This window comes from Ruegeria sp. AG7 (genome assembly GCF_056541545.1).
The window spans coordinates 281,436-338,441 of the sequence record NZ_JBQFYP010000003.1 but is presented as its reverse complement, the minus strand read 5'-3'; the positions used below and the strand labels follow the sequence as shown (position 1 = coordinate 338,441).

The window sequence follows — 57,006 nt, the reverse complement described above, 5'->3', positions numbered from 1 at the left end:
TCAGGAAGCGCCGGACCTTGCACAGCTGATCGAGACCTCGGACGAGGTCTTTCAATCTCCGATCCTGTCGGCGCTGACCTCGGTCGAACTTGATGCGATTACGCTGGATTACCGCGACCTGCGGCAGGGGCGGTCGTGGGTTCTGGACGGTGGGCATATTCAGGCGAACCGCAGTGATAACGAAGTGCGGCTTGCAACCGGGTTTTCGGTTCTGTCGGGGCGTGACTATGTCAGCAGTATCGAGGCCAACTATACCAGCGTACTGGGCACGCCTGCCGCCAGCTTTGGCATCTCGGTCACCGATCTTCCGGCCGAGGATATAGCAGGCCAAAGCCCGGCCCTTGCCTGGTTGCAGGTTCTGCGCGCACCGATTTCAGGGGCTTTGCGGGGCAGTGTCGATGAAAACGGGGCAACAGGAACCGTGTTCGCAACCCTCAATCTGGGGGCCGGGGCGGTGCAGCCCAACCCGGAAACACGCCCTGTCCCGTTCGAATCTGCCCGTACATATTTCACCTATGACCCGAACGCCCAGATGCTGGACTTCAATGAGGTGTCGGTGGTGTCGGCCTGGGGCACAGTTCAGGCCGATGGAAAGGCGTTTCTGCAAGGGGCTGAAGATGGTGTGCTGGACAGTCTGGAGACACAGTTGCGCTTGTCCGGGATCAATGTGAACCCGGCGAACCTGTTCCCGGAGCCGATTCAGCTGTCGCGCGCCAGCCTGGATTTCAAGATGGCGTTCAACCCGTTCCAGTTGCGCCTTGGCCAGATGACCATCGAGGATCCGGGCCACACCGTGCGCGCCTTTGGTGTTTTGCACGGACGTGCAGATGGCTGGGCTGTGGCGCTGGATGCCCATCTGGATCAGATGAGCTCGGACAATGTTCTGAGCTACTGGCCGGAGCGTCTGGCACCCAAGCCACGGGAATGGGTGACGGAAAACCTCTATCAGGGGGTTTTGTCGGACATGGATTTTGCCCTGCGTCTGGAACCCGGTTCCAAACCGGATCTGTATCTTGATTTTGGGTTCGAGCAGGCCAAAGTTCGCTTTGCCAAGACGCTGCCGCCGATCGAAGATGCACAGGGTCAGGCCAGTCTGATCGACAGCCGGTTTACGGTCACCGCGCAGCAGGGGCTGGTGTTCGCCGATGACGGGGGGAGTGTGGATGCCGCGGGGACGTCCTTCATCATACCTGACACGGATATCAAGAAATCCGCACCCGGCATCGCCCGTATTCAGGCAAAGGGCAGCGTGACTTCTGCGTTGTCGCTGCTGGACCGGCCGCCGCTGGAATTGCTGAGCAAGGCCGGTTTGCCCGTTGACGTTGCCAAAGGCACGGTTGCGTTGACCGGAACGCTGTCCTTGCCGTTGATAAAAGAGCTGAAGTTTCAGGATACCGAATTTCACTTCAACGGAACGCTGGCCAATCTTTCCAGTGACCGTCTGGTGCCGGGATTTTCCATAAGTGCCCCGATGCTGAATATTTCCGGCAATCAGTCGGGTGTTCAGATTCAGGGACTGGGTCAGTTCGGCGATGTTCCGCTTGAGGCGCTTTGGCAGCAGCCCATTGACGGCGAAACCGAACAGCGCAGCACCTTCACCGGCCAGATCGAATTGTCCCCGCGTCTGATGGATGAGATCAAGGCTGGCCTGCCGCCGGGGATGCTGACGGGCAAAGGGGTTGCTGATATTACGCTGGGTCTGGGCGCTGGGGCGCCTCCGAAACTGTCTGTTGTTTCGGACCTTCAGGGCGTGGCGCTAGCCATCCCTGAACTCGGTTGGCGCAAAGAGGTAAACACCACAGGATCACTGACTGCGGACGCGACGTTGGGCGCGCAGCTGAAAGTGGACGACCTGCGGATCAATGCAGCGGGACTGCGCACAACCGCATCCATTTCCTTTCACGAAAACGGTGAATATGACCGTGTCCAGTTCAGCTCGTTCGATCTGGGGGACTGGCTTGCGGTTCCGGCGGAACTGATCGGGCGGGGAGCCGCTGTCCCGGATATCCGCGTCCTTGGCGGTGTGCTGAACATGGGGTCTGCAAACTTCGGCGAAAGCGGCGGATCGGGCGGCGGCGGTGCCCCGGGGCCGAAACTGGACGTGGCACTGGACCGTCTTCAGGTTACCGAAACTGTTGCACTGACAGGTTTCCGGGGGGCGTTCCAGACAACCGGCGGCGTAAATGGCACCTTCACAGCGCGGGTGAACGGCGGTGCGGCTGTTGCCGGTCAAGTGACCCCACGGGGAAATCGAAGCGCCGTTGACCTGACGTCGAAAGACGCGGGGGCCGTTTTGCGATCGGCCGGCGTTCTGACACAGGCGCGTGGCGGTGATCTGGACCTCAAGCTTGAACCGGTGGCTGAGCCCGGCAGTTACGACGTCATCCTGAAAATCGTTAATACCCGGATCACCGATGCCCCGGCCATGGCCGCGATCCTGAACGCGATCAGCCTTGTTGGCCTGCTGGACGAGATGGCCGGGCAGGGGATCTTCTTTTCGGCGATTGACAGCCGCATGAGGATATCGCTCACCGACATCAAAGTGCTGAGTGGCAGCGCTGTTGGCCCGTCAATGGGGCTTTCGTTTGATGGAACAATCGACACCGTGAACAGCCTGCTGAACCTGCGGGGGGCGATTTCACCGATTTACCTTCTCAATGCCGTTGGCAGCGTGTTTACCCGCAAGGGCGAAGGTGTCATCGGATTCAATTACACGCTGACCGGGCCGATATCCTCGCCCAAAGTCGCGGTGAACCCTCTGTCCGGTCTGGCGCCCTTGTTTTTGCGTGATCTGTTGCGTCAGCCTGCGCCAAAGGTCTCGGACGGCCCCAATGCTGCGCCGGTGGAACCTGACGAGCCGAAACCGACATTTGGCTCTCCTCCCAGTGACCGCTGACGGGATATGGCCGAATCTTTTGTGGGGTTGTAAGGCGCGGTCATGAAGCTCAGCGATTTTGATTTCGACCTGCCCGACGACCTGATTGCCACGCGGCCTGCCAGCCCGCGATCCTCTGCGCGCCTGCTTGTGGCGCAGGGGGGTGCCACAGTGGACAGCCACGTGTTCGACCTGCCCGATTTCCTGCGGCCGGGCGACCGGCTGGTGCTGAACGACACGCGCGTTATCCCGGCGCGCCTGAACGGGCGGCGCCACAGAGACAGCGCGCAAGGCCCGGTTTCCGCCGGGGTCGAGGCCACTCTGCTGGACCCGCAGGCCGATGGCACCTGGTCTGCGCTGATCAAGCCATTGAAGAAAGTGAAGCCGGGGGAAGAGATCGTGTTTTCGGCCGATCTGAGCGCGACGCTGGATCGGGTGGAAGACGGGCAGGCCTACTTGCGCTTCAATCTCAGTGGTCAGGATTTCGACAAGGCGCTGGATCAGGCCGGTGCGATGCCGCTGCCGCCCTATATCGCCGCCAAACGTCCGGCGGACGAGCAGGACAAGACGGATTATCAGACCATCTGGGCCCGCAGGTCCGGTGCGGTGGCAGCCCCGACCGCCTCGTTGCATTTTGACGATGCCCTGATGCAGGCTTTGTCGAAACGGGGTGTCGCCGTCACACATGTGACCCTGCATGTTGGCGCCGGAACCTTCCTGCCGGTCAAGGTCGAGGATGTGACAACCCACAAGATGCACGCCGAATGGGGGCAGGTTGGCGCCGAGGCTGTTGCCGAGATACAGGCGACAAAAGTTGCGGGCGGGCGTGTCATCCCGGTGGGCACCACCGCCTTGCGCCTGATCGAAAGTGCTGCGCGTTCGGGCACGATCGAACCGTGGGAAGGTGACACCGATATCTTCATCTATCCCGGTTTCCGGTTTCACGTGACCGATGCGCTGATGACAAATTTTCATCTGCCGAAATCCACGTTGTTGATGCTGGTTTCGGCGTTGATGGGTCAGGACCGGATGCGCGAGGTTTACGCCCATGCCATCGCGCAGAAATACCGTTTCTTTTCTTATGGCGATGCGTCGCTTTTGATCCCCGGATAGGCGCGCATACGGCATCACCGACAGGGAATGTCGTAGACAAGCGCGATGGAAGCGGTCTTTGATCGCAGAACAAAACTCAAACCAGCTTGGCACCTATCGGAGGCCCAAATGATTCAGGTTCTGTCCAGCGCATGGGCATTGTTGCTCGGCATGGGGTTGCTGATGGTCGGAAACGGCCTTCAGGGCACGATCCTGGGTGTTCGCGGACAACTCGAGGGGTTTTCAACTCTTGAGATGTCTTTTGTAATGTCAGCATATTTTGTTGGTTTTCTGGGTGGTTCACGGCTTGCGCCCGAGATGATCCGGCGTGTTGGTCATGTGCGGGTCTTTGCGGCGCTGGCGTCTTTCATTTCTGCCGTGATGATCATGTACCCGATGCTGGCAGACCCGATCGCCTGGGTTCTGGGACGCGTAGTGATCGGGTTCTGTTTTTCGGGCGTTTACGTCACTGCGGAAAGCTGGCTCAACAACGCAGCCAATAATGAAAACCGCGGTCAGGCCCTGTCGCTTTACATGATCGTTCAGATGTTGGGTATCATCGGCGCGCAGGGCCTTTTCCTGTTGGGCGACCCTGCCGGATACGAAACTTTCGTGATCGCCTCGATCCTTGTTTCGGTATCTTTCGCACCGATTTTGCTGTCAATTTCGCCAACGCCTGCATTCGATACTACCAAGCCGATGACGTTGCGGGAATTGATGAAAAGCTCTCCGCTGGGGTGTGTCGGCATGTTCCTGCTAGGCGGCGTGTTCTCGGCGCAATTCGGGATGTCTGCGGTTTACGGGGCCCAGGCCGGTCTGTCCTTGGTTGAGATCTCGGCATTTGTGGCGGCGTTCTATGTTGGGGCAATTGTCCTGCAATACCCGCTGGGCTGGTTTTCCGACCGGATGGACAGGCGTTTCCTGATCCTGTTGGTCGCGGCAACCGGGGCAGTTGGCGCCGTCAGTGGTATGCTTTATGGCTTTTCCTTCGAAATCCTCCTGGCGTCTGCTTTTGTGATCGGCGGAATGACCAACCCTTTGTATTCATTGCTGATTGCGCACACCAACGATTTTCTGGAATACGAGGATATGGCCGCGGCATCCGGTGGTCTGATCTTCATCAACGGCCTTGGGGCAATTACCGGACCCGTTATCACAGGCTGGCTGATGGGTGACGCAGTCTTTGGCCCGCCGGGCTTTTTCCTGATCATTGCCGTGTTGCTTGTCGCATTGGCCGCCTATTCGGTTTACCGGATGACCCAGCGTGCAGCAGTTCCTGTTGATGAAACCGGCACCATGTCGACGCTTTATCCCACTGCATCGCCCGTTGCATTCGAGGTTGCACAGGAAGTTGCCATAGAGGCGGCAGAAGCAGAGTTCGAAGAAGGTGCGCGCGAAACCGCTTGAGACACGAAATTATGTCGGTTGTGTTGCAATATGTTACTGTAACAGTTCTGTAAAAGGGACTTAAATGACGTTACGTCTGGGGCGCGGGCAATTGACGGAGTTTGAGGCAATGGTAACGCCTGAAGAAGTATTGAGTTTTTGGTTAGATGAAGTTGGCCCTAAGGGCTGGTATATTGAAAATGAGGCGCTGGACGCAGACATTCGGGCGCGGTTTCAGTCAACTTGGGAAGCAGCGGCAGCGGGTCGGTTTTCGCTCTGGCTGACTTATCCCAGCGGGGCGCTGGCCTATATCATCCTGACAGATCAGTTCCCGCGTAACATGTTCCGAGGTGAGGCGCGTGCCTTCTCGACCGATCGTGCGGCATTGGCGGCGGCGAAATGCGCAGTCGACAAAGGCTGGGACAAGAAGATCGACGAACCAGCCAGACAGTTCTTTTACCTGCCGATGATGCACTCGGAAAACCTGTGCGATCAGGAACGCTGTGTGCGTCTGATCTGCCAAAACATGAGCAGCGACGCAAGCAACCTGCTGCACGCCAGAGCGCATCGCGAGGTGATCCGCAAGTTCGGTCGTTTCCCGTATCGGAACGCGGCGCTGTCCCGCAGCTCGACTCCGCATGAAACTGCCTATGTCGATATGGGCGGGTACGGCACGACCGTGCGCGAACTACAAGCTACGGGCTGAACGCGAAGCCGCAACCGCGCTTTGGTCACGGCTTCGCTTTATGACTCAGGTGTGCATCCCCGCAATGCCAAAACGCGTTCCGCTGCGATATCGGCGCCGGTTTGGATCGCCTGCGCAATCAGCACTTCTGGCGTGTCAGCAAGTTCCGAAATCCGCTCCTGAACCGTTTGCAGCTTCTGTTCTGCTGCATTCAGGCGCCCCAGCGTTGCCCGGAGGTTTTGCGCGGCTTGGCTGTCTGCAAACGTGTCTTGCTGTGAAAGCGCCGCCAAATCATTCCGCAACGCCGCAAGCTCGTCCCGAATGCCCTTCGCCTCATCCCGGATGGGGGCCAAGGCCTGAACCGTTTGCGAGACCTCAGCAGTGATGTTTTCGGCTTTGGACGCCAGTTTCCAGCCCAGAAACAGGCACAGCGCAACAAGTATCAATGTGGCGTTGAGCAGGGCAAGCAGCAGATCTTTCAGAGTTTTGGCCATGGTCAGCCCCTTGAATGGGTTGAGAAAAGAATAGGTCCGACCGGTGTCGGCGTTTCTTTTCTAGCCATTGCATGGCCCGGGGTATAGGCTGAAATCCGCAAGTTCAGGCATCGCTTACCCTGCGTCCTATTTGTCGCGGGAACGGTGTGTTGATGCGTTCCGAATAATAGTTTAATGGTAAACTAAATTTTCAACTCCTGCGCCGAGAGGAACACATGGCTGCACAATCCTATGATCTGATCGTAATCGGGGCTGGCCCCGGCGGCTATGTCGCTGCAATCCGCGCAGCCCAGCTGGGCCTGAAAACCGCAGTTGTCGAGCGCGAGCATTTGGGGGGGATCTGCCTGAACTGGGGCTGTATTCCGACCAAGGCGCTGTTGCGGTCGTCCGAAGTGTTCCATCTGATGGAGCGCGCCAAGGATTTCGGTCTGAAAGCCGAAAAGATCGGATATGATCTGGACGCGGTGGTCAAACGATCCCGTGGCGTGGCCGCGCAGCTGTCAGGAGGCATTGGCCATCTGTTGAAGAAGAACAAGGTTGCCGTCGTGATGGGTCAGGCCACGATCCCTGCAAAGGGCAAGGTCAGCGTCAAGACCGACAAAGGCACCGAGGAACTGACCGCCAAGAACATCATTCTCGCAACCGGGGCACGGGCACGGGAACTGCCGGGCCTTGAAGCTGACGGCGATCTGGTCTGGACGTACAAGCACGCGCTGCTACCGCCGCGGATGCCGAAAAAACTGCTCGTCATCGGGTCTGGTGCGATCGGCATCGAGTTTGCCAGCTTCTACAATACGCTGGGCGCAGACACCACAGTTGTCGAGGTGATGGACCGGGTGTTGCCGGTCGAAGACGCCGAAATCAGCGCATTGGCCAAGAAGGCGTTCACCAAACAGGGCATGACCATCATGGAAAAAGCCATGGTCAAGCAGCTGGACCGTGGCAAGGGGAAAGTGACCGCGCATATCGAGGTAAAGGGCAAGGTCGAGAAACAAGAGTTCGACACAGTGATCTCGGCTGTCGGGATCGTTGGCAATATCGAAAACCTTGGTCTGGAAGCTCTGGGCGTCAAGATCGACCGGACACATGTGGTTACGGACGAGTATTGCCGCACCGGCGTTGAGGGCCTTTATGCGATCGGTGACATCGCAGGCGCGCCCTGGCTTGCACATAAAGCAAGCCACGAGGGTGTCATGGTCGCAGACCTCATCGCGGGTCAACATGCGCACCCGGTCAAACCCGAAAGCATCGCGGGATGCACCTATTGCCAGCCTCAGGTTGCCTCGGTTGGATATACCGAAGCAAAGGCCAAAGAGCTGGGTTACGACATCAAAGTCGGCCGCTTTCCCTTTATCGGCAATGGCAAGGCCATAGCCTTGGGTGAGCCGGACGGGCTGATCAAAACCGTGTTTGATGCGAAAACAGGCGAGTTGCTGGGCGCCCACATGATCGGTGCTGAAGTTACCGAACTGATTCAGGGTTACGTGGTCGGTCGCCAGCTGGAGACAACGGAAGAAGACCTGATGAACACCGTCTTCCCGCACCCGACACTGTCAGAGATGATGCACGAAAGTGTGCTGGATGCCTATGGTCGCGTGATCCATATGTAAGATCGGCGTAGTTCCCCGTCAGGGTTGGGGACTCTGCCCCCGCCGCGCGTGCCGCGCGCCTCCCCCGGGATATTTTAGGCCAGATGAAGCAGGGATCCTTTATTCATCTGGCTGCAAATACCCCGGAGCGCGAGGCAGAGCCTCGCAAAAGACCTATTTGTTCAAAGCATCCAGAATGCGCGCCCATGACCGGATGCCCTTGTGGAAGCTTTTCACGTCATATTTCTCGTTCGGCGAATGGATGGCATCATCTTCGTTTGCATAGCCAACCAGCATCGAGTCGAGCCCCAGAACGGTGTTGAAATAGCCGACAACAGGGATTGATCCCCCCATTCCAGTGAACACTGCCTCGCGGTCCCATTCATCCGACAATGCGCCGCGCGCGGCTTCGAATTCGGGGCGGGTGATATTCATGACCGAAGCGGGAGACCCTTCCATATCGTTATCCCAGACCACTTTGGCGTCCGGGGATAGCTGATCCTCGACATGTTTGCGGATTTTGGCGCGCAGCGCGTCCGGGTCCATGTCACCAACAAGACGGCAGGTGATTTTGCAATGGGCCTTGGACGGAATAACGGTTTTGGAGCCCGTACCGTTATAACCACCCCACAGCCCGTTCACTTCGAGCGTTGGTCGTGCCCATTGTTGCTCCAAGGTGGAGTAACCCTTTTCGCCATGCGGCTGGGTGTAGCCGACCGAATTCAGATAATCCGCTTCGTCGAAGCCGCAATTCTGCCATTGGCGCAACTGGTCTTCGGGTACTTCATGCACGCCTTCGTAGAACCCGTCGACAGCGATCCGCCCGGTTTCGTCGTCATAAAAAGAGGTCACGATTTTCGACAGTTCGCGCAGCGGATTCAGGCCCGGGCCGCCATAGTGACCGGAATGCAGGTCGATGCGCGGCCCCACAATGGTAAACTCGTCCTTCAGCATGCCCCTCAACTGCGCCGCAATCGACGGAACGCCGCGTGATACCATGGATGTATCGCAGACCAGCGCCAGATCCGCTTTGAGTTCGGCGGCATTTTCCTTGAGGAAAGGAACCAGTGAGGGCGAGCCTGATTCTTCTTCGCCCTCGAAAAAGAAAGTGATGCGGCAGGGCAAGGATCCGTGTACGGCCTTCCAGGCGCGGCAGGCTTCGACAAAAGTCATTAGCTGGCCTTTGTCGTCTGACGCTCCGCGTCCGCGGATGACCGGTCCGGTTTCGGTGTCCTCAATGGCGGGATCGAATGGATCCCGGTTCCACAGGTTCAACGGATCGACCGGCTGCACATCGTAGTGGCCATAAAACAGGAAATGCGGCGCAGTCGCGTCCTCACCCACGTGGCCAACAACCATCGGGTGGCCCGGTGTTTCCCGTTTCTCTGCCGCAATCCCGATGCTGTTCAGATCGGCGACCAGCCAGTCCGCGGCGCGGCTGACCTCGGCCTTGTATGCGGGGTCGGTCGAGATCGACGGGATGCGCAGCAGTTCCATCAGGCGGTCGATCGAGGTTTGCAGATCTTCGTCAATCCGGTTCAACACGGCGTCTAGCGACATGGGGGGCTCCTGCCTGTTTTTTGTTCCCGCGAACCCTAGCAGCGTTGTCGGCGCCGTCCAGAGTTGTTGACACGAATTGCGGCCCGGCAGCGTAAGCTTTGGGTAGGGAGGCGAGACCTGCGTCGTTTCCACGCGTTCGATGGCCGTAACTTTACTTGTCTGATGGGGTGCAAACTTATATTTGATGCAAATCAAAGTTGGGTTCACCTTTTCGGCTGTAACCAGCTGAATAAGGGAACACAAAGCCACCGAAACAGGGTAAGCTGTGGGAGGTGGCGAAAATATCGCCCAATGGGAAACCGGATACGGGCGTTCAAGGAGGGTCCTTTGGACTATACTGCTCAGCTCGATTCAGCGATTGCCAGGCTGCATGATGAAGGTCGTTACCGGACCTTCATCGATATCGAACGTCGCAATGGGCATTTTCCCCATGCGGTGCGCACACGTCCGGAAGGGTCACAGCAGAACATCACCGTATGGTGCGGCAACGATTATCTGGGCATGGGGCAAAACCCGGTCGTTCTGAATGCAATGCACGAAGCTGTTGATGCAGCCGGTGCAGGTTCAGGCGGTACGCGCAATATCTCGGGCACCACGGTTTATCATAAAAGGCTTGAGGCTGAACTGGCCGATCTTCACGGCAAGGAAGCTGCGCTGCTTTTTACCAGCGCCTATATCGCTAATGACGCAACGCTCAGCACGCTGCCCAAACTGTTCCCGGGCCTGATCATCTACTCTGACGCGCTGAACCATGCCTCGATGATCGAAGGCGTGCGCCGGAATGGCGGGGCCAAGCGCATCTTCCGGCACAATGATGTGGCGCATCTGCGCGAGCTGCTTGAGGCGGACGATCCGGCCGCACCCAAATTGATCGTATTCGAGTCGGTTTATTCCATGGACGGCGATTTTGGTCCGATCGAAGAGATCTGCGATCTGGCGGATGAATTCGGCGCACTGACTTATATCGACGAAGTGCACGCGGTAGGCATGTATGGCCCGCGCGGCGGCGGTGTGACCGAGCGCGATAACCTTGCCCACCGGATCGACATCATCAATGGCACGCTGGCAAAAGCCTATGGCGTGATGGGCGGCTATATCGCGGCCAGCGCCAAGATGTGCGACGCCGTGCGGTCATATGCGCCGGGCTTTATCTTTACCACGTCCCTGCCACCTGCGGTTGCGGCCGGGGCTGCTGCATCTGTTGCCTACCTGAAAACCGCACCCGAACTGCGCGAGCAGCATCAGACGCAGGCCAAAATCCTCAAGCTGCGGTTGAAGGGGATGGGGCTACCGCTGATCGACCACGGTAGCCATATCGTGCCCGTGATCGTCGGAAACCCGGTCCATACCAAGAAGCTCAGCGATATGCTGTTGGATGATTACGGCATTTATGTGCAACCGATCAATTTCCCGACCGTTCCGCGCGGAACCGAGCGTCTGCGCTTTACCCCTTCTCCGGTGCATGGGCCTGACGAAATGAACCGTCTGGTACAGGCGATGGACGAACTTTGGTCACATTGTGCGCTAAATCGCGCCGAACTTGCCGGTTAACCTCACGCCAAAGTGTGCAACGTATTTGCCGCGTGTTAAGCTTACGCTAACAAAATCGGCGGACGAATCGTTTTGGGGATGATTCGCCGCTAACGCGAAACACGCGACAGGCAGAATGGGGCAGCAGGAATGATTGGGCGCAGATCACAGCGCGAATCTGATGAGGATGTAGATGTCAGACCGAAAGGGTTTGACGACTACGAAGTACGCCTTGGTGACAAGATGCGCGGCGAACGCGCAACCATGGGCAAATCCCTGTTGGATGTTCAGCGCGAGCTGAGGATCAAAGCCAACTACATTGCTGCCATCGAAAACGCAGATCCTGATGCCTTTGACACGCCCGGCTTTATCGCCGGGTATGTGCGTTCTTACGCGCGTTATCTGGGGATGAACCCGGATGAAACCTTCTCGACTTTCTGCGCGGAAAGCGGTTTTTCGGTCGCGCATGGCATGTCGGCCGAGGCTTCGGTGGTGCGAAAGCCGACCGGTGCGCTTCCGGCGCGTGGGCCAATGGGGCGCGATCCCTTCATCTCGCCCAATACGCCGTACATTCCGGGCAAGGAATCTCTGGTCAGTCAGATTGAACCGCGCGCCATCGGATCGTCGCTGGTGCTTTTGGCGGTTATTGGTGGCATCGGCTATGGCGGGTGGGCGGTTCTGAACAAGATCCAGCAGGTACAGGTCAGCCCGGTTGAACAAGCGCCTGTGGTGCTTTCCGACCTTGATCCGCTGGATGCCGTGCGCGGCGGCGTTGTCGATGATGCGGTTGCTGCGGCGAACACCGAGGCACTGGACCGCCTCTATCGTCCGCAGGCCTTGGATGTTCCGGTTCTGGTTGCCCGCGATGCGCCAATTTCGACCCTTGATCCACGCGATGTCGGAACCTTCCGCCCGCCAAGCCTGCCGCAGTTCGAAGTCGCCGAAGTGCACACGGTTGAACGACCATCCTTGCCGCAGGTCGTGGAACAGATTGATACCATGCTGAAAATCGTTGCTGTCGATCCTTCTTGGATGCGGGTGACGGCGGCGGATGGCAGTATTATTTTCGAAGGGACCCTTGGAACGGTCGAGCAAGGCAGTGTCTTTGAGGTTCCGCTAACGGAAGAACCACCGCTGTTGCGGGCAGGGGCGTCGGGATCGGTTTATTTCTCAATGAACGGCGAGCACTATGGCCCGGCAGGGGCACCCGGCACGGTTGCCAAAGGGGTGATCCTTTCGAAAGACGCGGTGTCTGAAGTTTATGCTGTTGCCGATCTTGAGGCGGAACAGAACAGCGCTCTCAAGCAATTGGTGGCTGAACTGCAAACCGAGGCGACAGAAGCGCCCGCCGAGTGATCTTGCCATTGCGGTAACCCCTTTGCCGGACTATCTACAGTCGCAACCTAGGCAGACGCGGATCCGTCCTTATGTCCCTTAATCACGTGCGCCCCTGGCGCGACATATATCGTCGTAAATCCCGTCAAATCATGGTCGGCAACGTCCCTGTTGGGGGTGATGCCCCGATCGCTGTTCAGACCATGACCAACACCTTGACCACCGATGTGGCGGCAACGGTGGCGCAGGTTCAGGCCGCAGCCGAGGCTGGCGCGGATATCGTGCGCGTTTCAGTCCCCGATGAGGCGTCGGCTAAGGCATTGAAAGAAATCGTGCGCGAAAGCCCGGTGCCTATCGTTGCGGACATCCATTTTCACTATCGCCGTGGAATCGAAGCGGCCGAGGCGGGCGCTGCCTGTCTGCGTATCAATCCCGGCAACATCGGCGATGAAAGTCGGGTGAAGGAAGTCATTCAGGCCGCGCGCGACCACAATTGCTCGATCCGCATCGGCGTAAATGCAGGCAGCCTGGAAAAGCACCTGCTTGAGAAATATGGCGAACCGTGCCCCGAGGCGATGGTCGAAAGCGGGTTGGAACATATCCGCATCCTTCAGGACAATGATTTTCACGAGTTCAAGATCAGTGTGAAGGCCAGCGACGTATTCCTGTCCGCCGCCGCGTATCAGGGCATAGCCGAAGCCACTGATGCGCCCATCCATCTGGGTATCACCGAGGCGGGCGGACTGGTGTCCGGCACCATCAAATCCGCCATCGGGTTGGGCAACCTTCTGTGGATGGGGATCGGCGACACGATCCGCGTCAGCCTGTCTGCCGATCCGGTGGAAGAGGTGAAGGTCGGCTTTGAAATCCTCAAATCCCTTGGTCTGCGCCACCGTGGCGTCAACATCATCTCATGCCCGTCCTGCGCGCGGCAGGGGTTTGACGTCATCAAGACCGTTGAGGCGCTGGAACGTCGTCTGGAACACATCAAGACACCGATGAGCCTGTCAATCATCGGCTGCGTGGTCAACGGACCGGGCGAGGCGCTGATGACCGATGTCGGGTTTACCGGTGGCGGGGCAGGGTCCGGGATGGTCTATCTGGCGGGCAAGGCCAGCCATAAGATGTCCAACGATCAGATGATCGACCACATCGTGGAGCAGGTCGAAAAGAAAGCCGCGGAACTGGACGCGGCTGCGGAAGCGGCGGAGTAGTGTGGGGTCGGCTGTGTCGGTAAGGCAGACATAGCGACCTTACTCATCCCTTGCCCTGATGCCTGAGCTGTTGCAAACTTGTTTCGTGACCGAACGATGCCTGTTTCGTCGCTGGTTCCGTCGTTAAACAGAACAGCGCGGACCCATGCTTTGGGAGGAGTGTGTCATGACATCCAAGACCGCAGGCCCTACGCCACCTGAGAACCTGACGCCACACCAGCAGGCCATGCCCAAGGTCAATCGGGTTACTTCGGATGATGTAAAGGCGTCGCTAAAAGCTGGGTTCTCCGATTTTCTGGCGCGCCCCTTCATGAGCGGTTTCTTCGGGTTTTTCTATGCGGCTTTCGGCATCCTGATGGTCTGGAGCTTGGTCTGGCTTGGCAAGATCTGGATGATCATCCCAGCGATTGTCGGGTTTCCTCTGGTCGCGCCTTTCGCCGCTGCAGGACTTTATGAGATGTCCCGGCGGTTACAGAAGGGAGAGAAATTTGGCTGGTATGAAATCCTCACAGTCATGGCCGATCAACGCAAGCGCGAAATGGGCTGGATGGCCTTTGTTACGCTGTTCATTTTCTGGGTTTGGGTTTACCAGGTCCGGCTTTGGCTTGCGATCATCCTGCAGAATTCATCCTTTTCGGATTTTGACGGATTCTTGAACATCATCTTGTTCACCCCGCAGGGCTGGACATTCCTAGCAATCGGCACCTGTGTCGGGGCGTTTCTGTCGGCTGTCTTGTTTTCGGTCACTGTCGTCGCCATGCCCATGCTTCTGGACCGGGAAACAAATTTCGTTTCAGCCATGTTGACGTCTTTACGCGTCGTCTCGGAAAGCCCTGTGGTCATGCTCGGCTGGGCAGCGATCATCTCGGTGACAATGTTGTTGTCGATGGTTCCGGCGTTTATGGGCTTGATCTTTACCTTGCCGATCCTTGGCCATACCACGTGGCATCTCTATCAACGGGCCGTGGAACCGGCAGACGGCTGAGATCAGCGATCAGTCCGTCTTTTTTGTCTGGGGGCAGCTGTGCCGCCCCCAAGACCTATCAACCCTGTTCCGCGCGAACGCCATCTGCAATCTGCTGCATCTGATCAGCGGGGAGATAGCCGCGCAGCAACTCGGTTCCCAGCACGAATGAGGGCGTGCCCGAAATCTGCATCCGTTGCGCCAGGGCGCGGGTGCGGCTGATCTCATCCGTGACGGTGTCGCTGTCCATCGCGGCTATGATCGCATCGCTGTCCAGGCCCAGCCCGTCAGAGATGCGGCGCAGGGTGACCTCGGACGGTTCGCCATTGAATTCCATCAGCGCATCGTGAACCTGTTTATAGGCGTCACCACCAGCGACGTGCTTGGTGGCCACAGCAAAGCGCGAGGACAAAACAGAAGCGTCGCCCAGAATTGGCAGTTCTTTGATCACAAACCGGATATTGCCATCACTGGCCAACAGGTTTGCCACTTCGGGTACAGCGCGACGGCAATAGCCGCAGCGGTAGTCCATAAACTCGACCAGTGTGATATCGCCATCCGGGTTGCCCCCAACCCAGCTAAAGCCATCGTCGAACAGTTCGGCCGCATTGGCGGCAACCAGTTCCTTGTCTGCGGCCGCTTCGGCCACTGCGTTTCGCTGTTCGAGGATATTGATTGCCTCGATAATGACTTCGGGGTTTTCCAGCAGGTATTCGCGTACCTGAGCGCCAAACTCTGCCTTTTCGGCATCATTCATCGCGTTCAGGTCCAGCGCCTGCGCTGAGGTCGCCGCCATGGAAAGCCCCAGAAGGGCAGGTGCAGCATGTCTGAGGATCATTTCCGTTTCCTTTTATCTTTCTTGAGTCGTTCTGAGGCAATCAACACGTCTTGTGCCCTTTGCCAACCCGGAGAGCCTTCCGGCAATTGCGCCACGGCCCGTTTCGCGTGAATTCCGGCATCCTCCATCCGACCCTGCAGGGCATAGCGCTCTGCCGTCACGGTCGAAGCCATGCCGTTATTTCCGACCTGCGCGTAAGCCACACCCAGGTCCTGCATCAGGCGTGCATTACGAAAGTCGCGCGCACGCGCCTGTTCCAGTGCATTCAATGCCTGTTTTGTTTCCCCTTGCGCCAACAGTGCGCGCCCATAGCCCGCAAGGATCAACGCATTGTTAGGTGCCATTTCAACAGCGCTTGCATAGGCTTTAACAGCCTCGCTTACCCTTCTGTTTTCCAACAGGATTTGCCCTTTCAGGTCGTAATAGAACGGGTCATCAGGACGCTCGGCAAGCGCCGAGTCTATCGCGGCACGAGCGCGGGACAGATCGCGATTCTGATGATAGGCCGAAGCCTCTCGCATCAGGCGGATGTCGCGGTAGGGTTCTTCGCCGGCGCGCCGCAAGGTCCAACTGGGCGACCGCAGAAAGGCCGACAGCTTGCCTTTAACCCGCGCAAACCAGTAATCCGCATTGGGGTTTGGAACGGCTCGGTCGCCAAACTCATCCAGGAAAGCCTCAGCGGCGCGCAGACGGTCACGGCTTGTCGGGTGTGATCGCATATAGGGGTCCTGATTGGCGACACTCAGCAGTTCCTGACCGGCGAACTTTCGGTGCAACTCCACCATCCCGCTGGGCGAGATTTCGGCCCATCGCAGGTAACTTGCGGCGCTGCGGTCGGCGGATGCCTCTTCCGCGCGGGTGTGACCCAGAAAACCGCGGATTGCCGCGCCTTGGGTGCCAGCAGCGATCCCGATGGCGGCCTCGCCCCCACCCGCCGCTGCAGCCAGCAGGGCCAAAGCCGTGCCGAGGCTGGCGTTGCGCTGCGCGGCTTTCAGGTTCTCAGCCCGTCGCGCCAGATGACCATTCGAGATATGGGCGGCCTCGTGGGCGATGACAGCCTGCAACATCTCAGGGCTTTCGACGGTCAGAATCAGCCCGTAGTTCACATAAATCGCGTTGTAGTCGATGACGAATGCGTTGAACGTGTTGTCGTTTACGACCAGAATCTGAACCCGGTTCGTGTTCAGCCCCGCAGCCCGCAACACCGGAAAGGCCAGTTCACGCAGGCCATGTTCGATATCAGGGTCGCGGATCAGGCTCTGCGCGTGCGATTGCATCGCTGCCGCCAGCCAGACGACAACGGCAACCATCAGGGCCGGGATTGACGCCAACCGGGATACGCGCTCAAAAGCCATGACTGCAACATGGGAGATGGGCATGAGAAACTCAACCCGGTCCGGGGTCGATCCCTTCATCGTGATGGATGTGATGGAGGCGGCACGCAAGGCCGAAGAGGCGGGTCGCCACGTGATCCACATGGAAGTCGGCCAGCCCGGAACCGGCGCGCCAAAGGGTGCGACCGAAGCTTTGGCCGCAGCGATGGAGCAAGGCCCGCTGGGCTATACGGTTGCCCTGGGTCTGCCCGCCCTGAGGCAGCGGATCGCCCGGCTTTACGGGGATTGGTACAATGTCGATCTGAACCCAGAGCGGGTGGTGATCACACCTGGCTCGTCCGGCGGATTCCTGCTGACCTTTACCGCATTGTTCGACAGCGGTGACCGTGTCGGTATCGGGGCGCCCGGCTATCCGTCCTATCGCCAGATCCTGAAGGCGCTGGGGCTGGTCCCGGTCGACCTGCCGACCGCGCCGGAAAACAGGTTGCAGCCCGTGGCGGCGGATATTCAGGGGATGGACCTGAAAGGGCTGATGGTTGCCTCGCCCGCAAATCCGACCGGTACGATGCTGGACCGTGCCGCCATGAGCACCCTGATCCAGGCGGCGCACGGGCAGGGCGCGTCGTTCATCAGTGATGAGATTTACCACGGGCTGGAATACGAAGCCAAAGCCGTGACGGCGCTGGAGCTGACTGATGAATGCTATGTGATCAACTCGTTCTCGAAATACTTTTCGATGACCGGATGGCGCGTAGGCTGGATGGTGGTGCCCGAGGATCAGGTGCGCGTGGTCGAACGGATTGCTCAGAACATGTTCATCTGCGCCCCTCATGCCAGCCAGGTCGCAGCGCTGGCTGCGATGGATTGCGACGACGAGTTGCAAGCCAATCTGGATGTGTACCGCCGCAATCGCGCGCTGATGCTGGACGGGCTGCCCAAGGCCGGGTTTTCGAACATAGCGCCGCCCGACGGGGCGTTTTATGTTTATGCAGATGTATCCGACCTGACCGACGACAGCCGCACATTTGCGGCCGAGATTCTGGAACTGGCCGGTGTGGCCGTGACGCCAGGGCTGGATTTCGACCCGCAGCGCGGCCATACCGCATTGCGTTTTTCCTATGCGCGCGCGACGGATGACATTCAGGAAGGGCTTGAGCGTTTGCGTCAGTTTATGACCCGGCGCGGTGCTGTCAGGGAAAGGGCCTGAACCGTTCACAAACCGCCGCTTGTGGTATAGGGTGCCCGACAAACGATCTCGGGAAAACTTGAGGCCATGAGCAGGATCTTCTTTAGCATTGCGCTGTTCTGGGCGTTGGCTGGTGGTGCCATTGCGCAGGATTTCAGCGCGTTGGCGCGTGTCCAGCCTGACCAGAGCCGTATTACGGATGTCGGGCGTACCGGTGTTCGGGTGGACATCGCCCTCAGTCAGGGCGTTCCCTACAGGATTTTCACCTTGCAGGATCCCTACCGTATGGTTCTGGACTTCAACGAAGTGGACTGGGCCGGGCTGACCCGCGAAGATTTTCTGCAATCTGATCGCATTAGCGCTGTGCAGTTCGGTGCGTATGTTCCGGGATGGTCACGACTGGTGCTGGAGTTGGGTGCTCCGATGGCAGTGGCGACGGCAGAATTGTCGGTGGCAGAGGATTCGGGGGCCGCTTTGCTTTCGCTCGACCTTAAGGGGACGGATTTCGATGCCTTCAACGCCTCGGCGGGCGCGCCGCGAAACCCGGGCTGGGACCTGCCGGAACCGGCGGATGTGCCGCAAGCCGCGGTGCGCAGTGCCGACAGACCCTTGCGTGTCATGCTGGATCCGGGCCACGGAGGCATTGATCCGGGGGCCGAGACTGACGCGATTGATGAAAAGACCCTTATGCTGACTTTCGCGCGTGAGCTGCGCGAAGTTCTTCTAAGATCAGGCGGATACGAGGTGGTTCTGACGCGGGTCGACGATCAGTTCGTCTCGCTGGAGCGTCGAATTGCGCTGGCACACCGGGCCGGTGCGGACCTGTTCATTTCGCTGCACGCTGATTCCCTGTCCGAAGGGCGGGCGCATGGCGCTGTGGTTTATACCCTGTCCAACGATGCCTCGGATGTGGCCAGTGCGAAGCTGGCGGAACGGCACGACCGCGGGGATTTGATTTCCGGTATCGATCTGAACGGGGCGGATGATCAGGTCACCGATGTTCTGCTGGACATGGCCCGTCAGGAAACGATGCCACGCACAAGCGCGCTGGCCAAGGCCATCGCAAACGGCCTGGCACAACAAGGCGGGCCGATGAACGGCAAACCCTTGCGTACCGCATCTTTTTCAGTACTCAAGGCGGCGGACATCCCGTCGGTTCTGGTCGAGCTTGGATTTCTGTCCAGTCCCAGAGACCTGAAGAACCTCAAAGATCCTGATTGGCGTGCAAGAATGGCGCTGGGAATTCATCGGGGGCTTGAGGATTGGCGCCAGCAGGATGTGATCCGCAAATCCCTTATTGGTCAGTGACCTTGCGGCGCAAAACGGCTAGAATACGCTCGGTGTTTTGACCCTTGGGCGGCGCATCACTATATATGCAGCACCGCGAAAAAAAGGCAGTAACGTGATCCGGTTCATTCTTTCGATTTTCGGGGCGATTTTCAGCCTCGTGACATTGGGTATTTTCATGGCCGCGCTGGTGATCGGCGCGGTGTTCTGGATGTATGGGCGCGACCTGCCCAGCCACGAGTCACTGGCACAGTACAAACCACCCACGATCAGCCGGATCTATTCGGGTGAAGGCAAGCTGATTGATGAATTCGCGCAGGAACGACGCCTGTTTACGCCATCCGAGGAAATCCCGGATCTGGTGAAGCAGGCGTTTATTTCGGCGGAAGACAAGAATTTCTACAACCATCAGGGCTATGACCCGCGCGGCATCATTGCCGCCGGGGTCGAGGCAGTGCGGACCAAGGGCGAAACCGTACGCGGCGCATCAACCATCACGCAGCAGGTCATGAAGAACTTTCTGCTGTCCGGTGACCGCCGGGCCGAGCGTAAGATCAAGGAAATCATTCTTGCGACTCGGCTTGAGGATACATTGGACAAGGAACAGATCCTCGAACTTTATATGAACGAGATCTTTCTGGGCCAGAACTCGTACGGTGTGACTGCCGCCGCGCAGACCTATTTCAACAAGACCCTCCAGGAGCTGGCCCCGCATGAGGCCGCCATGCTGGCTGCCATGCCCAAAGCGCCGTCAGATTACCACCCCGTTTGGGAAAAAGAACGCCTTCTGGCCCGGCGCAACTACGTGTTACGCGAGATGCGGCAGAACGGTTACATTGATCAGGCGACTTATGAGGCCGAGGTCGAGCTGCCTCTGCGCTCGGTCCAGAACGGAGATTTTGAAAGCTTCCGTACGGCCCTGCCACCTCGCGATTATTTTACCGACGAAATCCGCCGCCAGCTGAGCGAAGATTTTGGTGAGGGCGAGTTCTTTACCGGGGGCTTCACCGTGCGTGCATCGGTGGACGAGGAAATGCAGGTTGAGGCCGCACGGGCCTTGCGCGAGGCGCTCGAGAAATACGACCGGTCCCGTGGCAAATGGCGGGGAACAGGTGACGTGATCCCGGAAGATAAACTGGCGGATGAGGCGCAATGGCGCGAGGCGCTGGCGGCCATGGAAATTCCGCGCGACGTTATTCTGCCAACCCGTTGGTATCCCGCCGTGGTTCTGGGCGTGACCGACCAGCAACTGACCGTTGGTGTCGAAGAAGGTCCTGCCGATGGGATTATCCCGCGCGCGGACATCAAGTGGATGCAGGGTGATTTTGCGGCCAACTTCAAGCGTGGTGATGTCATTTTTGTTGTTGCGGGTGAAGATGGGCAATGGTCGGCCCGCCAGGTGCCAGAGGTGCAGGGTGCCTTTGTCGCGATGGACGTGAACTCGGGTCGTGTTCTGGCGATGCAGGGCGGGTTCTCGTATCAGGATACCGTGTTCAACCGGGCCACACAGGCACAACGCCAGCCGGGATCGTCGTTCAAGCCGTTTGTCTATGCTGCCGCGCTGGACAGCGGGTACAGCCCTGCGACTATCGTTGTCGATGCGCCAATCGAAGTGAACACGCCGCAGGGTCTGTGGCGCCCCAAGAACTCCTCCAACAAGTTCTACGGCCCTACACCTTTGCGCACAGGGATCGAACAGTCGCGGAACCTGATGACCATCCGTCTGGCGCAGGAAGTTACAATGCCCGTTGTTGCCGGCTATGCGGAACGGTTCGGTGTCTATGACCGGATGGGCGCGTTTTTGGCCAACTCGCTAGGGGCCGAGGAAACCACGCTTTACAAGATGGTCGCGGCCTATGCGATGTTCGCCAATGGCGGCCAACGTGTGGAACCGACTCTGGTCGACCGCATTCAGGACCGGTTCGGAAAAACCATCTATCGCCACGATGACCGTCAGTGTCTGGACTGTAACTCGACCTGGCTGGAACCAGATGAATCGCCGACCCTTCTCACGGATCGCGCGCAGGTCATGGATGCGATCACCGCCTATCAGCTGACATCAATGATGAAGGGCGTGGTGGATCGCGGGACAGCATCCGGCGTAGTGAATCTGCCGGTGCCAACAGCAGGCAAAACCGGAACCACCAACGACTCCAAGGATGCGTGGTTCATCGGCTTTACGTCGAACATCGTGGCGGGTTGCTACATCGGCTATGATCGACCGCGTCCGATGGGACGTGGGGCCTATGGTGGCACGTTGTGCGGCCCAGTCTTCCAGAGCTTCATGGAAAAAGCGGTCGAGAAATACGGCGGTGGTCCGTTTGAAGTGCCCGAAGGCGGCCATTTCATCAAGATCGACCGTTTCAGCGGGGCCCGCCTGCCAGATGATGCCACCGGTGATTATGTCGTGGCCGAATTCTTCCGCGACGGTGTCGATGGATTCATCGACCGTGTCTATGATGGTGGTTTTGCCATCGGATCGGATCTGCCATTGTTTGAAGAAGTGCAGCGCGCGGGGGTTCAGGTTCAGACGTCAACGGGCGAGACCGTGACCGTTGGACCGAAAGCTTCCCAAGGGGACCTGAGCACCGGCGGGCTTTACTGACCGGCCGCTTTCAGAAACAGGTTTAGTAGATCAGCTTCTGCGTCACCGCAGATCGGGCCGTCAGATCGCCAGTAGATGGACAATGCGCATTTCGCGGCAGCCCATTGAGCCAGCCGTATTCGTGGTACACTCATTGCTTTGGAATACTCCGACAGACAGGTTTCGATTTGCAGGGGCTGGCGCACAAGATCCGGCATTCCCTTAGGGTGTCGCAACGCGTTGGCCAGTTCAAAAGCGGGATCGCCTAGATAACCTTTTGCATCGATGATCCGGGGTCCTGATGGTGTCATAATGACATTGTCTGGGTGAAAGTCCCCGTGAAGAGGTACGGGTAATGGTTGGCTGTCTAACAGGTCTTCACTTAGTGCAATCGCTGACTTCACCGCGTTACGCAGTTGGGCAGGGCACTCGGCCGCAAAGGTGCATTCAGCCAAAGGGGCGAACACCTTTTGCAAGGGTTTCATGCCAGTGGCGCTGACCGGGCCCCCTGCGTGCAAACGTGCTGCTGTTTCTGCAAGTGTCTTGACGGCGTCTTCGGGCCTGCCCGCGCGGGCGATATCCCCCAGAGATGGTCCATCCAACCACTCCATCAGCACGGCGCTCCGTGCCTCTTCCAAAATCCGAACAGCGCCCCTGTCGCGCCACCCGACCAACAAGCTGGTGCCCGGTTTTTCGTTCCCGCGATCTTGCCTGCGATAAAGCTTCAAGGCAGCCGGGCCGCAATTGGATTGTACTTTCCACACTCTTGCATTGCCGGTGTCCGCAACCAGTTCAGGCAAGTGCAAATCCCATCTGCCCAGAAACTCTTCGACTGTGTTTTGCATTCAGGTCAAGCCTGTCTTGTGGTGTCTCGCACCTCTTGCTATCACGCAGGCCTGATTGAGCAAGTTGGGACAAGACCATGCGCGCCGAAACCCAGAACATCGTGGCGGATATCAAAAAGTCGCTGGAGCTGCTGGCGCAGCGTATGGACTATGAAACCGCGCCGCATCGCCTTGAGGAATTCAACGCGCGCGTCGAAGACCCCAACCTTTGGGATAACCCTGAAAACGCGCAGAAACTGATGCGCGAGCGGCAGATGCTGGTCGATGCAATCGAGACGTATGAATCCATCAAGACCGATCTCAGCGACAATATCGAACTGATTGAGTTGGGCGAGATGGAGGAAGACCAAGAAGTCGTTCAGGATGCCGAAGCGGCGATCAAGACGCTGAAAGCCAGAGCCGCCAAAAAAGAGCTTGAGGCGCTGCTGGACGGTGAGGCTGACAGCAATGATACCTTCCTCGAAATCAACTCGGGCGCGGGGGGAACCGAAAGCTGCGACTGGGCGTCGATGCTGGCGCGCATGTATGTGCGCTGGGCCGAGAAAAAGGGTTACACGGTCGAGCTGCAATCCGAGACACCGGGCGAAGAAGCTGGGATCAAATCCGCAGCCTACAAGATTTCTGGTCACAACGCCTATGGCTGGCTGAAATCGGAAAGCGGCGTGCATCGGCTGGTGCGGATTTCGCCCTATGACTCGGCGGCCAAGCGCCACACGTCGTTCAGCTCGGTCTGGGTCTATCCGGTGGTCGACGACAATATCGAGATCGAGGTGAACCCGGCCGATATCCGCATCGACACCTACCGGTCTTCGGGGGCTGGTGGCCAGCACGTGAACACCACCGACTCGGCCGTCCGGATTACACACATCCCGACCGGGATTGTTGTGACCAGCTCGGAAAAGTCGCAGCACCAGAACCGCGATATTGCCATGAAGGCCCTGAAGTCGCGTCTGTACCAGCAGGAACTGGATCGCCGCAACGCGGATATCAACGCCGCGCACGAGGCCAAGGGCGACGCAGGCTGGGGCAACCAGATCCGGTCTTACGTGTTGCAGCCCTATCAGATGGTAAAGGACCTGCGAACCAATCACGAAACCTCGGATACCAAAGGCGTTCTGGACGGCGATCTGGACGGATTCATGGCGGCAACCTTGGCCCTGAACGTGGCAGGCAAAAGCCGATCCGAGGCGCAGGGCGACAGCTAAGGTGACACGCCAGCGTTCCCTTCTGGACCTGCTGAAAGGGCACTGGCAGCTTATCCTGATCACCGGTCTGGTCTTTGCGCTCTGGAATACGCCGGTTGTTGTTCCGCTTAAAATTCTGGTCGTTTTTCTGCATGAGCTGTCTCATGCCGGGACAATCCTACTGACTGGCGGCTCGGTCGAGAGTTTCACGATTTCACCCCAGCAAGGCGGAATGGTGATCGGCCGGGGCGGCAGCAGATTTCTCAGCCTGTCCGCCGGGTATCTCGGCTCGCTTGTGTTTGGCATTGCGCTTTTGATCATCGCCTTGCGGACAAATGCTGACCGAGCTGTTCTGGCTGTTTTCGGCGCAATCATGTGTCTGATCGCACTGCTGTACATACGCGATGCTTTCGCCCTGCTGTTTTGCGCAGGGGGCGGGACGGCAATGATTGCGACAGCATGGTTTATGAGCCACGAGGTCAGTGATCTGGTGCTGCGCGTCATCGGGCTGACCAGCATGATCTACGTGCCGTTTGATATCTTTGATGACACCACCCTACGATCCGGTGCGCGCTCGGACGCGTTCCTGCTGGCCGAGGAATTCGGCGGCACCGCGATGCTGTGGGGTGGCGTCTGGCTGGTGTTGAGCAGCGCCGCCATTGCGCTTTGTCTACGGTATTGGTTGGGCCGGAACAGCAACCTGCCATTGCACGGCAAAGCGTTGTGATGCTGTTGTTAGTAAGACAAGAAAATATACATCTAAACAGTGGGTTTAAATGAGGTGAACCGCTCGCTAGGCTGCTGAAGACAACAATAGACTGGCGTGTTATGGACCTGACCCGGATATCTGCCACAGAGCTTCTGAACCAACTGGCTACACGACAGGTTTTGGCCACGGAAGTCATGCAGGCCACGCTGGATCGCATTGCCAAGGTCAACGGTGACGTGAACGCCATCGTGGCGCTGCGGGACAAGAGTGAACTGATGGCCGAAGCGCAGGCCCGCGACAGCGGCCCCGTCACTGGCCCGCTGCACGGCTTGCCAATTGCGGTCAAGGATTTGGTCAATGTAGCAGGTATTGTCTCTTCGCATGGATCGCCTGTTTTCAGGGATGTCGTCCCTGACAGGGATGATCTGATTGCCGCTAGGATGCGGGCCGCGGGCGCCATCCTGATCGGCAAGACCAACACGCCGGAATTCGGGCTGGGCTCGCACACGTTCAACCCGGTCTATGGTGCGACGCGCAACCCGTATGATGCCAGTTTCACCTGCGGTGGCTCATCCGGTGGGGCAGCAGTGGCTTTGGCGACGGGTATGGTGGCATTGGCCGACGGGTCCGACATGATGGGCAGCCTGCGCAACCCGGCGGCATGGAACAACATCTATGGCTTTCGCCCAAGCTGGGGCAGGGTGCCGTCTGATCCTGTGGGTGATAGTTTTCTACATCAATTGTCTACGCTGGGGCCCATGGCGCGAAGCCCCGAGGATCTGGGTCTCCTGCTCGATGTGATCTCGGGGCCTGATCCACGCCTGCCGCTGGCCAGAGATTGTACGCCGGTGTCACCGGTGGTCGCAGCAGATCTGAGCGGGCTGCGCATTGGCTGGCTGGGCGATTGGGGCGGGGTCTTTCCAACAGAGGTCGGAATTCTTGAGCTGTGCCGGGATGCGTTGAAGGTGTTCGAAATGCTCGGCGCGCGCGTTGAACATGTCGCCCCGCCTTTTGATGCCGAACGGTTATGGACCAGTTGGATCACCTTGCGGTCCTGGAGCGTTGCCGCAGGGCTTGAACCCTTGGCTGAACGACGGGACCACCTGAAAGACACAGCACAGTGGGAGCTGGATCGGGGTCTGACGATGAGTGCCATGGATGTGCATCACGCCAGTGTTATCCGGTCAGACTGGTTCCGGCGCGCGGCTGAACTGTTCGAGCAGTTTGATGCCCTTGTCCTGCCATCCGCACAGGTTTGGCCGTTTGGGATTGAAACACCATACCCCACACGGATCGCGGACTGCGCAATGGATACATATCATCGCTGGATGCATGTCACGGTACCGGTCAGCCTGATCGGCTTGCCTTGTCTGGCTGCGCCTGCCGGATTTGGTGTGCAGGGCCTGCCCATGGGCTTTCAACTGTTTGGACCAAGAGGGTCGGATCAGAAATTACTGTCGGTCGGGGCGGCCTATCACGCCGAAACCGACTGGCCCAACAAGAGGCCGGCGATGTCATAACGCCGATCAGGGAGGAGACTACATGGAAAAGCCATTTGGCGTTCCGGACATGCGTCCGGTAGATACTGCCATGCTACGCGCCGCGTTGGGGCGCGCCTGGGCCGACTTTCGGCGTGCGCCTCAGTTCGGGTTGATCTTTGCCGGTTTCTACGTGTTTGCGGGATGGGCGATGGCATGGGTCACCATCCAGACTGGTACAACCTTCTGGCTAGTTCTGGCAGCAATTGGCTTTCCGTTGATCGGCCCGTTTGCCGCTGTTGGCCTTTACGAGGTGTCCCACCGGCTGGAACAGGGTGAACCGCTGGATCTTGGCGCAATCTTTGGTGTCGTGCTGCAACAAAGCCGTAGGCAATTGCCGTCGATCTGCGCCATCATCGTCGTGGTGTTTCTGTTCTGGTTTTTTCTGGGGCACATGATCTTTGCCCTGTTCCTTGGGCTGGCCACGATGACAAACGTGTCATCCTCGCTTGAGGTCTTTCTGACGGCGAATGGCCTGACAATGCTGGCTGTGGGCACGGTGGTCGGGGCGGTTTTCGCAACCGTTCTGTATATGATCACCGTTTTGTCGATCCCACTGCTGCTGGATCGCGAGTTGGATTTTGTCACGGCAATGATTGCAAGCTTTACCTATGTGTCCGGGAACTTTCCGGTGATGCTTGCCTGGGGGGTGATCATCGCTGTTTTGACGTTTCTGGCCATGGTGCCCTGGTTTTTGGGCCTTCTGGTGGTCCTGCCACTGTTGGGCCACGCCAGTTGGCACCTGTATAGGCAAATCACCCAAGTCGAAGGCGAGGGCACATCGTCCTGAGAAAACCGGTCAGGGATACTGTGCCGGATTGTTGGTCGACAACCGTGCAGCGGCGAAAATCGCCGTTGCATCGTGCCCGAGATATTTCAGAACCACGGGTTCCGGTGTCGAAGGGTTGGCCGGGCTTATGACCGTGCCGCGCCACTGAACTGCTGTTCCCGTCGGATCGGGTGCAATCATATAAACACGACTGTTCTGACCCGCTCGCTGAGAGGTCAGCATATAGACGGAACTGCCGGTGCAGGCGACGATCCCCTGTATTTCGCGCGCCTGTGGTGTTGCTTCGGGCATCGCGGCGCGCGACACATATCCGCGTATCAACGTGCATTGGGCCAGTGGTCGGGCGTGCAGCAAGGTCATACGGTGCGAGGCCGAGACGCTTTCGATCACGGCATAAAACCCCGGAGAAAACGCAGTTCTGGCGATCATGTCCACACCTGATCCCAGGAACTCGGTCAAGGCCGCCGCTGCGGGGTGGTCCTCGATCTTTTCAATTTCGTCCAGAGGCTTCAGGAGAAAGCGCGCATCCACGTCGAAAAACCGGCAGATGCGATCCAGAACATCCGGCCGTGGAACACTTTCGCCCGAAAGATACCTGTTGAATTGCGTCCGATTCACGCCAAGCTTGCGGCACAGTGCTGAGACTGACCGATACCTTCGTGCCAGTTGCCGCAGGTTCGCACCAAACATCGCGCGAAGTTCAGCCGGGCTGCGAATGTCGTCGGTCATGGATGCCCACGCCTTGCTGAGTTTCCCGAAAAACCATCGCAACACCGGGCCAGACCCTGGCGCGCATTCAAAAATCGTACAGATTGACCCCAAGCAACGTATCCCCACGTCGCGTTGCGGCATCGAGGCTAATGCCATTAAGCGCAATGGCAATAGGCTTTATGTGAAAATACCTGATCCTTATTCGGAAGAGCCGGCCCTATGGCAAATTTAGCGCATAGAAGGGCGCGTGGGTTGGTTTTAAAAATGCCCACCAACCTCAAATAGTGTTCCCGCCTTGGGTGCAAGAAAAGTCCCAAGGCGGGTATGTTGTTCAGTCGCCGCGCAGCAGGGCCGCCACGCCGGTGCGGGCGATTTCCATCAGGCCCAGCGGGCGCATCAGGTCAGCAAAAGCGTCGATCTTGTCCGGCGCGCCGGTGATCTCGAATATGAAAGAGTTCAGGGTGCTGTCGACCACATTGGCGCGGAAGATGTCAGCCAGGCGCAGCGCCTCGACGCGTTTGTCGCCTTCTCCCACGACTTTTATGATGGCCAGTTCGCGTTCAACCGACGGGCCTTCGACCGTCAGGTCATGCACGTCATGGACAGTCACGATCCGGCCCAGCTGCGCCTTGATCTGCTCGATCACCTGCGGCGTGCCGGTGGTGACAATGGTGATGCGGCTCAGGTGTCCTGTGTGATCCACCTCGGCCACGGTAAGGCTTTCGATGTTATATCCACGCCCCGAGAACAGCCCAATCACGCGGGCCAGGACACCGGGTTCGTTTTCGACCAGAACCGCGATGGTGTGACGTTCCTGAACGTCCGAAAAGGTGGGCCTTAGGTTATAGGCCGAATGGCGGGTGGAGCCTTTTTTGATATGTAGGGCAGACATTTATGTCCCTTTCATCATCCTGTGTTTGCCGGGCGCAATGGTCGCCCGGCGGTAATCCTCGGACGGTATCAGACCAGAACCGAACCTTTGCTGTCGATCACGCCCTGCGTTTCGGCCTCACCCAGAAGCATCTCGTTATGCGCTTTGCCGGACGGGATCATCGGGAAGCAATTCTCGTGCTTTTCAACCAGACAGTCGAAGATTACCGGACCGTCGTAGTTGATCATTTCCATGATTGCGTCGTCCAGATCGGCGGGGTCGGAACACTGGATGCCTTTGGCGCCGAACGCTTCAGCGAGTTTTACGAAATCGGGCAGGGCTTCGGACCAGGAATGCGAATACCGCTCGCCATGCAGTAGCTCTTGCCACTGGCGGACCATGCCGAGGCGTTCGTTGTTCAGGATGAACTGCTTGACCGGAAGACGGTACTGAACGGCCGTTCCCATCTCCTGCATGTTCATCAGCCACGAGGCTTCACCGGCGACGTTGATCACCAGCGCGTCCGGATGTGCCATCTGCACGCCGATCGAAGCGGGGAAGCCGTAGCCCATGGTGCCCAACCCGCCCGATGTCATCCAGCGGTTGGGATCTTCGAACCCAAGATACTGTGCCGCCCACATCTGATGCTGGCCAACCTCGGTGGTGATATAGCGGTTATACTTTTTCGTCAGTTCTTCAAGTCGTTGCAGCGCATATTGCGGTTTGATCGACTTTTCGCTGTTGGTGTAAGACAGACAGTTGATCTTACGCCACTCAGAGATCTGCGCCTGCCATTTCTTGACAGCCGCTGCATCGGTCTTGCGCCCGCGTGACTTCCACACCTTCAGAATGTCTTCCAGAACATGCGCCACGTCGCCGACAATTGGAATATCCACACGGATGACCTTGTTGATCGAAGACGGATCAATATCGATATGGGCTTTCTTCGACTTTGGAGAGAACGCGTCGATGCGCCCGGTGATCCGGTCGTCGAACCGTGCACCGATGTTGATCATCAGGTCACAGCCGTGCATCGCAAGGTTCGCCTCGTAGAGGCCATGCATCCCCAGCATACCCAACCAGTTTTCGCCTGAGGCGGGGTAAGCGCCCAGACCCATCAGGGTTGAGGTGATCGGGAAACCCGTGGAATCCACCAGTTCGCGCAACAACTGGCTGGCTGCGGGGCCAGAGTTGATGACACCACCGCCCGTATAGAAAACCGGCTTCTTGGCTTTCTCAATGGCTGCAACAAGCTCGTTGATTTCCTCCAGATCGCCTTTCAGCACCGGCTGGTAATGCGAGGTCGAAGGTTTCGGACTGTTGTATTCACCCGTGGCAAACTGCACATCCTTGGGAATGTCGATCAGAACCGGGCCGGGACGACCCGATTTGGCCACATGGAAAGCCTCGTGCAGCGTCTCGGCCAGCGAATTCGTGTCCTTTACCAGCCAGTTATGTTTGGTGCAGGGGCGCGTGATGCCAACGGTGTCGGCCTCCTGAAAGGCATCCGATCCGATCATGAAGGTCGGGACTTGTCCGGTCAGAACCACAATCGGGATCGAATCCAGCAACGCATCGGTCAGGCCGGTAACTGCGTTTGTGGCACCGGGACCAGAGGTTACAAGCGCAACACCTGGCTTGCCGGTCGACCGCGCATAGCCTTCGGCGGCGTGGATTGCACCCTGTTCGTGACGCACCAGAATGTGGCGAATGTCGTTTTGCAGAAAGATCTCGTCATAGATCGGTAGGACGGCGCCACCGGGGTATCCGAATACCGTGTCCACGCCCTGATCCTTAAGGGCCTGAACTACCATCTTTGCGCCGGTCATCTCACGTGTCATCTGCTTTGCTCCGTTCGCGACATGTGTCTTGCGTCTGACAAAAAAAAGCCCCCGAAATTTCGGAGGCGCATGGGTTCGATTATGGTTTACCGTTACCGGCCCATGCGCGTGGTTCCTACGATTACGACTAGCGTTCTCATCGCCAGAGGCTCCTTTTTGCTTGGAGGGGACATTATGTTCGGGGGGGAGAAGCGTCAACAGGCAAATCCACCAATTTTCTATCTCAATGGCGGTATTTTTCGAAATTTTGTTGCGCAGATTGCCGCACGCCGGGAATTTCCGGGAAAAGGGCGGGCATTTTCGTGAGGGCGGGACAGGTATGAAGGTCTGAATGCGTCAGGTCGATGTCTGAAACTGGCATGATCCGGTGATTTGTCTGCGTCACGCTGACCTTGTGTTCGCAAACGAGGGAGGCGGAGCATGTTACATGACCTGGTAGATCTGGGACGATATCCGATTGATCGCCCGGATTCGCCAGCTTACAGGCGATTGATCGGGGATTTGCGGCGCGAGTTGGAACAGGACGGCTGTGCGGTTCTGCCTGGTTTCGCACATGCGCAAGGGATCGAGCTGTTGGTGCAGGAGGCCGACGAGGTGGCACCCAATGCACACCGGTCTTTCAATCGCACAAATGCCTATTTCACCAAAGATGACCCACGGTTCGACGCCGCCCATCCGATCAGACGGTTCTATGACCGGTCGAACGCGTTTGTTCCTGCTGACAATTTTGCGCATTCCGGTCCTTTGCGCAGGATTTACGAGTTTAGCGGATTTCTTCCCTTCATTCGGGATGCGCTGGATGAGCCTGAGGACCGCTTCTTTCGTTACGATGACCCTCTGGCAGATGTGATCATCAATGTCGTGGAAGAGGGGCAGGGCTTTCCCTGGCATTTCGACACCAATAACTACACCGTGACACTGGCGATCCAGAATGGCGAGCAGGGCGGTGCATTCGAATACGCACCCAATCTGCGCACAGCCGAGGATGAGAATTTCGATCAGGTCGCGTCGGTTCTGGACGGAAACAATGAGCGCGTTCATCGGTTGGAGCTGCGACCTGGGGACTTGCAGATATTCAAAGGCCGCTACTCCCTGCACAGGGTCGCCCCGGTCAAGGGCACGCGGCGGCGGTATGTGGGTATCTTTTCATTTGTCGAGGCCGAAGGCATGTGTGGTGGGATCGAACGGACGCAGCAGCTCTATGGACGCGTGTTGCCACACCATTATGAGCGTGCGGGTTTGCGAAAAGATCAGTTGCTGGATTGAAGGGGCACTACCGGAGGTCAAGGCTCCCGCCCGTCGTCAACGCGCCTGTGGCGCGTCTTATCTGCTTGGGCCGGGCAGCGCTGCGCGCTGCGGTTGCGCAAAGATCAGAAGCCGACCCCCGTGCCTTGCAGCATGCCATGTTCCAGCGCATAGCGGGTCAGCCCGGCGGTCGAGGATATTCCCAGTTTGCGCTTGATGTTCTTGCGATGCGTTTCAACCGTTCGCACCGAGATATCCAGCTTTTGAGCAACTTCTTTGTTTGATTTGCCCTGCGCCAGTTCCAGCAGAATTGTTTGCTCGCGCCCAGTCAGCGCCTCGCGTGCGTTGTCGCCTTTGGGTTTCAGGGACCCACTTGCACCTGTGCACAGATATTGCTCACCCCGCATGACCGCATCGATGGCCTGCTTGATCTCTTCGGTTGGGACATCTTTGAGAACATAGCCTTTTGCGCCGTGGCTGAGCGCGGTCGAAATGTATTCGGGGCTGTCATGCATCGACAGGATCAGGATGCGCGTATCGGGCAGACGTTCCAGAATGATCTCCGTGGCGCTGAGTCCGCCGAGGCCAGGCATGTTCAGGTCCATCAGGATGACATCCGGGGCGAGGCCAACCGCCTGATCCACCGCGGCCTGACCGCTGCCGAGAGTTCCAACCACTTCGATATCGTCGTAGCTTTCAAGGATCGACTGAATGCCCTCGGCCACCATGGGATGATCGTCGACAATAAGAACTCGGATGTTTTTGGCGCTCATGTACCGGCCTTTCGGTTCGGAGTTGCGTCTTCCTGCGGAGGCAACAGGTGGCTCAGCGGCAGGCTGGCCTCGATTACCGTACCGCCGCGCGGTCCGCGTGATGACAGAATACGCAGCGATCCGTCAAGTTGCTCAATTCGCTCCTGCATGTTGCGCAGACCGATGCCGGTGGTTGGGGTTCCGGATTCTGCGCGCAACCCACGGCCATTGTCGGTGATCCGCATGGTTGCGCCTTTCTTGTGGCCGCGCAGGTCAATCGTCACATAAGAGGCATCCGCGTGGCGTTCGATATTTGTCAGCGCCTCTTGTGCGATGCGGTAGAGTGCGATCTTGCTGTCCTGATCCAGCCGGTTGCGGAATACGACGGTGGAAAACTCGGTCTCGATCCCGGTTCGTTCGCGAAAATCGTCGGTCAGAGCCTTCAACGCAGGTCCAAGGCCAAGGTCATCCAGCACGCCGGGGCGCAGGTCGCGGCTGATGCGGCGCACCTCGGTGATAGCGGTGCGAAGATGGTCAATGCCTTTGTCCAGCGGATCGCGCGCGCCTGCATCATCGCCGCGCAACAGCCGGCGGCGCGCATTGTCCAGCGCATAGCGCACACCCACAAGGATCTGGCTTATGCCATCATGCAGTTCGCGGGCAACCCGGCCGCGTTCCTCTTCCTGCGCGTCGAAGACACGCTGCGTCAGTTCTTTCAACTTGGCATCCGCCAACCGTCTCTCGCGAATGTTCAGCAACATGCCCGAAGCAAAAACAATCAGAACCGCAGCAACAACAATGGCGCCGATATACATGAAGGTGCGCTGCACGCGGGTCTCAACCTCGGCCCTTGCGTTGGCGACCGTGGCGACAATGTCGTCAATGAAGACCCCGGTACCCACGACCCAGCGCCAGTCCTGCAACCCGACGACATAGGCGATCATCTGCGCCTCATCCCCGGTCGAGGGTTTTTCCCACATGAAGCTGTGCCACCCGGCTCCCTGACGGGCGAGGCGAATGAACTCGTCAACGATAGGTGTGCCATCGCTGTCGGTCAGACCTTCCCAGTTGCGGTTGATGAATTGTGTCTGACGGGGGCTGACCAGATTGTTGCCATCATAATCGTAAACGAAAAAGAACCCGTCCTGCCCATAGATCATTGCCGAAAGTATCTGCGAGACAAGGTTCTTCGACACCTCATCGTCCGGTTCAGCGCGGCCATAGATATAGGCAAAACCATTGCGCGCCTGCGTCACGTAGTTGCGCAGTTCTTCTTTCTTGGCCTCGATCAGGCTGCGCTCCAGGGCTTCGATCTCGCGCTCAGCGGTCGCACGCGCCTCATATGCGACAAGCACAGCGATTGCTGCCACGGCCACAACCAGCGGGATTGCGGCCACCAGCGACAGTTTCTGCGCATAGGTCAGCGAAATCAGATGTCGGAGTCTTTGCATGGACGAATCGATACGCAAGCGGCGGCAAAAATGCAAAAAGATTGGCGTTGGTCGGTGAAATTCCGGTATTTGGGCCGTATTTGTTGGAGTTTTCATTCGGAAATTTCACCGCATCCCCCAAAGAAATCGATTCTCTACGCAGTAGTAGGTATTCCCTTTCGCTTCGCTCACATTAGGCTGACGCGCACTGAATGCGACAGGTCCGGTTCTGCCGGATCGTGACTATGAAGGGGAGGAACACTCATATGGATCGTCGTTCATTTCTGAAAAAATCCGCGCTGGGCGGTTCGGCAGCCGCAGCAACCGCTCTGGCGGCTCCGGCCTATGCACAGGGACAGCGCACACTGACCATGGTGACCTCGTGGGGTCGTGGTCTGGCTGGCGTGTTTGACAGCGCGCAGCGTTGTGCCGACAGCATCAACGCCATGTCGGATGGCAGCCTGAATGTTGAGATCAAGGCGGCAGGCGAACTGGTTGGCGCGTTCGAGGTGTTTGACGCGGTGTCGTCCGGCCAGGCCGACATGTATCACGCCGCTGACTATTACTTTGTCGGTCAGCACCCGGGCTATGCGTTCTTTACGGCAGTGCCTTTCGGCATGACCGCACAGGAACTTGTGAACTGGTACTATCATGACGGCGGTATGGAGCTGCATGATGAGCTGGGCGAAATCTTTGGCCTGAAGTCATTCCTGGCCGGTAACACCGGTGCGCAGGCGGGCGGCTGGTTCTCGAAAGAGATCAACAGCCCCGAAGACTTCAATGGTCTGAAGTTCCGTATGCCCGGTCTGGGCGGTAAAGCTCTGGGCAAACTGGGCGCGTCCGTTCAGAACATCCCCGGTTCCGAAGTGTATCAGGCGCTGTCGTCCGGCGCGATTGACGGAACCGAGTGGATCGGACCCTGGGCCGACGAAAAGGCAGGCTTCCAGGAAATCACCAAGACCTACTACACTGCGGGCTTCCACGAGCCGGGCGCAGGTCTGTCGCTGGCAACCAACCGCGACGTGTTCAATGAACTGACCCCGGCCCAGCAGAAGATCATCGAGATCGCTGCCGCCGAAGCGCACCAGTGGAACCTGGCGCAGTTCCTGGCCAACAACGGTGCCGCCCTGCAGCGCCTGCAGGCCGGTGGCGTCAAGGTTTTGGAATTCCCCGACAGTGTCTGGGATGCGTTCGGCAAGGCCAGCCAGGAGGTTCTGGACGAGAACATGGGCGATGAGCTGTTCAAGAAGATCTACGACAGCGCAATGCCGTCGATGGCGGCTTCGTCGGCATGGAACAACCTGTCGTCGGGTGTCTACACCGCACAGCGTGACCGTGTTCGCGGCTAAATCTTCCTGATCAAAGGAAAAACGGTTTCCCCGCGCCTTGCGGGGAAACCTTTCCCGTTGCGCGAAAGGACTTGGGCAAGCCAAAATAGGCCTGCGCGCAACTGAGACGACCTGGGGACAACATGCAGGACGAAAACGGTATCTCGTTCTTCGGCGCCCTGTGGAATGGACTGGTTTGGTTCATTCAGAACATTGCCGAAGCCTTCTATAATTTCGGATATGCGATCACGCATCCGCAGCTCTGGCTGGACTGGTCTGACAAGGCGTCGATCATGCGCTTTGTCTATTACGGCGGTTCGGTCGAATTCTTCTTTGTGGTGTTCACCTTCTTTCTGGTTCTGACAGCCGTCGGGTTGTATTACAGAAACTTTATGTGGGCCATCGTGCGTGGCCTGGAAGGGTTTGCAAACACCACCGGGCGGTTCTTTGCCTGGGCGGGTCTGCTGATGGTAATCCAGCAGATTGTCATCGTATTCATGCAACGGGTCTTTACCCGTCCTGATATGTCCTTCGGTCTGGGAATTCCGTTCCAGATGGATATCAGCTGGTTCGCGGAAGAGCTGAAACTGTATAACGCCATGGTCGTCTGTCTGTGCTGTACATACACATTTGTGCAGGGCGGGCATGTGCGCGTTGATCTGATCTATGCCGGTATCAGCCACCGCGCCAAGCGCGTGGTCGATATGTGCGGTGCGTTACTGTTCATGATGCCAATGGCGGTGCTGACCTGGATGTACGGCTGGTTCTTCCTGTGGCGTCACCTGATCGTGCCGAACCCTTCGGCCAGTGACGCGCTGGACCGTCTGGTAGCCAAGTCCCGTGCCTTGCGCTGGAACGTGGAAACCATCGGGTTCAGCCCCAACGGGTTCAATGCCTACTTCCTGTTCAAGATCCTTCTGGTGGCGTTTGCGGCCATGGTGTTCCTGCACGCCGTCGCATTCCTGTACCGGTCGTATCTGGAATTTGTGGAAGGGCCGGAAAGCGTTGGAAAATACCTCGACAAGGACAGCCTTGGTGAGGGTGAAGAAGCCTATGAAGGCGCGCATTAAGGGCGGAGACAAAGACAATGCTATTCGGACTTGATGGCGTCGAGATAGGCCTCATTATCGTATTCTTTTGCCTTTTCGGGGGCATTCTTTCCGGCTTTCCGGTGGCTTTTGCCATCGGCGGGGCGGGGATCATATCCTTTGGCATCATCGCCGCGCTGGACAGTGCGGGTTTGCTGATCCACCAGGCGATTGATGTCGGATCGCAAAGTTATCGGGACCTTGTGAATTCCGGGATCAAGCCGGACACCATATCGGTGTTCCGATACCCGGATTTGCCAAGGCTCGCCGAACCGGTTTTTGCCTCGGGCTGGGAAACCGCGCTGGACCGCAACGTGTCGTTCATCGTGAACCGCATGAACGAACGGGTTCTGGCCGGACAATCAATCGAGACCCTTCTGGCCGTGCTCATGTTTGTTCTGATGGGCATCACGCTGGAACGTTCGAAGATTGCCAATGATCTGCTGACGACGATGGCACGTGTTTTTGGCCCGCTTCCGGGTGGTCTGGCCGTGTCGATTGTGGTTGTGGGGGCGTTTCTGGCGGCTTCGACCGGTATCGTTGGCGCGACCGTTGTGACGATGGGTCTGCTGGCGCTTCCAACCATGTTGCGCAACAACTATTCTCCGGAACTGGCGACCGGTGTGATCGCGGCATCGGGCACCTTGGGGCAGATCATTCCGCCGTCGATCGTGATCGTCCTACTGGGCACATTGGCAGGAGATCTGTATTCGACAGCCCAGGAAACCAGGGCTGTTGAGGCCGGTTGCACCGACGCGCTGACCTATCTGGGTGAGCCTGCGGTTGTCTCGGTCGGGACATTGTTCCAGGCTGCGCTGTTGCCAGGGATCATGCTGGCGCTGCTCTATGCGCTCTATGCCTTTGGTTATGCATTGCTGAATCCACACAAAGCGCCCGCTGTGGCTGTGTCCGGTGGTTCCGGGGAACCCATTACGCGGTCAGAAGGCCTGACATGGTTGCTGGGTGCGCCTGTAGCCCTGATCGTCGGCGCGGTCCTTTTGGGCAATGTCGGTGTGATCGGAAGCCAGAACATCTCGGTCTCGGCCTTCTCGGATATCGGCGAGGGTGCGTCGCTGCGGACCAACGTATCGGAAGAATGCAAGGCGTCAATGATCGACCTGCATGGGCAGGCTGCATGGGATCAGGCGGTTTCCGAGCAGGAAGCCATTGATGCCGCGGGCGGCACAACCCAAGCGCATCGCCTGACAGAAGAGGAACTGGCTGCTGAACAGCAAAAAAGGATTGCCGATGCGGCACCGATCGGCACCGGAGTGGCGGTTACCCTCGTCCTGCTGGGTCTGACCCTGGTTCTGGGCCGAGGGATCGCACCGTCGCGGTCACCGCAACCGCTGATACTTGGCGCAATCGGGCTGCTGCTGATGGCGTTGGTCGATATCCTGATAATATCGCCTACCACATCCTCTGGCGTGACTTTCGTGCTGCTCGCCCTGCCGTTCGCGCTGGCCATGTATGGTTGCAAAGAGGCTGCGGCCCGCTGTGCCACAAACGATCTGATCCGCGTGGTCTTCCCGCCGCTTGTTCTGATCATCGCGGTGCTGGGCTCGATCCTGGGAGGTGTCACCAATCCGACACCGGCGGCTGCGCTGGGCGCGGGTGGCGCGATCATGCTGGCCGCCTATCGCAAGCTGCAGGATCAGGGCCGTTCGGGCAAAGTGGTCATCTGGTCGACCTTCGCCGTTGTCATTGCACTGCTGATGGGGGTCAACTTTGACCTGCGTATCAATCAAGGCAGTGTGACGGTGGAAACCTGGATCGCCTTCATCATTGCTTATGCGGCCTACCTTTACGCCCTGTTCGGGCTGCTGTACGGATGCTGGGTGCTCTATTCCAGCGGTGTTTTGACCCCGGTGGTGCGTGAGACAGCCAAAGTGACCTCGATGGTGTTCACCATCCTCATCGGATCGCAGTTGCTGAACCTCGTGGTGATTTCATTCGGAGGGGAGCATTATATCCAGCAATTCCTGAAGAGCTTTGACAACGAGTTCACGGTTTTCCTGATCGTGATGCTGGTGCTGTTCATTCTGGGGTTCGTGCTGGATTTCCTCGAGATCATCTACATCGTGATCCCCATCGTGGGCCCGGTGATCTATGGCGGCTCGTTCGATCCGAAATGGGTCACGATCATGGTGGCGGTGAACCTTCAGACGTCGTTCCTGACGCCACCTTTCGGGTTTGCGTTGTTCTACCTTCGGGGGGTTGCGCCGAAAGAGGTCACAACTGGTCATATCTATCGCGGGATCGTTCCGTTTGTTCTGATCCAGGTTATGGGGATCGCGATCTTGTGGTTCTTCCCGACGATTGTCACGATCGTTCCGGACCTGATGCCAAACTGATCCGATCCGGAAGAGAATATTGCAAAGGGGGCCGATTGGCCCCCTTTTCTGTTTGTTTCGGGCTAGGGGCCAGCCCCTTCTTGGCCTGCGGCCAATTCATCCCCGGGATATTTATAGCCAGATGAAGATGCGGATCAGGTGAACTGGATCAGGTCCCAGCGATTGCCGAAGGGATCACGCCAGACAGCGACGATGCCATAGGGTTCGTGGCGTGGGTCTTCTTCGAAGTGGACATCCCCAGCGCGCATATCTGCGTGGTCACGATAAAAGTCATCGGTTTGCAGGAAGAACCCAACGCGCCCGCCGGTCTGGTTGCCTATGGCGGCGGTTTGTTCAGGTCCGTCAGCCTTTGCCAATAGAAGGCATCCGCTGTCCGAACCTGGAGGCGCGATGAGAACCCAGCGCTTGCCATGGCCGAGGTCGATGTCCTTGATGAGTTGGAAGCTGAGTGTCTTTGTATAAAACAAGATGGCGTCGTCGTAATCCGGCACAACAAGGGTGACGGCATGCAGGCTTTGTTTCATCGCGCGGTCAGCCTTTGGTCGGATGCCGGTCAGGGAGCTGGATATTGGCGACCTGTTCGGCGATTGGCGGCGCCGACAAGGGGTGATGCGATGTGCCGGAATAAGCATCCGGATCACTGATCTTTTGCCACCCCCCCTGAATATACGCCTCAAGCCCAGAAAACTTGGCTTTGTAGCCCATCTTGGGACTGCCGGGGACCCAGTACCCCAGATAGATATAGGGCAGGCCCGCCTCACGTGCGATGTCGATATGGTCGAGGATCATGTAGGTGCCGAGTGAGTTCTGCGGCTGTTCCGGGTCGTAGAAGGAATAGACCATGCTTAGCCCGTCTTCGAGCACATCGGTCAGGCTGACGGCGATCAACTCGCCCGTTTCAGGATCGGCATATTCCACAACGCGGCTGCGGATCGGTGTTTCCTCGATCATCGCGGCGAATTCGAAAACGTCCATGTCAGCCATGCCACCATCGGCGTGCCGGGTGTCAAGATAGCGGCGAAACAGCTCGTATTGCTCATCCGTGGCCCATGGCGAGGTTGCGCGGCGTTCCAGATACCCGTTCCGCTTTGCCGTGCGTTTCTGGCTTTTGGTCGGACGGAAGGCTGAAACATCGATCCGGGCCGACAGGCAGGCTGCGCAATCCGTGCACGAAGGCCGGTAGAGTACATTCTGAGACCGGCGAAATCCTTGTTGAGACAGGGAATTGTTCAGCTGTTCAGCCCCTTCGCCTTGCAGGGCGGTGAACAGTTTACGTTCCATCCTGCCGCCAAGATAAGGGCAGGGCTGCGGTGCCGTGACATAGAATTGTGGCGCAATTGGCAGCGTATGTCGCATGAAATCCCCATCCAGCCTCGGGAGGGATGATAGCAACCGTTCCCGAGACCGCCAAGTGTTTCACGCAACCTTGCGTCAGGCCCGTTGATTGATCATGACGGTGCCCAGAAAACTGTCGGTCAGACCCTGGCCACGGGCGCTGGTCATCATCATGATGACCGAGATGATCTGGACCACGGGAAAGGCCATGCTGACGAAATAGCCAGCAGTGTGGGCAAGCGCCTTGCCCTGATCCATCCGTTCTCCGTACGCATCGCGCAGTTCGATCCCCATAAAGCGCATTCCCAGCGTGGCTGAGCCGTTGGCGATGGTCACCACCCGGTAGACGAAGCTAACAACCGCGTAGATCAAGGCCAGAAAAAACAGACCCAGAAAGGCGGTTAAAAGGATTGCCACCGTGCAAAGCAGCGAAATGAAGGCGATATCGAACAGCCAGGCAGCGAAGCGTTTGGTTGTCACCGAACGATAGAAATCAGGTTGGGTGTCCGGGTCGGGCAGATGGTTCATTCGATAGGTCCGTAAAACAGGGGTAGGAGGACCCTGTCCCGAAACACCGGGGCAGGGCAAGGTCAATCAGGCGGGCTCGCCCTTGCCGTCTTCGTCATGGCTTTCGCGGGCGCGTTCATCCATGAATTGATCGAATTCGGCTTTGTCCTTGGCGTCACGCAGGCGGCGCAAGAAGGCTTCGAAATCCTGTTGTTCGCGTTCCAGGCGGGCCAGGGTATCTGCTTTGTAGGCGTCAAAGGCGCTGTTGCCCGAGGGCTTCATTGCACTCATGTGGCTGTGCCAGGATTTGCGGCGGTTGCAGGATTTGCTGAACATGCGTTTGCTCCAGATCATATAGGCCAGCAGGGCAAGGCCAACGGGCCAGAAGAAGATGAAACCAAGAACCATGGCGGCGATCCAGGCCCCTTTGCCTTTGTCATCCAGCCAGGCTTCGGTTCGGTAAAGCCATCCCGGATTCGCGGGGACGGCGGGGTCGGACAATGCGGTCATTTGAGCTCTCCAGGGTTGATGTAAACTCTATTCACATTGCATAGATGGGGTACCGTTTGGACGGGTGCAAGGGGTAATGTGAAAAAGATTTACATTATGCAATCCGGTTGACGTTTCAGGATCTGGCTCGCAGTGTCCGGGTATGGATATGACGGACAACAAAGCCGCCCCTGCACTAAAGGACATTCTTGAACTGGAAACGCAGGTCTGGGTGGCGCTGGTTGAAGGCGACGCAAGCGCCGACCGCGCCTTGCTGAGCGCGGATTTTCTGGGTGTTTATCCCACGGGGTTTGCCAATCGGGACGATCACGTCGGGCAATTTGCAGATGCGCCAACGATGGCCGAGTTTGATCTGAGTGACGCTTGGTTACGTGTCCTGACTCCGGATATCGTGTTGCTGTCCTACCGTGCCGATTACCTGCGCCCGGGTGCAGATCGGCGCGAGGCGATGCTGATTTCATCTTTGTGGGAAAGAAGAAACGACGTCTGGGTCAACAGCTTCAGTCAGGACACGCCGGTTCAGGAAACCTGATCAGAATGCCCCATTGACGATTACGTCCTGCAATGCGCAGGGTGCGCGCATGACTGACGCTCTTGCCATTACCCGCCTTCCGCGTGCGTTTGATCCGCCCCTGGGCGATGAAACCCGCGCTCTGATACCTGATCTGTCGCAGGAGATGGGAAAGCTGGTGGCGGGAACCGCCGGGTCCAGCCCATATCTGAAAGGCCTGATAGAGCGTGAAAGGGAATGGCTGCCTGATGCCTTAGTGCGCCCGGATCAAGCACTGTCTGAAGTCATGGCGGATGCGCGCAAGCTGCCGCCGGATCAGCTGAAATCCGGCTTGCGGCAGGCAAAGCGGCGTGTGGCGCTGTTGACCGCGCTTGCCGACATCGCAGGTGCCTGGCCGCTTGAGAAAGTCACCGCGGCACTGACCGATTTCGGGGCACTGGCCGCAGATGTTGCGGCCAAGGCCGAGATTGCGACGTTGATCCGGCGCAACAAACTGCCGGGTATGACCGAGGACGATATCGAAACTGCCGCCGGGATGGTCATTCTGGCCATGGGCAAGATGGGCGCGCATGAGCTGAACTACAGCTCGGATATCGATCTGATTGTGCTGTTTGATGAGACACGGTTTGACCCTGATGATTTCTACGAGGCCCGGCAGGGCATGGTGCGGGCAACGCGGAACTTCTGCGCGACGCTCAGCGACAAGACTGCCGATGGCTATGTTTTCCGTACAGATCTGAGGCTGAGACCTGATCCCGCAGTAACACCGGTCTGCATGGCGATGGAGGCCGCTGAACGGTACTACGAAAGCCTTGGCCGCACGTGGGAGCGCGCAGCATATATTAAGGCCCGCCCCTGCGCCGGAGACTTGGCCGCGGGGCAGCGGTTTCTGGACACATTGCGCCCTTTTGTCTGGCGTCGCCATCTGGATTTTGCCGCCATTCAGGACGCGCATGATATGCGTCTTCGAATTCGCGAAAACAAGGGTACGGGCGGGGCCTTGTCGATCCCCGGCCACGACATGAAGCTGGGGCAGGGCGGTATTCGCGAGATCGAGTTCTTCACCCAGACCCGTCAGTTGATCGCAGGTGGCCGCGATCCGGATTTACGGGTGCGCGGAACGGTCCCGGGGTTGGCGGCGTTGGCGTCAAAAGGCTGGGTGCCGCAGGATGTCGCGGACAAACTGACCGATCACTATCGGGCGCATCGCGAAGTCGAACACCGCATTCAGATGGTTCATGATGCACAGACGCATAAGGTGCCGAAATCACCGGAAGGCATCGAACGCATCGCCTGTCTGATGGGGATCGGCAGCGACGAACTGAAACAGGACCTGAAAAACCGCCTGACGGAAGTACACGAACTGACCGAAGGTTTTTTTGCGCCCGGGCCCGGTCCTGCACCTGTGGCGGCGCAGTATGTGGAGTTTGACCAGAGTGTTCTGGCCCGGTGGACGACCTATCCGGCCTTAAGGTCCCAGCGCGGGTCGCGGATATTCGAACGGTTGCGGCCCGAGCTGCTGTCGCGTCTTGCCAAGACCGCCAAACCGGACGAGGCGTTGATGGCGCTGGACGGGTTTCTGTCAGGCCTTCCTGCCGGGGTGCAGCTGTTTTCATTGTTCGAGGCCAATCCGCAACTGATTGACCTACTGGTCGATATCGTTGGCACGTCTCATGCTCTGGCCTCGCATCTGTCGCGCAATGCCTCGGTTTTCGATGCGGTGATCGGCGGCAGTTTCTTTGCCGATTGGCCGGGGCAGAAGGCTTTGCAAATCGAACTGGCCCGTGCGCTGGCGGAAGAGCCTGACTATGAAACCCGGCTCGACCTTGCGCGGCGCTGGTGTAAGGAATGGCATTTCCGGGTCGGTGTCCACCACTTGCGCGGTCTGATCGACGGGGCACAGGCAGGCCGGCAATATGCAGAGCTTGCACAATCGGTGATTGCCGCCATCCTGCCATATGTTGCCGAAAATTTCGCCCGCAAACACGGGCCCGCACCGGGGCGCGGAGCGGCGGTGTTGGGCATGGGGTCGCTGGGCGCAGGACGGATCAATTCGCAATCCGATCTGGACATGATTGTGATCTATGACCCGCAGGATCAGGACATGTCCGATGGTCCGCGCCCTCTGGCCACGCGCACCTATTATGCGCGGTTCACGCAGGCGCTGATTACAGCACTTTCAGCTCCGATGTCACAGGGGCGGCTGTATGAAGTTGACATGCGCCTGCGCCCGTCCGGCAATCAGGGGCCGGTCGCCACCAGTTGGGCCAGCTTTACCAATTATCAGCAGAACGAGGCCTGGGTGTGGGAACATCTGGCCCTGACCCGTGCTCATGTCGTTGCGGGTGATGCCGGTTTGGCAAATGATATCGAAGCGTTCCGCGCCGGGTTTCTGTCGCGCCCACGCGAGCGGGACAATGTCTTGCGCGAAGTCGCGGAGATGCGAACGCGCCTGGCCGCAGCCAAGGCACCTGCCGGGATTTGGGATGCCAAAAACGGGCCCGGCCGCCTGATGGACATCGAACTGATGGCCGAAACCGGTGCCTTGCTGGCAGGGACTACGGCACGCGATGTGTCCTCGGGCCTCGATGGAGCCGTCGCTGCCGGGTTGCTGGATGTCGCGCAGGCGCAATCCCTGAAAGACTGCTACAGCCTATGCTGGTCGGTGCAATGTGCGGCCCGGCTTCTATCGGGCAAAGTCATCGAGGCGGAGCAGATCGGTGAAGGAGGTGTGGATTTCCTGTGCCGTGCCACCGGGTTTGAACAGGTCGATGCACTGCAACGGGCATTGCAGGAGAGTTACACAACTGCGGCCGACCTGATCGGCAGCGTGATCCAAGAGGGCGAAGATGGCACGCAGCACTGATCCCAATGACCACAAAGGTCTGATCCAGGAAGCTTATCGCATCGAAGGCATCACCCTGCCGGAATGCCGCAGCATATTTCTGGACTGGGCGCTCAGCCTGCCCGAAGAGCGTGACCAGAACACGGCGCTGACCGAGTTGCATGCGGCATACGCGCTGCACAGCCCGGATCATCCCATGACTCAGGTTCTGTCCGAGGGCCTTCAGGCGGCCCAAACCCCGAAACGGCGCGGTGGCTGGCGTTCGCGAAGCCGCTAGGTCTTTTCCATCGGCACATTCGCGACTAAGAGGGCACCATGACCCAATCTGCCGACCGCCCCCGTATCCGCCTGAAACCCAAAGCCAACGCGCGCGGCCTGCGCCATGGCTTCCCTTGGGTCTATGCAAATGACATCGTCACCGACCGCCGTACGCGCAAGATCCCCGCAGGCGCTCTGGCGATTCTCGAGGATGACACTCGCGCAGCGCTTGCGCTGGTGGCGGTCAATCCTGAGTCAAAAATCATGTGCAGGGTGCTGGATCGTGATACCAACGCGCAGTTGGACAATACTTGGTTCGAAACCCGCCTCAGCCGCGCCCTTGCACTGCGTGAACGTCTGTTTGATGCGCCTTTCTACCGTCTGGTCCATGCCGAGGCCGATGGCTTTCCCGGTGTGATCATCGACAGGTTTGGCGATACCTGTGTCATCCAGCCCAACGCGGCCTGGGCCGAGGTGCATCTGGATACGCTCACCGAAGCGCTAATCAAGGTCGCAGGCGTGACGACGGTGCTGAAAAACGCCTCGGGCCGCACGCGCGGGCTGGAAGGGCTCGACGATGAGAACCTGACTTTGCACGGCACAGCACCCGACGCGCCCCTGCCTGTGCCAATGAATGGTGCCACGTATATGGCCGACCTGACCGGAGGTCAGAAAACCGGCCTGTTTTACGATCAACGCCCCAACCAAGCCTTTGCCTCACGGCTGGTACATCCCGGAGCGCAGGTGCTGGACGTGTTCAGTCATGTCGGCGGCTTTGGTCTGGCGATGCTGGCCGCAGGTGCCGGACGGGCCTTATCCGTCGATGGGTCTGCGGCCGCGCTGGAACTGGCCACCAAAGGTGCCGAGGCTTCGGGCCTTGCCGACAGGTTCCAGACCCGGCAGGGCGACGCGTTCGATGTACTGACTCAATTGGGGGACGAGTGTGCGGTTTTTGACGTGGTCATTTGTGACCCACCTGCCTTTGCCCCATCAAAACAAGCGCTGGATGCGGGTTTGCGCGCCTATGAACGTATCGCACGGCTTGCCGCACCTCTGGTCAAACCGGGCGGCTATCTGGGGCTGTGCTCGTGTTCTCATGCCGCCGATCTGGGACGGTTCCGCGATGCCTCCTCCCGCGGGATCGGCCGGGCGGGCCGACAGGCGCAACTGATCCACACCGGATTTGCCGGGCCGGATCATCCGCAACTGCCGCAACTGGCGGAAAGCGGCTACCTCAAGGCGGTGTTTTACCGCCTATGAAGGCTGTTCTCGACACTTGCGTCCTCTATCCCACGGTCATGCGCGAAATGCTATTGGGCGCCGCGCGATTGGGACACTTCACCCCGATCTGGTCCGCCCGCATCCTCGAAGAATGGGCCCGCGCCGCCCGCAAGCTGGGCCCGACGGGGGAGGCGCAGGCGCGTGCTGAAATCGCGCTGGTGCAAGGTGCCTGGCCGGATGCCGAACGTCCAGCGAACGAGGGTCTTCAAAACCGTCTGTGGCTGCCGGACGCCGCAGATATCCACGTGCTGGCCACAGCAATCGCGGCTTCCGCTGATCTGATTGTCACGGTAAATGCCAAGGATTTTCCCAGAAATATCCTGACTGATGAAGGGCTTGACCGGCAAGATCCCGACAGCCTGTTGTACAGTTTCTGGCAGTCAAACCCAGAAGGCATGAGCACACTTGCCACACAGGTCCTTGCCCAAGCCGATCGCCTCTCAGGCGAACAATGGACCCTCCGCGCGCTCATGAAAAAAGCCCGGCTTCCGCGATTGGGCAAAGCGCTCGCCATCTGAGCGGGATCCAGCTTCATCTGGCCAAAAATATCCCGGAGAGCGCGAGAGGCTGGCCTCTCGCAGCACAGGCATCACCCGCGTGCCCAACGCTGTTCAAGCTTTTCCAACGCCGCAACACGTTCATCTGTCTTGGGATGGCTCATCAGCCAGGCCGGGACCACCCCGGCGCGCTGCTGTGTCAACTCTTCCAGCTTGTGAAACAGTGATTTCTGCGGGCCGATTCCAATCCCGGCTTTTGTCAGCAAAGCTGCTGCGTATTCATCCGCCTCATACTCGTCCTGCCGCGACAGGCGCGAGGCGATCAGTGCGGTCAACGCATTGGCAATCATCGCCCCGACAAAGGGGATGAACCTGTTCAGAACCATGATCAGCGCCGTTCGCATCGCATTCTGCCCTGAAAAATCGATCATCCGCCGCCGTGCGTGACCCAGCGCCACGTGCCCCAACTCATGCGCGATTACACTGGCCATTTCCTCAGCAGAAACCTCTCCGTTGTGAAACTTGCGGTAAAATCCTCGCGTGATGAATATCCGCCCGTCCGGCGCGGCCAGCCCATTCACCGGGTCGATCTCGTAGATATAGACCGGCACCCGTTCGATCCCGAGCGCCGCCGCCAGCCGGTCGGTCATGCGTTTCAGCGCCGGATCGGCAAGTTCCGTCGATTTCGCATCCAGTTCACGATGGGTGCGCCAGACGGAAATCCGGTACATCACAATTCCATAGGCAATGGCCAGCAGGATCGGGGTCAGGCGAAGCATGGGCTAGATATGGTAGCACTGGGCTTTTAGAGCAAACGAAAAATTCAATGGACCATGCCGCCGTTCGCCGCATGGCAGTAATGTCGAATCTGTACTCCGGAAAAGGTGTCAGCAGTCCTAAAGCGGCACTTAAGGAAAAATCGAATTGGACCTCGACAGTAATGTCCGGCATAAAGACGAGTTTTCGCGTCCAGACGACCTACTCGATCTCGATCAATATGGCATTGCGGGCGACATGCCAGTTTCCCCAGCGCCAGTCAGAAGGAAGCGTGCCGGTCCTGCGTGGCCCGTGGACAAATTCGCCGAAAGGTCTAGGACGGTTGCTTCGAGGAAAACCCGGTTGCCAATTGCGGTAGCTCAATGGCTGGCCATCGGTCCACGCCCACACTCCGTTGTTAATTGTTAACCCGAAAGTAGGGCCGATCACGTCAAGATTGTCGTCTCCGGCAAACGGATAGGTGTCGCGGGCGTTTCGCTCGGTCCAGAATAGGTTATCGTAACGAAAAAGGTTCTTTACCATCTCCTCTTCGGACGCCGACCCAATGGACGCCAGATCACCTCCCGATTGCATTGTCAGCGTCTTAATTTGATCCCAAGACAAATGGCTTGTGCGGACTACTGCGTAGAGCCGTCCGTCGTAGAATCCATAGTTCATGACGCGCCCCGAAAAGGTACGTGCCAACCGGTGTAGGCGTGGATCGGATTCAAGGGCCCGAATCGCTTCGATATCGTAGCGATTGCCCAAGGTCGCAGCGATAGGGAACCAGCCGAACTCGGGTGGTTCGATCCCGAGCGCTGACAGCGTGGCCCTGTCAAGCACACCGTCCGCCGCCAGCCGTCGATCCCTCTGGAAATCCGAAACGGCGCCGAAACTCTGTGGCCCGAGAACTCCATCAATCACTCCAGGGTCATATCCGAAGCGCTGCAATGTCGACTGGATCACAAGCTGGTTCGCCCGCGAAAGTGTCAAATACTTTACAGCTTCGCCCCGCATCCAGTTCAGCGACTCAGCCGCCGCGAGATTTCTTCCGGCATGTCGCGCCTGCAGATTGTAGCGAAAAAGAGTCGCCTCAGCTTCAAGTGCTTCCGACTTCCGCGCGCCATTTGGAAATTTATCGAAAAAAAGCGACCAGGCACGAACCGAGCCCAGTTTGCGCGCAGCTTCGAAAGCGGCATCTTCTCCTGAAACGGGGTCGGACCCGGTAGCTTCGGCGACTGGCTCAGCGGCACGCAAGGGCGCTGCCGCTGGTGTCAGGTAGATTCCGTGTCCTGGTAGTGAACCGTATGTGAACGGTTGCTGATAACCATTCGTGAGCTCTGACACTGTGTCGCGCACTTTCCGAAAGAAAAAGCCCAACTCGAGCCCCGGTTCCGCGAGATGTGTTAGAAGAGCCTCAGCATACGGGCTATTTCGGCCGTCGCCGTCGAGCGCCAGTGTCCCGCCGCGAGCGGCAAAACCTACCAGAACTGCGCCCGGTTCAACCCCCGCCAGCCCCCGACCCACTGACCGAGTCGCTGACGACCGAAGCATAGAGGTAAGAAACGGATTATTGCGACAGGCATCAAGGAGTACGATCCGAATGCCTTGCGAAGTATCGAGCGCAGACAGAACGCTGTCGAGCCGGATTGCCTCAAACTCGATGTCGCGATCGCTTTTCAATTCTGCGTTGACCGGAATCAGGTAGTTGATATTGTCGATCTCTATGCCGTGGCCCGCGAAATAGACAACGGCCATCTCCGCGTCTTCCGCAGCTTGGGCGAAGTCCCGAAGCGCAAGCCGCATCTCTCGGTAGTCAAGATCCCGTCCTCGCGTTACCTCGAACCCGATCCGCTCCAAGGCCGATGCGATGTCTTCGGCGTCGTTCGCGGGGTTTTGTAGGCTCGAAACATGATCATATTCCGAATTTCCGATGACGAGAGCCACGCGCCCGTCCGATGCGGAAACCGGACTTCCAAAGATCGCAAGAACTACCGCCAAAAACGTCACAGCAACAAAAGTATGTAACTTCATCAGCATGGCCCACTTTTACTCGTACGCGGCAACATAACACAGAAGGTGGCTCCTGTGGCAGGCGGCTTTGGACTCAAACAGCCATCAGCCTCTACCGCGTCAGCTCGCGCATTCCCTTTTCAAGACCAGCCAGTGTCATGGGCACCATGCGATCTTCAAAGATGTCGCGGATCATGCTGATGGAATGGGTATATTCCCAGTATTTCTCGGGCACCGGGTTGATCCACAGGTTTGACGCCCACTGTTCGCGCGCGCGTTGCAGCCAGACCTGACCAGCTTCCTGATTCCAATGTTCATTGGCACCGCCGGGATAGGCGATCTCATAGGGGCTCATCGAAGCGTCGCCGACAAAGATGCACTTGTAGTCGGACCCATAGGTGCGCAGCACTTCGTGGGTCGGGGTCTGTTGGTTCCAGCGGCGGCGGTTGTCCCGCCAGACCCCTTCATACAGGCAATTGTGAAAGTAGTAATATTCCAGATGCTTGAACTCGGTTCTTGCAGCGGAAAACAGCTCTTCAACCACCTTGATATGCGGGTCCATCGAGCCGCCGACATCCAGAAACAACAGTACTTTGACGGCGTTGTGGCGCTCGGGCCGGGTTTTGACATCCAGATAGCCATGCTCGGCCGTGGCGCGGATGGTGCCGTCCAGATCCAGCTCTTCGGCTGCTCCCTCCCGCGCCCAGCGGCGCAGGCGTTTCAGGGCGACCTTGATGTTGCGGGTGCCCAGTTCAACCGTATCGTCGAGGTTCCTGAATTCCCGTTTGTCCCAGACCTTGACCGCACGCTGGTGACGGCTTTCTTTCTGACCGATACGGACGCCTTCGGGGTTGTACCCATAGGCCCCGAACGGAGAGGTTCCTGCGGTGCCGATCCACTTGTTGCCGCCCTGATGACGGCCCTGTTGTTCCTTGAGCCGTTCGCGCAGTGTTTCCATCAGCTTGTCGAACCCGCCAAGCGCTTCGATCTCGGCTTTTTCCTCCTCCGACAGGTGTTTCTCGGCCATCTTGGCGAGCCAATCGGCAGGGATATCGACAGCTTCCAACACCTGATCGAAACTGATCTCGCCCAAGCCCTCAAAGCTGGCGGCAAAGGCACGGTCGAATTTGTCGATATTGCGCTCGTCCTTCACCATCGACACCCGGGCAAGGTAATAAAACGCTTCGACATCATAGGTGACCAGACCCTTTTTCATGCCTTCCAGAAAAGTCAGATACTCCCGGAGTGATACCGGGATGCCCGCTTTGCGGAGGTTTTTGAAAAAGGGCAGGAACATTGCGTCATGCCACCATGCGAAGCAGAACCAGCGAGATCACCAGCCCCACAAGCGCAAAAGCGATCCCATATCCGGCGGCATACTGTGCCATGTCAGCGCCGTTTCCATTGCGTTTTTTTGCGGTCAAAGCACCCAGGATTGCACCCAGTATCGCCATTCCCAGTACTAGCAACATATGCGTTTCATCCGTCTTTCGTGCTGTCAGCGGGGCGTCGGCCACTGTTTTGAACCAAAGACTGAGCCACCAAATCAGAACCGAACCCGTATCGCGCCCACCCAAGGCTGTCCAGTCTGACGGCACGTGCCTTTTGTAATTGACCGGCCTGTTTTAAGGCCTCGGATTTCAACAGCAGCAAGGTTGCCAGAAGCGAAGCGTTTTCCGCGCGGGTCATCACGTCGATGGCCTGATCCAGTTCGGGCAGGACCTCTGGCCCGCGATCCTGCGCAAGCGCAAAGGCTGCGGTTTGCGTTGAGACATAAGCCTGATGAACCTCGGTTCCGGGCGTTGCGCGAAGAAACTGTTGCGCGATCTTGAACTGCCGCTGGGCTTCCGCCGGGTCACGAAACTGCTCCATCCGACCCATCAGGTAGTGGGGATAGGCGCGGCGGTGATCCGTCCATCCCAATTGCTGCCCGATGCGGGCTGCCTTTTGCGCGGCGCGTATCTGCCGGGGGGAACCCGGCCCTGGTCCCAGTGATTTCTGGATCGCGTTGATCCACTCTCGGGGGGTATTCGTTGGCCGTTGCGCGGCTAATCGGTCACCGCGTGGATTCAGGCGGCTGAGAACATCGGGGATGACGGCGGCGACCTGATCCCGTGTCATACCGGTGTGCAGTTCGGGCGCATAGGCCGCGCGTAGGATCAACATGTCGAACCCGGTCAAAACCGTATGAATATTGTCGTCGTTGAACACGGAATCCGGCAGGTGATAGAGGTCGTTCAGCGGACCAAGGGCTTGCGCCAGTTCTTCGTGCAGACAATCGCGCATTTCCTGCGGGCTGACATCGTAGGGGATGAATATCCCCAATCGTTCGCGCTGGCGCAGCTCAACCCAACTGCTTTTGGTCTTGCGGCGGTCGCGCTGATACTCAGCCAGGCTGGACGCGTTTGGCACCACGAAACAGGCCGCGTTTGGCAGAATTTGCAGAATGTCCTTCTGGCTGACCGCTTCGATCGTGATATTGGCCTGACCGTCGTTGATTTGTCGGATGTTGATACCCGCCTCGCGCTTCAGGCGGTTCAGCAGGCGGGTCAAATCCTGCTGCATACTTTGTGTCGGCGATCCGGTCAGGCGAACGGTGATCGGCGTTTCGAACCGGGTGAAAACGGGCAGGGCGGCCCCGCTTTCCAGTTCGAAATGCAGGGACAGGAAATCCGACGCGATGTTTTTGTTGGATCGCGCTGGTGGCGAGGGACGTGGTGCCGCAAAAGACTTGGCTGGTGGCAACGCCACTTCGACATATGATACATCGTTCCCGAGTTCGATTGTCTCGACAGACGTGCAGCCAGCGATAACCAGCGCCAGAAAAAGGGCGCCCAAACGCATCATGGGCGGGCGTACTTGATGAACGGTGTCAGGGTGCCGATGCGATCATAAAGGTGGCGTGCCGTGTGGTTGAACTCTTGCGTCAGCCAGTAAACGGATGGGGCGCCCTGGCGATCCGCCTCTTCATAAACCGCCTGAATCAAGGCGCGACCGACGCCCGTTCCTCGGGTTTCAGGTCGGGCGAACAGGTCTTGCAGGTAACAGACCTTTTCCACTTTCCAAGCGTGGCGATGAAACAGGTAATGCGTCAGCCCGACCAAAACGCCATCCTGTTCCGCAACAAAACAGGAAAAATCCTGTGGGTCGTCGCCCAACAATCTGGAAAAGGTCGTTTCATACACGTTTTCAGGCAGGGTAGTTTCATAAAACGCCAGATAATCCCGCCACATTTCGGCCCACTGATCTTTGTCCTCGGCCCGCAGGGTCCGGATTGTCAGAGCGTTCGCCAAGTGATGACCCCAATACTGCTGCTTTGAAACGCGGTTGCGTCAGGTATTTCGATGCTGACACCCGGGATACGCAATGGCAAGCCGTGATCACTGATTGTTCACACGCAGGCTAGCGTTTGCCACGTGCCATGAAAGCAAGACGTTCGAACAGATGCACATCCTGTTCATTTTTCAGCAAAGCGCCATGCAGCTTCGGCAGCGCGCTGGCCCCGTCACGCCTGAGGTCTTCGGCCGTCAGGTCTTCGGCCAGCAACAGCTTCAGCCAGTCCAGCACCTCCGAGGTCGAGGGCTTTTTCTTGAGCCCTTGCGTCTCTCGGATCTCATAGAATTGCGTCAGCGCGGCGGTCAGAAGTGCGTCCTTGATGCCGGGATGATGCACATCAACGATCCGGCGCATCGTCGCCTCATCCGGAAAGCGTATATAGTGGAAAAAACAGCGGCGCAGGAAAGCGTCTGGCAGCTCTTTTTCGTTGTTCGAGGTTATGATGACGATAGGGCGGTGCTTGGCCCGGATCGTCTCGCCCGTTTCGTAGACGTGGAACTCCATCTTATCGAGCTCCTGCAACAGGTCATTGGGGAACTCGATATCCGCCTTGTCGATTTCATCGATCAGCAGAACAACCTTTTCGTCGGCGTCGAAGGCCTGCCACAGCTTGCCCTTGCGGATATAGTTCGACACATCATGGACACGCTCTTCGCCTAGTTGGCTGTCACGCAGGCGGCTGACGGCATCATATTCGTAAAGACCCTGCTGCGCGCGGGTGGTGGATTTCACATTCCACTCGATCATTTTCAGCCCCAGCGCACCGGCCACCTGTCTGGCCAACTCGGTCTTGCCGGTACCGGGTTCGCCCTTCACCAACAGGGGGCGCTCAAGCGTGACAGCGGCGTTCACGGCAATGGTCAGATCGTCGGTGGCGACATATTCGGCTGTACCTTGGAAACGTGCGGTCATGGGCCTCTCGTGCGTATATTGCGTTGGACGGGCAGGTTGTGGTTTCCGGGTTACAGAGCGGCAAGGTTTTTTACAACCCGCGTCCCTGCGTCGCCCGGCGGGAATTGTGCTGCAACTCCAAACCCTTTTGCTTGATTCCGATGTAGACCATTCCCGGACGTTGTAACTCTCGCCCCAAAAAAGCCTGTCAAATTTCATAGAAATACAAGGTTTTGTTGATGTTTGTCTCATAGTTAGACAAATCCGCGGGGGTGCACTGTTGCGCAACGTTTGTGTAGTGACATTCCACCGCCCGTCGGCTAAACGCTGCGCAGAAGGGAGAGCCAAATGTCAGCTGAAACAGCCTCGAACGACGTTACTGGCCATACCGAGGGAGCAAATATGAAGCAGGAAGTTTTTCTGCCGGAAGATTACCGTCCGGCCGAAGATGAGCCTTTCATGAATGATCGTCAGCTTGAGTATTTTCGCCGCAAGCTGCTGGATTGGAAGACAGAGTTACTGGCTGGTAGCCGCGACACCATCGAAGGGCTGCAAGACAACACCCGTAACATTCCGGACGTCGCGGACCGCGCCAGCGAAGAAACTGACCGTGCGCTGGAACTGCGGACCCGTGATCGTCAGCGAAAGCTGGTCGCAAAGATCGACTCGGCCCTGCGCCGGATTGATGATGGCGAATACGGGTATTGCGAAATGACGGGCGATCCGATCTCGTTAAAGCGTCTGGACGCACGACCGATTGCAACCATGACACTTGAGGCACAAGAGCGCCATGAGCGTCGCGAAAAGGTCCACCGCGACGATTAATCGCCGGGTATGTGTAAGAAATCCAAACGCCGGGGCCTGTGGCTCCGGCGTTTTTGCGTTATGCGGATGCCATGAAGATAGATGGATTGAAATTCTGTGTCATTGGCGGTGGAATCGGCGGCCTGGCCTCGGCTCTGGCACTGCAACACCGTGGGGCGCATGTCACGCTTCTGGAGCAAGCCCCGGCCCTGACCGAAGTCGGCGCTGGTTTGCAGATCAGCGAGAACGGGATGCGCGTTCTTCATGCACTTGGCGTCACAGGTCTTTCTGTCGGGCAGAAGTCCCATGGAACTGTCTTGCGCGATTACCGAAAAGGGCGCGTGGTCAGTCACCTGCCGGGCCCTGCAGCTGGTCCGACTTATTACTACCACCGTGCCGACCTTCTGAACCTTCTTCATGATGCGGCTTGTGACGCAGGCGTGAATATCCGCTTGGGTGCCAGAGTTTCGCATGTGCAAAAGCATCCCAACGAGGCCGAGGTGATCTTGGCGTCAGGCGAGCGAATTCGCGCCGAGTGCGCCATTGCGGCCGATGGCGGCCGCAGCATGCTCCGCCCGGCTCTGAACGGGGCAGAGATGCCGGAGTTCACGCATCAGGTGGCGTGGCGCGCCGCCATCCCCTGGCAGCCCGGTCATGACCCGGTTTCCGCATCCCTGACGATGGGGCCTGGGCGGCATGTGGTAACCTATCCGTTGCGTGACGAAAGCATGATGAACATTGTCGCGGTTGAAGAGCGTTCGGATTGGCGGGAAGAAGGATGGCGTCAGACGGGCGACCCTGAAGAGTTGCGCAAGCGCTTTGCAGATTTCGGTGGCCCCGTGTGCGACATTCTGTCGAAAGTCACGGATGTGCATCTGTGGGCATTGTTTCTGCGGCCTGTCGCGCAAAACTGGCAGAATGGCCGATTGGTTCTGGTAGGGGACGCGGCCCATCCGACATTGCCGTTCATGGCGCAAGGGGCGTGTCTGGCGCTCGAGGACGCTTGGGTTCTGGCGCGCGCGTTTGACGAACGATCGGGTATCACCAGCGCACTGGCAACCTATGAAACAACCCGGAAACCAAGGGCGCAGCGCGTTGTCGCGGCGGCCGGGTCAAATGCGCGGAACTTTCATCTGCGCGGTCCAGCCCGTATGGCTGCGCAATGTGTGCTGAGGGTCGTCGGTGCCCGGTTGTCACAACGCTATGAATGGATCTACAGTCACGACGTCACGGCTGCCTAGGGCCTCAAAGATCCAAGTCAATCCAGACGGGAACGTGATCGGATGGCTTTTCGTGCCCCCGAACAGCCGCATCAATCTGGCAATCCCGCATGAGGTCGGCCGCTTGTGGCGTCAGCAGGAAATGATCAATTCGAATTCCGTCATTCCGGTTCCACGCGCCAGCCTGATAATCCCAGAAAGAATAGTGATCGGGGCCCTGCGTTGTGGCGCGAAAGGCCTCGGTAAAGCCAAGGTTCAGGATCTTTCGAAAGGCGGCCCGGCTTTCCGGGCGGAACAACGCGTCTTCCCGCCAGGCATCGGGGCGTTTGGCATCCTCGGCCTGTGGGATGATGTTATAGTCTCCGGCCATCAGGGCAGGCTCCTCTGACTTCATCAGGGCCTGGGCGCGGTCGTAAAGCCGTTCCATCCAGGCCAGCTTGTAATCGTATTTCCGTCCGGGTGCCGGATTCCCGTTGGGCAGATACAGCCCACAGAGCCGCAGGGCCTTTTTGCCTACGACGGTGGCCTCGATCCAGCGCGCCTGTTCATCATTGTCATCGCCGGGAAGGCCGCGAGATACATCCTCCAGCGGAAGCTTCGACAGGATCGCGACACCATTAAAGCTTTTTTGCCCATGTGTTTCCACGTTGTACCCGCGATCTTCAAACATCTCGCGGGGGAAGTTCTCGTCGACGGATTTGATTTCCTGAAGAAGAACAACGTCGGGTTGGGCGTCGTCCAGCCAGCGGGGCAGCGCCTCGGTTCGTGCCTTGATGCCATTGATGTTGAACGTGGCGATTTTCATTCGCGATCCTCCGAAACCTTGTGGCAACCTATCGCTCAGAACGGGCCCAGCGGCAAGTCGGAGATCGGATTAGCGAGGCTCTGCCTCGCGCTCCGGGATATTTTTAGCCAGATGAAGAAACGAACCCTTAACCATTTTTTCGATACTAGAAGGGGCGGTACAGGCGGGGACGCCGATGACCGCGCCAGGTGAAGCTCTCTGGTCGTTTTGGTCAGAGAGCGGATCCCTTCTTCATCTGGCTGAAAATATCCTGGGGGTGTGGGGGCAAAGCCCCCGCCGGTTACATCGAAAACGACGTGCCGCAGCCACAGGAAGAGGTGGCGTTGGGGTTGTCGATCACAAACCTTGCACCAATAAGCTCCTGAGTGAAATCAATCACCGCGTTTTCAAGAAAGGGCAGAGAGACCGGGTCGACGATGACTTTCTGCCCCTTGCCTTCAAGGATGAGGTCATCGGTGTTTGGCGTGTCCAGAGCGATTTCATATTGAAAACCGGAACATCCACCACCCTCCACTGCGACACGCAGGGCTTGCCCCTGTTCCGCGGCGCCGATCTCGGCGAGGCGGTCAAAGGCGCGTTCGGTGACTGATGGGGGCAGATTCATGCCGGTCTCCAAAGGTTTATTTCCCAAGCGTCCTACAATATATGAAACAAAAAGACAGGCGACAAGGACAAGGCCTTTGGACAGAGCGGGATTTGCTTCGGACCCAGACCGTGCAAGGGGGCGGCTGGTGCCAGAGGAAGAAAGCAGCTTCCGGTCATGCTTTCAGCGTGATCGCGACCGGATCATTCACGCCA

51 protein-coding genes (2 of these 51 running past the window's edge) are annotated in these 57,006 nt (G+C 58.2%); 28 read left to right on the top strand and 23 right to left on the bottom strand.

The window, feature by feature from the left end; translation table 11 throughout:
* The 4 genes from ACR0BF_RS06520 to ACR0BF_RS06505 form a co-directional block, all read left to right on the top strand.
* On the top strand, positions 1–2,896 hold the 3' portion of the coding sequence (locus ACR0BF_RS06520; protein ID WP_480624518.1) for a YhdP family protein. Its footprint begins 488 nt before the window's first position; only the last 2,896 of its 3,384 coding nucleotides appear in the window; its start codon lies beyond the left edge, outside the window; its stop codon occupies positions 2,894–2,896.
* Positions 2,897–2,938: 42 nt separating this feature from the next.
* The gene (gene queA, locus ACR0BF_RS06515) at positions 2,939–3,988 is read left to right on the top strand and encodes a tRNA preQ1(34) S-adenosylmethionine ribosyltransferase-isomerase QueA (protein ID WP_480624517.1); all 1,050 of its coding nucleotides are present in this window, start codon (positions 2,939–2,941) and stop codon (positions 3,986–3,988) included.
* Between the two features lie 108 nt (positions 3,989–4,096).
* Positions 4,097–5,374, top strand: coding sequence for an MFS transporter (locus tag ACR0BF_RS06510; RefSeq protein ID WP_480485322.1), 1,278 nt, complete (start codon positions 4,097–4,099; stop codon positions 5,372–5,374).
* 109 nt (positions 5,375–5,483) lie between these two features.
* A complete protein-coding gene (locus tag ACR0BF_RS06505) occupies positions 5,484–6,059 on the top strand; it encodes a DUF924 family protein (RefSeq protein ID WP_480476775.1) in 576 nt (191 codons plus the stop codon).
* Between the two features lie 38 nt (positions 6,060–6,097).
* Here the strand turns inward: ACR0BF_RS06505 and ACR0BF_RS06500 are convergent, their stop codons facing one another.
* On the bottom strand, positions 6,098–6,532 hold the full coding sequence (locus tag ACR0BF_RS06500) for a hypothetical protein (protein ID WP_480624516.1): 435 nt from the start codon (positions 6,530–6,532) through the stop codon (positions 6,098–6,100).
* 215 nt (positions 6,533–6,747) lie between these two features.
* On the opposite strand from ACR0BF_RS06500, the gene lpdA reads away from it, so the two are divergent.
* Positions 6,748–8,142 (top strand): dihydrolipoyl dehydrogenase, encoded by a 1,395-nt coding sequence (gene lpdA, locus ACR0BF_RS06495; RefSeq protein ID WP_480624515.1) that lies wholly within the window; start codon positions 6,748–6,750, stop codon positions 8,140–8,142.
* Positions 8,143–8,295: 153 nt separating this feature from the next.
* On the opposite strand, the gene ACR0BF_RS06490 is transcribed toward lpdA, so the two are convergent.
* The gene (locus tag ACR0BF_RS06490; protein WP_480517422.1) at positions 8,296–9,681 is read right to left on the bottom strand and encodes a M20/M25/M40 family metallo-hydrolase; all 1,386 of its coding nucleotides are present in this window, start codon (positions 9,679–9,681) and stop codon (positions 8,296–8,298) included.
* A gap of 327 nt (positions 9,682–10,008) precedes the next feature.
* On the opposite strand from ACR0BF_RS06490, the gene hemA reads away from it, so the two are divergent.
* From hemA to ACR0BF_RS06470, 4 genes are all read left to right on the top strand, one after another.
* Positions 10,009–11,232 (top strand): 5-aminolevulinate synthase, encoded by a 1,224-nt coding sequence (gene hemA, locus ACR0BF_RS06485; protein WP_480624514.1) that lies wholly within the window; start codon positions 10,009–10,011, stop codon positions 11,230–11,232.
* Positions 11,233–11,361: 129 nt separating this feature from the next.
* Positions 11,362–12,567 (top strand): helix-turn-helix domain-containing protein, encoded by a 1,206-nt coding sequence (locus tag ACR0BF_RS06480; RefSeq protein ID WP_480624513.1) that lies wholly within the window; start codon positions 11,362–11,364, stop codon positions 12,565–12,567.
* A gap of 71 nt (positions 12,568–12,638) precedes the next feature.
* Positions 12,639–13,760 carry a flavodoxin-dependent (E)-4-hydroxy-3-methylbut-2-enyl-diphosphate synthase gene (gene ispG, locus ACR0BF_RS06475; RefSeq protein ID WP_480473338.1) on the top strand — a complete coding sequence of 374 codons (1,122 nt, stop codon included), beginning with the start codon at positions 12,639–12,641 and terminating at the stop codon, positions 13,758–13,760.
* A gap of 166 nt (positions 13,761–13,926) precedes the next feature.
* The gene (locus ACR0BF_RS06470) at positions 13,927–14,745 is read left to right on the top strand and encodes a DUF2189 domain-containing protein (RefSeq protein WP_480624512.1); all 819 of its coding nucleotides are present in this window, start codon (positions 13,927–13,929) and stop codon (positions 14,743–14,745) included.
* 58 nt (positions 14,746–14,803) lie between these two features.
* Here the strand turns inward: ACR0BF_RS06470 and ACR0BF_RS06465 are convergent, their stop codons facing one another.
* Both ACR0BF_RS06465 and ACR0BF_RS06460 read right to left on the bottom strand, forming a co-directional pair.
* Positions 14,804–15,562, bottom strand: coding sequence for a DsbA family protein (locus ACR0BF_RS06465; protein ID WP_480517414.1), 759 nt, complete (start codon positions 15,560–15,562; stop codon positions 14,804–14,806).
* Entirely contained in the window at positions 15,559–16,941 is a 1,383-nt protein-coding gene (locus tag ACR0BF_RS06460) for a M48 family metalloprotease (protein WP_480553758.1), read from the bottom strand. Before ACR0BF_RS06460 ends, ACR0BF_RS06465 begins: the two co-directional genes overlap by 4 nt.
* Here ACR0BF_RS06460 and ACR0BF_RS06455 point away from each other — a divergent pair.
* The 3 genes from ACR0BF_RS06455 (at position 16,940) to ACR0BF_RS06445 (ending at position 21,974) form a co-directional block, all read left to right on the top strand.
* The gene (locus ACR0BF_RS06455) at positions 16,940–18,103 is read left to right on the top strand and encodes a pyridoxal phosphate-dependent aminotransferase (protein ID WP_480624511.1); all 1,164 of its coding nucleotides are present in this window, start codon (positions 16,940–16,942) and stop codon (positions 18,101–18,103) included. The genes ACR0BF_RS06460 and ACR0BF_RS06455 overlap by 2 nt on opposite strands.
* A 66-nt stretch (positions 18,104–18,169) precedes the next feature.
* A complete protein-coding gene (locus ACR0BF_RS06450; protein WP_480624510.1) occupies positions 18,170–19,390 on the top strand; it encodes an N-acetylmuramoyl-L-alanine amidase in 1,221 nt (406 codons plus the stop codon).
* A gap of 94 nt (positions 19,391–19,484) precedes the next feature.
* Positions 19,485–21,974 (top strand): penicillin-binding protein 1A, encoded by a 2,490-nt coding sequence (locus tag ACR0BF_RS06445; protein WP_480624509.1) that lies wholly within the window; start codon positions 19,485–19,487, stop codon positions 21,972–21,974.
* On the opposite strand, the gene ACR0BF_RS06440 is transcribed toward ACR0BF_RS06445, so the two are convergent.
* Complete coding sequence (locus tag ACR0BF_RS06440) at positions 21,968–22,798, bottom strand: aminoglycoside phosphotransferase family protein (protein ID WP_480473325.1); 831 nt, start codon at positions 22,796–22,798, stop codon at positions 21,968–21,970. The genes ACR0BF_RS06445 and ACR0BF_RS06440 overlap by 7 nt on opposite strands.
* 77 nt (positions 22,799–22,875) lie before the next feature.
* Here ACR0BF_RS06440 and prfB point away from each other — a divergent pair, with 77 nt between their 5' ends.
* The 4 genes from prfB (at position 22,876) to ACR0BF_RS06420 (ending at position 27,019) form a co-directional block, all read left to right on the top strand.
* Entirely contained in the window at positions 22,876–24,003 is a 1,128-nt protein-coding gene (gene prfB, locus ACR0BF_RS06435; protein WP_480473323.1) for a peptide chain release factor 2, read from the top strand.
* A gap of 1 nt (position 24,004) precedes the next feature.
* The gene (locus tag ACR0BF_RS06430; protein WP_480624508.1) at positions 24,005–24,709 is read left to right on the top strand and encodes a M50 family metallopeptidase; all 705 of its coding nucleotides are present in this window, start codon (positions 24,005–24,007) and stop codon (positions 24,707–24,709) included.
* Between the two features lie 101 nt (positions 24,710–24,810).
* Positions 24,811–26,211: an amidase gene (locus ACR0BF_RS06425; protein ID WP_480624507.1), complete on the top strand. Its 1,401-nt coding sequence runs from the start codon at positions 24,811–24,813 to the stop codon at positions 26,209–26,211.
* 22 nt (positions 26,212–26,233) lie between these two features.
* A complete protein-coding gene (locus ACR0BF_RS06420) occupies positions 26,234–27,019 on the top strand; it encodes a DUF2189 domain-containing protein (protein WP_480624506.1) in 786 nt (261 codons plus the stop codon).
* Between the two features lie 9 nt (positions 27,020–27,028).
* Here the strand turns inward: ACR0BF_RS06420 and ACR0BF_RS06415 are convergent, their stop codons facing one another.
* From ACR0BF_RS06415 to ACR0BF_RS06405, 3 genes are all read right to left on the bottom strand, one after another.
* Entirely contained in the window at positions 27,029–27,748 is a 720-nt protein-coding gene (locus ACR0BF_RS06415) for a helix-turn-helix domain-containing protein (protein WP_480624505.1), read from the bottom strand.
* 313 nt (positions 27,749–28,061) lie between these two features.
* Positions 28,062–28,622 (bottom strand): acetolactate synthase small subunit, encoded by a 561-nt coding sequence (gene ilvN, locus ACR0BF_RS06410; protein ID WP_480624504.1) that lies wholly within the window; start codon positions 28,620–28,622, stop codon positions 28,062–28,064.
* 68 nt (positions 28,623–28,690) lie between these two features.
* A complete protein-coding gene (locus ACR0BF_RS06405) occupies positions 28,691–30,442 on the bottom strand; it encodes an acetolactate synthase 3 large subunit (protein WP_480493004.1) in 1,752 nt (583 codons plus the stop codon).
* Positions 30,443–30,862: 420 nt separating this feature from the next.
* Between ACR0BF_RS06405 and ACR0BF_RS06400 the strand changes: the two genes are divergently transcribed.
* Entirely contained in the window at positions 30,863–31,708 is an 846-nt protein-coding gene (locus ACR0BF_RS06400; RefSeq protein WP_480517398.1) for a HalD/BesD family halogenase, read from the top strand.
* A 104-nt stretch (positions 31,709–31,812) separates the two neighbouring features.
* On the opposite strand, the gene ACR0BF_RS06395 is transcribed toward ACR0BF_RS06400, so the two are convergent.
* Together ACR0BF_RS06395 and ACR0BF_RS06390 are read right to left on the bottom strand one after the other, a co-directional pair.
* Positions 31,813–32,460, bottom strand: a complete 648-nt coding sequence (locus ACR0BF_RS06395; RefSeq protein ID WP_267363844.1) for a response regulator transcription factor — start codon at positions 32,458–32,460, stop codon at positions 31,813–31,815.
* A complete protein-coding gene (locus tag ACR0BF_RS06390; RefSeq protein WP_480473303.1) occupies positions 32,457–33,890 on the bottom strand; it encodes a cache domain-containing protein in 1,434 nt (477 codons plus the stop codon). Before ACR0BF_RS06390 ends, ACR0BF_RS06395 begins: the two co-directional genes overlap by 4 nt.
* 245 nt (positions 33,891–34,135) lie before the next feature.
* On the opposite strand from ACR0BF_RS06390, the gene ACR0BF_RS06385 reads away from it, so the two are divergent.
* The 3 genes from ACR0BF_RS06385 to ACR0BF_RS06375 all read left to right on the top strand — a co-directional run bounded on the left by ACR0BF_RS06385 (position 34,136) and on the right by ACR0BF_RS06375 (position 38,639).
* Positions 34,136–35,218 carry a TRAP transporter substrate-binding protein gene (locus ACR0BF_RS06385; protein ID WP_480473301.1) on the top strand — a complete coding sequence of 361 codons (1,083 nt, stop codon included), beginning with the start codon at positions 34,136–34,138 and terminating at the stop codon, positions 35,216–35,218.
* A 122-nt stretch (positions 35,219–35,340) separates the two neighbouring features.
* Positions 35,341–36,267, top strand: coding sequence for a TRAP transporter small permease subunit (locus ACR0BF_RS06380; RefSeq protein ID WP_480473299.1), 927 nt, complete (start codon positions 35,341–35,343; stop codon positions 36,265–36,267).
* Positions 36,268–36,284: 17 nt separating this feature from the next.
* Positions 36,285–38,639, top strand: a complete 2,355-nt coding sequence (locus tag ACR0BF_RS06375; RefSeq protein WP_480493007.1) for a TRAP transporter large permease — start codon at positions 36,285–36,287, stop codon at positions 38,637–38,639.
* A gap of 134 nt (positions 38,640–38,773) precedes the next feature.
* Here ACR0BF_RS06375 and ACR0BF_RS06370 read toward each other — a convergent pair whose 3' ends face one another.
* The 4 genes from ACR0BF_RS06370 to ACR0BF_RS06355 form a co-directional block, all read right to left on the bottom strand.
* On the bottom strand, positions 38,774–39,163 hold the full coding sequence (locus tag ACR0BF_RS06370; protein WP_480624503.1) for a VOC family protein: 390 nt from the start codon (positions 39,161–39,163) through the stop codon (positions 38,774–38,776).
* Positions 39,164–39,170: 7 nt separating this feature from the next.
* Positions 39,171–39,995, bottom strand: a complete 825-nt coding sequence (locus ACR0BF_RS06365) for an arginyltransferase (protein WP_480624502.1) — start codon at positions 39,993–39,995, stop codon at positions 39,171–39,173.
* A 75-nt stretch (positions 39,996–40,070) separates the two neighbouring features.
* Positions 40,071–40,502, bottom strand: a complete 432-nt coding sequence (locus ACR0BF_RS06360; RefSeq protein WP_480624501.1) for an RDD family protein — start codon at positions 40,500–40,502, stop codon at positions 40,071–40,073.
* A gap of 66 nt (positions 40,503–40,568) precedes the next feature.
* On the bottom strand, positions 40,569–40,991 hold the full coding sequence (locus tag ACR0BF_RS06355) for a DUF2852 domain-containing protein (protein ID WP_480473289.1): 423 nt from the start codon (positions 40,989–40,991) through the stop codon (positions 40,569–40,571).
* Between the two features lie 148 nt (positions 40,992–41,139).
* On the opposite strand from ACR0BF_RS06355, the gene ACR0BF_RS06350 reads away from it, so the two are divergent.
* From ACR0BF_RS06350 to ACR0BF_RS06330, 5 genes are read left to right on the top strand one after another with little or no spacing between them, the layout of a single operon-like run.
* Positions 41,140–41,523, top strand: a complete 384-nt coding sequence (locus tag ACR0BF_RS06350; protein WP_480517391.1) for a DUF4440 domain-containing protein — start codon at positions 41,140–41,142, stop codon at positions 41,521–41,523.
* Between the two features lie 49 nt (positions 41,524–41,572).
* The gene (locus ACR0BF_RS06345) at positions 41,573–44,368 is read left to right on the top strand and encodes a [protein-PII] uridylyltransferase family protein (protein ID WP_480624500.1); all 2,796 of its coding nucleotides are present in this window, start codon (positions 41,573–41,575) and stop codon (positions 44,366–44,368) included.
* Positions 44,352–44,624 carry a hypothetical protein gene (locus tag ACR0BF_RS06340; RefSeq protein ID WP_480517387.1) on the top strand — a complete coding sequence of 91 codons (273 nt, stop codon included), beginning with the start codon at positions 44,352–44,354 and terminating at the stop codon, positions 44,622–44,624. Before ACR0BF_RS06345 ends, ACR0BF_RS06340 begins: the two co-directional genes overlap by 17 nt.
* Before the next feature lie 38 nt (positions 44,625–44,662).
* Positions 44,663–45,865 (top strand): RSP_2647 family RNA methyltransferase, encoded by a 1,203-nt coding sequence (locus ACR0BF_RS06335; RefSeq protein ID WP_480624499.1) that lies wholly within the window; start codon positions 44,663–44,665, stop codon positions 45,863–45,865.
* The gene (locus tag ACR0BF_RS06330; RefSeq protein ID WP_480624498.1) at positions 45,862–46,404 is read left to right on the top strand and encodes an RSP_2648 family PIN domain-containing protein; all 543 of its coding nucleotides are present in this window, start codon (positions 45,862–45,864) and stop codon (positions 46,402–46,404) included. The genes ACR0BF_RS06335 and ACR0BF_RS06330 overlap by 4 nt, the downstream gene beginning before the upstream one ends.
* Positions 46,405–46,475: 71 nt before the next feature.
* On the opposite strand, the gene ACR0BF_RS06325 is transcribed toward ACR0BF_RS06330, so the two are convergent.
* The 7 genes from ACR0BF_RS06325 to ACR0BF_RS06295 form a co-directional block, all read right to left on the bottom strand.
* A complete protein-coding gene (locus ACR0BF_RS06325) occupies positions 46,476–47,162 on the bottom strand; it encodes a M48 family metallopeptidase (RefSeq protein WP_480473277.1) in 687 nt (228 codons plus the stop codon).
* 199 nt (positions 47,163–47,361) lie between these two features.
* A complete protein-coding gene (locus ACR0BF_RS06320; RefSeq protein WP_480624497.1) occupies positions 47,362–49,179 on the bottom strand; it encodes a caspase family protein in 1,818 nt (605 codons plus the stop codon).
* A gap of 85 nt (positions 49,180–49,264) precedes the next feature.
* On the bottom strand, positions 49,265–50,449 hold the full coding sequence (locus tag ACR0BF_RS06315) for a vWA domain-containing protein (RefSeq protein WP_480517381.1): 1,185 nt from the start codon (positions 50,447–50,449) through the stop codon (positions 49,265–49,267).
* A 4-nt stretch (positions 50,450–50,453) separates the two neighbouring features.
* Positions 50,454–50,624 carry a hypothetical protein gene (locus ACR0BF_RS06310; RefSeq protein ID WP_209503658.1) on the bottom strand — a complete coding sequence of 57 codons (171 nt, stop codon included), beginning with the start codon at positions 50,622–50,624 and terminating at the stop codon, positions 50,454–50,456.
* A 7-nt stretch (positions 50,625–50,631) separates the two neighbouring features.
* Positions 50,632–51,999: a DUF2927 domain-containing protein gene (locus tag ACR0BF_RS06305; protein ID WP_480624496.1), complete on the bottom strand. Its 1,368-nt coding sequence runs from the start codon at positions 51,997–51,999 to the stop codon at positions 50,632–50,634.
* Entirely contained in the window at positions 51,996–52,445 is a 450-nt protein-coding gene (locus tag ACR0BF_RS06300; protein ID WP_480473267.1) for an N-acetyltransferase family protein, read from the bottom strand. Before ACR0BF_RS06300 ends, ACR0BF_RS06305 begins: the two co-directional genes overlap by 4 nt.
* 109 nt (positions 52,446–52,554) lie before the next feature.
* Positions 52,555–53,400 (bottom strand): AAA family ATPase, encoded by an 846-nt coding sequence (locus ACR0BF_RS06295; protein ID WP_480473265.1) that lies wholly within the window; start codon positions 53,398–53,400, stop codon positions 52,555–52,557.
* 381 nt (positions 53,401–53,781) lie between these two features.
* Here ACR0BF_RS06295 and dksA point away from each other — a divergent pair, with 381 nt between their 5' ends.
* Together dksA and ACR0BF_RS06285 are read left to right on the top strand one after the other, a co-directional pair.
* The gene (dksA, locus tag ACR0BF_RS06290; protein WP_209504868.1) at positions 53,782–54,204 is read left to right on the top strand and encodes an RNA polymerase-binding protein DksA; all 423 of its coding nucleotides are present in this window, start codon (positions 53,782–53,784) and stop codon (positions 54,202–54,204) included.
* A 71-nt stretch (positions 54,205–54,275) separates the two neighbouring features.
* Entirely contained in the window at positions 54,276–55,424 is a 1,149-nt protein-coding gene (locus ACR0BF_RS06285) for an FAD-dependent monooxygenase (protein ID WP_480603324.1), read from the top strand.
* A 4-nt stretch (positions 55,425–55,428) separates the two neighbouring features.
* Here the strand turns inward: ACR0BF_RS06285 and xth are convergent, their stop codons facing one another.
* Both xth and ACR0BF_RS06275 read right to left on the bottom strand, forming a co-directional pair.
* On the bottom strand, positions 55,429–56,208 hold the full coding sequence (gene xth, locus ACR0BF_RS06280) for an exodeoxyribonuclease III (protein ID WP_480493014.1): 780 nt from the start codon (positions 56,206–56,208) through the stop codon (positions 55,429–55,431).
* A 280-nt stretch (positions 56,209–56,488) separates the two neighbouring features.
* Positions 56,489–56,812, bottom strand: coding sequence for a HesB/IscA family protein (locus ACR0BF_RS06275; RefSeq protein ID WP_267363969.1), 324 nt, complete (start codon positions 56,810–56,812; stop codon positions 56,489–56,491).
* Between the two features lie 76 nt (positions 56,813–56,888).
* On the opposite strand from ACR0BF_RS06275, the gene ACR0BF_RS06270 reads away from it, so the two are divergent.
* On the top strand, positions 56,889–57,006 hold the 5' end (the start) of the coding sequence (locus ACR0BF_RS06270; protein WP_480473259.1) for a deoxyguanosinetriphosphate triphosphohydrolase. The gene runs 1,022 nt beyond the window's last position; only the first 118 of its 1,140 coding nucleotides appear in the window; its start codon is at positions 56,889–56,891; its stop codon lies off the right edge, out of view.

Coding starts and splice junctions, on each gene's coding strand:
- queA (WP_480624517.1), top strand. CDS start 2,939: ATGAAGCTCAGCGATTTTGATTTCGACCTGCCCGACGACCTGATTGCC.
- ACR0BF_RS06510 (WP_480485322.1), top strand. CDS start 4,097: ATGATTCAGGTTCTGTCCAGCGCATGGGCATTGTTGCTCGGCATGGGG.
- ACR0BF_RS06505 (WP_480476775.1), top strand. CDS start 5,484: ATGGTAACGCCTGAAGAAGTATTGAGTTTTTGGTTAGATGAAGTTGGC.
- ACR0BF_RS06500 (WP_480624516.1), bottom strand. CDS start 6,532: ATGGCCAAAACTCTGAAAGATCTGCTGCTTGCCCTGCTCAACGCCACA.
- lpdA (WP_480624515.1), top strand. CDS start 6,748: ATGGCTGCACAATCCTATGATCTGATCGTAATCGGGGCTGGCCCCGGC.
- ACR0BF_RS06490 (WP_480517422.1), bottom strand. CDS start 9,681: ATGTCGCTAGACGCCGTGTTGAACCGGATTGACGAAGATCTGCAAACC.
- ACR0BF_RS06480 (WP_480624513.1), top strand. CDS start 11,362: ATGATTGGGCGCAGATCACAGCGCGAATCTGATGAGGATGTAGATGTC.
- ispG (WP_480473338.1), top strand. CDS start 12,639: ATGTCCCTTAATCACGTGCGCCCCTGGCGCGACATATATCGTCGTAAA.
- ACR0BF_RS06470 (WP_480624512.1), top strand. CDS start 13,927: ATGACATCCAAGACCGCAGGCCCTACGCCACCTGAGAACCTGACGCCA.
- ACR0BF_RS06465 (WP_480517414.1), bottom strand. CDS start 15,562: ATGATCCTCAGACATGCTGCACCTGCCCTTCTGGGGCTTTCCATGGCG.
- ACR0BF_RS06455 (WP_480624511.1), top strand. CDS start 16,940: ATGAGAAACTCAACCCGGTCCGGGGTCGATCCCTTCATCGTGATGGAT.
- ACR0BF_RS06460 (WP_480553758.1), bottom strand. CDS start 16,941: ATGCCCATCTCCCATGTTGCAGTCATGGCTTTTGAGCGCGTATCCCGG.
- ACR0BF_RS06450 (WP_480624510.1), top strand. CDS start 18,170: ATGAGCAGGATCTTCTTTAGCATTGCGCTGTTCTGGGCGTTGGCTGGT.
- ACR0BF_RS06440 (WP_480473325.1), bottom strand. CDS start 22,798: ATGCAAAACACAGTCGAAGAGTTTCTGGGCAGATGGGATTTGCACTTG.
- prfB (WP_480473323.1), top strand. CDS start 22,876: ATGCGCGCCGAAACCCAGAACATCGTGGCGGATATCAAAAAGTCGCTG.
- ACR0BF_RS06425 (WP_480624507.1), top strand. CDS start 24,811: ATGGACCTGACCCGGATATCTGCCACAGAGCTTCTGAACCAACTGGCT.
- ACR0BF_RS06420 (WP_480624506.1), top strand. CDS start 26,234: ATGGAAAAGCCATTTGGCGTTCCGGACATGCGTCCGGTAGATACTGCC.
- ACR0BF_RS06415 (WP_480624505.1), bottom strand. CDS start 27,748: ATGACCGACGACATTCGCAGCCCGGCTGAACTTCGCGCGATGTTTGGT.
- ilvN (WP_480624504.1), bottom strand. CDS start 28,622: ATGTCTGCCCTACATATCAAAAAAGGCTCCACCCGCCATTCGGCCTAT.
- ACR0BF_RS06405 (WP_480493004.1), bottom strand. CDS start 30,442: ATGACACGTGAGATGACCGGCGCAAAGATGGTAGTTCAGGCCCTTAAG.
- ACR0BF_RS06400 (WP_480517398.1), top strand. CDS start 30,863: ATGTTACATGACCTGGTAGATCTGGGACGATATCCGATTGATCGCCCG.
- ACR0BF_RS06395 (WP_267363844.1), bottom strand. CDS start 32,460: ATGAGCGCCAAAAACATCCGAGTTCTTATTGTCGACGATCATCCCATG.
- ACR0BF_RS06390 (WP_480473303.1), bottom strand. CDS start 33,890: ATGCAAAGACTCCGACATCTGATTTCGCTGACCTATGCGCAGAAACTG.
- ACR0BF_RS06385 (WP_480473301.1), top strand. CDS start 34,136: ATGGATCGTCGTTCATTTCTGAAAAAATCCGCGCTGGGCGGTTCGGCA.
- ACR0BF_RS06380 (WP_480473299.1), top strand. CDS start 35,341: ATGCAGGACGAAAACGGTATCTCGTTCTTCGGCGCCCTGTGGAATGGA.
- ACR0BF_RS06375 (WP_480493007.1), top strand. CDS start 36,285: ATGCTATTCGGACTTGATGGCGTCGAGATAGGCCTCATTATCGTATTC.
- ACR0BF_RS06370 (WP_480624503.1), bottom strand. CDS start 39,163: ATGAAACAAAGCCTGCATGCCGTCACCCTTGTTGTGCCGGATTACGAC.
- ACR0BF_RS06365 (WP_480624502.1), bottom strand. CDS start 39,995: ATGCGACATACGCTGCCAATTGCGCCACAATTCTATGTCACGGCACCG.
- ACR0BF_RS06360 (WP_480624501.1), bottom strand. CDS start 40,502: ATGAACCATCTGCCCGACCCGGACACCCAACCTGATTTCTATCGTTCG.
- ACR0BF_RS06355 (WP_480473289.1), bottom strand. CDS start 40,991: ATGACCGCATTGTCCGACCCCGCCGTCCCCGCGAATCCGGGATGGCTT.
- ACR0BF_RS06350 (WP_480517391.1), top strand. CDS start 41,140: ATGACGGACAACAAAGCCGCCCCTGCACTAAAGGACATTCTTGAACTG.
- ACR0BF_RS06345 (WP_480624500.1), top strand. CDS start 41,573: ATGACTGACGCTCTTGCCATTACCCGCCTTCCGCGTGCGTTTGATCCG.
- ACR0BF_RS06340 (WP_480517387.1), top strand. CDS start 44,352: ATGGCACGCAGCACTGATCCCAATGACCACAAAGGTCTGATCCAGGAA.
- ACR0BF_RS06335 (WP_480624499.1), top strand. CDS start 44,663: ATGACCCAATCTGCCGACCGCCCCCGTATCCGCCTGAAACCCAAAGCC.
- ACR0BF_RS06330 (WP_480624498.1), top strand. CDS start 45,862: ATGAAGGCTGTTCTCGACACTTGCGTCCTCTATCCCACGGTCATGCGC.
- ACR0BF_RS06325 (WP_480473277.1), bottom strand. CDS start 47,162: ATGCTTCGCCTGACCCCGATCCTGCTGGCCATTGCCTATGGAATTGTG.
- ACR0BF_RS06320 (WP_480624497.1), bottom strand. CDS start 49,179: ATGCTGATGAAGTTACATACTTTTGTTGCTGTGACGTTTTTGGCGGTA.
- ACR0BF_RS06315 (WP_480517381.1), bottom strand. CDS start 50,449: ATGTTCCTGCCCTTTTTCAAAAACCTCCGCAAAGCGGGCATCCCGGTA.
- ACR0BF_RS06310 (WP_209503658.1), bottom strand. CDS start 50,624: ATGTTGCTAGTACTGGGAATGGCGATACTGGGTGCAATCCTGGGTGCT.
- ACR0BF_RS06305 (WP_480624496.1), bottom strand. CDS start 51,999: ATGATGCGTTTGGGCGCCCTTTTTCTGGCGCTGGTTATCGCTGGCTGC.
- ACR0BF_RS06295 (WP_480473265.1), bottom strand. CDS start 53,400: ATGACCGCACGTTTCCAAGGTACAGCCGAATATGTCGCCACCGACGAT.
- dksA (WP_209504868.1), top strand. CDS start 53,782: ATGAAGCAGGAAGTTTTTCTGCCGGAAGATTACCGTCCGGCCGAAGAT.
- ACR0BF_RS06285 (WP_480603324.1), top strand. CDS start 54,276: ATGAAGATAGATGGATTGAAATTCTGTGTCATTGGCGGTGGAATCGGC.
- xth (WP_480493014.1), bottom strand. CDS start 56,208: ATGAAAATCGCCACGTTCAACATCAATGGCATCAAGGCACGAACCGAG.
- ACR0BF_RS06275 (WP_267363969.1), bottom strand. CDS start 56,812: ATGAATCTGCCCCCATCAGTCACCGAACGCGCCTTTGACCGCCTCGCC.